Annotated in this window: 47 protein-coding genes and 1 pseudogene; 26 read left to right on the top strand and 22 right to left on the bottom strand. The window is 61.3% G+C overall.

All coding sequences use genetic code 11. The features are described from left to right. Positions 1-101: 101 nt before the first annotated feature. Positions 102-350: pseudogene (locus ACMFWR_RS22850) on the bottom strand (J domain-containing protein); the annotation flags it as partial. A 179-nt stretch (positions 351-529) separates the two neighbouring features. On the opposite strand from ACMFWR_RS22850, the gene recC reads away from it, so the two are divergent. From recC to recD, 3 genes are read left to right on the top strand one after another with little or no spacing between them, the layout of a single operon-like run. Continuing rightward, on the top strand, positions 530-4,333 hold the full coding sequence (recC, locus tag ACMFWR_RS22845; RefSeq protein ID WP_413196971.1) for an exodeoxyribonuclease V subunit gamma: 3,804 nt from the start codon (positions 530-532) through the stop codon (positions 4,331-4,333). Further along, complete coding sequence (gene recB / locus ACMFWR_RS22840) at positions 4,330-8,466, top strand: exodeoxyribonuclease V subunit beta (RefSeq protein ID WP_413196970.1); 4,137 nt, start codon at positions 4,330-4,332, stop codon at positions 8,464-8,466. Before recC ends, recB begins: the two co-directional genes overlap by 4 nt. Then, positions 8,463-10,742, top strand: a complete 2,280-nt coding sequence (gene recD / locus ACMFWR_RS22835) for an exodeoxyribonuclease V subunit alpha (RefSeq protein WP_413196969.1) — start codon at positions 8,463-8,465, stop codon at positions 10,740-10,742. The genes recB and recD overlap by 4 nt, the downstream gene beginning before the upstream one ends. A gap of 94 nt (positions 10,743-10,836) precedes the next feature. Here the strand turns inward: recD and ACMFWR_RS22830 are convergent, their stop codons facing one another. The 8 genes from ACMFWR_RS22830 to ACMFWR_RS22795 form a co-directional block, all read right to left on the bottom strand. Further along, positions 10,837-12,666, bottom strand: a complete 1,830-nt coding sequence (locus ACMFWR_RS22830) for a diguanylate cyclase domain-containing protein (protein ID WP_413196968.1) — start codon at positions 12,664-12,666, stop codon at positions 10,837-10,839. Beyond that, entirely contained in the window at positions 12,663-13,796 is a 1,134-nt protein-coding gene (locus ACMFWR_RS22825) for an extracellular solute-binding protein (protein WP_413196967.1), read from the bottom strand. The genes ACMFWR_RS22830 and ACMFWR_RS22825 overlap by 4 nt, the downstream gene beginning before the upstream one ends. Positions 13,797-14,051: 255 nt before the next feature. After that, the gene (locus ACMFWR_RS22820; RefSeq protein ID WP_413196966.1) at positions 14,052-14,291 is read right to left on the bottom strand and encodes a hypothetical protein; all 240 of its coding nucleotides are present in this window, start codon (positions 14,289-14,291) and stop codon (positions 14,052-14,054) included. Positions 14,292-14,493: 202 nt separating this feature from the next. After that, positions 14,494-14,928, bottom strand: coding sequence for a hypothetical protein (locus tag ACMFWR_RS22815; protein WP_413196965.1), 435 nt, complete (start codon positions 14,926-14,928; stop codon positions 14,494-14,496). A 33-nt stretch (positions 14,929-14,961) separates the two neighbouring features. Next, positions 14,962-15,747, bottom strand: coding sequence for an EAL domain-containing protein (locus ACMFWR_RS22810; protein ID WP_413196964.1), 786 nt, complete (start codon positions 15,745-15,747; stop codon positions 14,962-14,964). Positions 15,748-16,294: 547 nt separating this feature from the next. Beyond that, complete coding sequence (locus ACMFWR_RS22805; RefSeq protein WP_413196963.1) at positions 16,295-16,564, bottom strand: hypothetical protein; 270 nt, start codon at positions 16,562-16,564, stop codon at positions 16,295-16,297. An 88-nt stretch (positions 16,565-16,652) separates the two neighbouring features. Next, entirely contained in the window at positions 16,653-18,647 is a 1,995-nt protein-coding gene (gene treA / locus ACMFWR_RS22800; protein WP_413196962.1) for an alpha,alpha-trehalase TreA, read from the bottom strand. 81 nt (positions 18,648-18,728) lie between these two features. Beyond that, positions 18,729-20,456, bottom strand: a complete 1,728-nt coding sequence (locus ACMFWR_RS22795) for a thiamine pyrophosphate-requiring protein (protein ID WP_413196961.1) — start codon at positions 20,454-20,456, stop codon at positions 18,729-18,731. Positions 20,457-20,666: 210 nt separating this feature from the next. Between ACMFWR_RS22795 and ACMFWR_RS22790 the strand changes: the two genes are divergently transcribed. The 4 genes from ACMFWR_RS22790 (at position 20,667) to ACMFWR_RS22775 (ending at position 25,110) form a co-directional block, all read left to right on the top strand. Continuing rightward, a complete protein-coding gene (locus ACMFWR_RS22790) occupies positions 20,667-21,176 on the top strand; it encodes a MarR family winged helix-turn-helix transcriptional regulator (protein ID WP_413196960.1) in 510 nt (169 codons plus the stop codon). 284 nt (positions 21,177-21,460) lie between these two features. After that, entirely contained in the window at positions 21,461-22,690 is a 1,230-nt protein-coding gene (locus ACMFWR_RS22785) for an MFS transporter (RefSeq protein WP_413196959.1), read from the top strand. Between the two features lie 141 nt (positions 22,691-22,831). Next, positions 22,832-23,590, top strand: a complete 759-nt coding sequence (locus tag ACMFWR_RS22780; RefSeq protein ID WP_413196958.1) for an SDR family NAD(P)-dependent oxidoreductase — start codon at positions 22,832-22,834, stop codon at positions 23,588-23,590. Between the two features lie 68 nt (positions 23,591-23,658). Next, the gene (locus tag ACMFWR_RS22775; RefSeq protein WP_413196957.1) at positions 23,659-25,110 is read left to right on the top strand and encodes an aldehyde dehydrogenase; all 1,452 of its coding nucleotides are present in this window, start codon (positions 23,659-23,661) and stop codon (positions 25,108-25,110) included. On the opposite strand, the gene ACMFWR_RS22770 is transcribed toward ACMFWR_RS22775, so the two are convergent. The 3 genes from ACMFWR_RS22770 to ACMFWR_RS22760 all read right to left on the bottom strand — a co-directional run bounded on the left by ACMFWR_RS22770 (position 25,098) and on the right by ACMFWR_RS22760 (position 26,594). Continuing rightward, positions 25,098-25,289 (bottom strand): DNA-binding protein, encoded by a 192-nt coding sequence (locus ACMFWR_RS22770; protein ID WP_413196956.1) that lies wholly within the window; start codon positions 25,287-25,289, stop codon positions 25,098-25,100. The two genes, ACMFWR_RS22775 and ACMFWR_RS22770, sit on opposite strands and share 13 nt — an antisense overlap. Positions 25,290-25,336: 47 nt before the next feature. Beyond that, the gene (locus tag ACMFWR_RS22765; RefSeq protein WP_413196955.1) at positions 25,337-25,606 is read right to left on the bottom strand and encodes a cupin domain-containing protein; all 270 of its coding nucleotides are present in this window, start codon (positions 25,604-25,606) and stop codon (positions 25,337-25,339) included. 109 nt (positions 25,607-25,715) lie between these two features. After that, a complete protein-coding gene (locus ACMFWR_RS22760) occupies positions 25,716-26,594 on the bottom strand; it encodes an alpha/beta fold hydrolase (protein ID WP_413196954.1) in 879 nt (292 codons plus the stop codon). A 355-nt stretch (positions 26,595-26,949) separates the two neighbouring features. On the opposite strand from ACMFWR_RS22760, the gene tehA reads away from it, so the two are divergent. Further along, positions 26,950-27,930 (top strand): dicarboxylate transporter/tellurite-resistance protein TehA, encoded by a 981-nt coding sequence (tehA, locus tag ACMFWR_RS22755; protein ID WP_413196953.1) that lies wholly within the window; start codon positions 26,950-26,952, stop codon positions 27,928-27,930. A 39-nt stretch (positions 27,931-27,969) separates the two neighbouring features. On the opposite strand, the gene ACMFWR_RS22750 is transcribed toward tehA, so the two are convergent. From ACMFWR_RS22750 to ACMFWR_RS22740, 3 genes are all read right to left on the bottom strand, one after another. Continuing rightward, complete coding sequence (locus ACMFWR_RS22750) at positions 27,970-28,905, bottom strand: AEC family transporter (RefSeq protein ID WP_413196952.1); 936 nt, start codon at positions 28,903-28,905, stop codon at positions 27,970-27,972. A gap of 221 nt (positions 28,906-29,126) precedes the next feature. Beyond that, positions 29,127-30,149: a LacI family DNA-binding transcriptional regulator gene (locus ACMFWR_RS22745; protein ID WP_413196951.1), complete on the bottom strand. Its 1,023-nt coding sequence runs from the start codon at positions 30,147-30,149 to the stop codon at positions 29,127-29,129. Between the two features lie 81 nt (positions 30,150-30,230). Next, positions 30,231-31,127 (bottom strand): LysR substrate-binding domain-containing protein, encoded by an 897-nt coding sequence (locus ACMFWR_RS22740; protein ID WP_413196950.1) that lies wholly within the window; start codon positions 31,125-31,127, stop codon positions 30,231-30,233. A 156-nt stretch (positions 31,128-31,283) separates the two neighbouring features. Here ACMFWR_RS22740 and ACMFWR_RS22735 point away from each other — a divergent pair, with 156 nt between their 5' ends. From ACMFWR_RS22735 to ACMFWR_RS22720, 4 genes are all read left to right on the top strand, one after another. Then, the gene (locus tag ACMFWR_RS22735; RefSeq protein WP_413196949.1) at positions 31,284-31,898 is read left to right on the top strand and encodes a glutathione S-transferase family protein; all 615 of its coding nucleotides are present in this window, start codon (positions 31,284-31,286) and stop codon (positions 31,896-31,898) included. Positions 31,899-32,283: 385 nt separating this feature from the next. Then, positions 32,284-33,186: a cupin domain-containing protein gene (locus ACMFWR_RS22730; RefSeq protein ID WP_413196948.1), complete on the top strand. Its 903-nt coding sequence runs from the start codon at positions 32,284-32,286 to the stop codon at positions 33,184-33,186. Between the two features lie 180 nt (positions 33,187-33,366). Beyond that, the gene (locus ACMFWR_RS22725; RefSeq protein ID WP_413196947.1) at positions 33,367-33,780 is read left to right on the top strand and encodes a hypothetical protein; all 414 of its coding nucleotides are present in this window, start codon (positions 33,367-33,369) and stop codon (positions 33,778-33,780) included. A gap of 412 nt (positions 33,781-34,192) precedes the next feature. Then, a complete protein-coding gene (locus ACMFWR_RS22720; RefSeq protein ID WP_413196946.1) occupies positions 34,193-34,582 on the top strand; it encodes a hypothetical protein in 390 nt (129 codons plus the stop codon). 96 nt (positions 34,583-34,678) lie between these two features. Here ACMFWR_RS22720 and ACMFWR_RS22715 read toward each other — a convergent pair whose 3' ends face one another. Next, positions 34,679-34,972 carry a hypothetical protein gene (locus ACMFWR_RS22715; RefSeq protein WP_413196945.1) on the bottom strand — a complete coding sequence of 98 codons (294 nt, stop codon included), beginning with the start codon at positions 34,970-34,972 and terminating at the stop codon, positions 34,679-34,681. A 152-nt stretch (positions 34,973-35,124) separates the two neighbouring features. Between ACMFWR_RS22715 and ACMFWR_RS22710 the strand changes: the two genes are divergently transcribed. The 6 genes from ACMFWR_RS22710 (at position 35,125) to ACMFWR_RS22685 (ending at position 43,191) form a co-directional block, all read left to right on the top strand. Continuing rightward, the gene (locus tag ACMFWR_RS22710) at positions 35,125-36,420 is read left to right on the top strand and encodes an HlyD family secretion protein (RefSeq protein WP_413196944.1); all 1,296 of its coding nucleotides are present in this window, start codon (positions 35,125-35,127) and stop codon (positions 36,418-36,420) included. A gap of 100 nt (positions 36,421-36,520) precedes the next feature. Next, entirely contained in the window at positions 36,521-38,668 is a 2,148-nt protein-coding gene (locus ACMFWR_RS22705; RefSeq protein ID WP_413196943.1) for a peptidase domain-containing ABC transporter, read from the top strand. Between the two features lie 64 nt (positions 38,669-38,732). Continuing rightward, complete coding sequence (locus ACMFWR_RS22700; protein WP_413196942.1) at positions 38,733-38,966, top strand: hypothetical protein; 234 nt, start codon at positions 38,733-38,735, stop codon at positions 38,964-38,966. 179 nt (positions 38,967-39,145) lie between these two features. After that, the gene (locus ACMFWR_RS22695) at positions 39,146-41,014 is read left to right on the top strand and encodes a putative bifunctional diguanylate cyclase/phosphodiesterase (RefSeq protein ID WP_413196941.1); all 1,869 of its coding nucleotides are present in this window, start codon (positions 39,146-39,148) and stop codon (positions 41,012-41,014) included. A 180-nt stretch (positions 41,015-41,194) separates the two neighbouring features. Next, entirely contained in the window at positions 41,195-42,016 is an 822-nt protein-coding gene (locus ACMFWR_RS22690; RefSeq protein ID WP_413196940.1) for a phosphate/phosphite/phosphonate ABC transporter substrate-binding protein, read from the top strand. Positions 42,017-42,228: 212 nt separating this feature from the next. Beyond that, the gene (locus ACMFWR_RS22685; protein WP_413196939.1) at positions 42,229-43,191 is read left to right on the top strand and encodes a fatty acid desaturase; all 963 of its coding nucleotides are present in this window, start codon (positions 42,229-42,231) and stop codon (positions 43,189-43,191) included. Positions 43,192-43,250: 59 nt separating this feature from the next. On the opposite strand, the gene ACMFWR_RS22680 is transcribed toward ACMFWR_RS22685, so the two are convergent. Further along, a complete protein-coding gene (locus ACMFWR_RS22680) occupies positions 43,251-43,988 on the bottom strand; it encodes a FadR/GntR family transcriptional regulator (protein WP_413196938.1) in 738 nt (245 codons plus the stop codon). A 182-nt stretch (positions 43,989-44,170) separates the two neighbouring features. Between ACMFWR_RS22680 and ACMFWR_RS22675 the strand changes: the two genes are divergently transcribed. Continuing rightward, complete coding sequence (locus tag ACMFWR_RS22675) at positions 44,171-45,697, top strand: UxaA family hydrolase (protein ID WP_413196937.1); 1,527 nt, start codon at positions 44,171-44,173, stop codon at positions 45,695-45,697. Between the two features lie 17 nt (positions 45,698-45,714). On the opposite strand, the gene ACMFWR_RS22670 is transcribed toward ACMFWR_RS22675, so the two are convergent. Beyond that, positions 45,715-46,404 (bottom strand): MBL fold metallo-hydrolase, encoded by a 690-nt coding sequence (locus tag ACMFWR_RS22670; protein ID WP_413196936.1) that lies wholly within the window; start codon positions 46,402-46,404, stop codon positions 45,715-45,717. Between the two features lie 24 nt (positions 46,405-46,428). Next, on the bottom strand, positions 46,429-47,094 hold the full coding sequence (locus tag ACMFWR_RS22665) for a GntR family transcriptional regulator (RefSeq protein ID WP_413196935.1): 666 nt from the start codon (positions 47,092-47,094) through the stop codon (positions 46,429-46,431). A 308-nt stretch (positions 47,095-47,402) separates the two neighbouring features. Here ACMFWR_RS22665 and pcaD point away from each other — a divergent pair, with 308 nt between their 5' ends. The 7 genes from pcaD to ACMFWR_RS22630 all read left to right on the top strand — a co-directional run bounded on the left by pcaD (position 47,403) and on the right by ACMFWR_RS22630 (position 54,910). Continuing rightward, the gene (pcaD, locus tag ACMFWR_RS22660; protein WP_413196934.1) at positions 47,403-48,209 is read left to right on the top strand and encodes a 3-oxoadipate enol-lactonase; all 807 of its coding nucleotides are present in this window, start codon (positions 47,403-47,405) and stop codon (positions 48,207-48,209) included. A 20-nt stretch (positions 48,210-48,229) separates the two neighbouring features. Then, positions 48,230-48,988 (top strand): SDR family NAD(P)-dependent oxidoreductase, encoded by a 759-nt coding sequence (locus ACMFWR_RS22655; RefSeq protein WP_413196933.1) that lies wholly within the window; start codon positions 48,230-48,232, stop codon positions 48,986-48,988. After that, positions 48,981-50,525 carry a sugar ABC transporter ATP-binding protein gene (locus ACMFWR_RS22650; RefSeq protein ID WP_413196932.1) on the top strand — a complete coding sequence of 515 codons (1,545 nt, stop codon included), beginning with the start codon at positions 48,981-48,983 and terminating at the stop codon, positions 50,523-50,525. The genes ACMFWR_RS22655 and ACMFWR_RS22650 overlap by 8 nt, the downstream gene beginning before the upstream one ends. Further along, positions 50,522-51,532, top strand: a complete 1,011-nt coding sequence (locus ACMFWR_RS22645; protein WP_413196931.1) for an ABC transporter permease — start codon at positions 50,522-50,524, stop codon at positions 51,530-51,532. The genes ACMFWR_RS22650 and ACMFWR_RS22645 overlap by 4 nt, the downstream gene beginning before the upstream one ends. Continuing rightward, positions 51,529-52,608, top strand: coding sequence for an ABC transporter permease (locus tag ACMFWR_RS22640; protein WP_413196930.1), 1,080 nt, complete (start codon positions 51,529-51,531; stop codon positions 52,606-52,608). The genes ACMFWR_RS22645 and ACMFWR_RS22640 overlap by 4 nt, the downstream gene beginning before the upstream one ends. Positions 52,609-52,642: 34 nt before the next feature. After that, positions 52,643-53,863, top strand: coding sequence for a sugar ABC transporter substrate-binding protein (locus ACMFWR_RS22635; protein ID WP_413196929.1), 1,221 nt, complete (start codon positions 52,643-52,645; stop codon positions 53,861-53,863). Positions 53,864-54,013: 150 nt separating this feature from the next. After that, positions 54,014-54,910: an amidohydrolase family protein gene (locus ACMFWR_RS22630; protein ID WP_413196928.1), complete on the top strand. Its 897-nt coding sequence runs from the start codon at positions 54,014-54,016 to the stop codon at positions 54,908-54,910. 78 nt (positions 54,911-54,988) lie between these two features. Here ACMFWR_RS22630 and ACMFWR_RS22625 read toward each other — a convergent pair whose 3' ends face one another. Genes ACMFWR_RS22625 through ACMFWR_RS22615 form a run of 3 tightly spaced genes read right to left on the bottom strand, consistent with a single transcriptional unit; the run spans position 54,989 to position 57,666 of the window. Further along, entirely contained in the window at positions 54,989-55,756 is a 768-nt protein-coding gene (locus ACMFWR_RS22625; protein WP_413196927.1) for an ABC transporter ATP-binding protein, read from the bottom strand. After that, positions 55,753-56,703, bottom strand: coding sequence for an ABC transporter permease (locus ACMFWR_RS22620; protein WP_413196926.1), 951 nt, complete (start codon positions 56,701-56,703; stop codon positions 55,753-55,755). The genes ACMFWR_RS22625 and ACMFWR_RS22620 overlap by 4 nt, the downstream gene beginning before the upstream one ends. 3 nt (positions 56,704-56,706) lie before the next feature. Next, positions 56,707-57,666: an aliphatic sulfonate ABC transporter substrate-binding protein gene (locus ACMFWR_RS22615; RefSeq protein ID WP_413197324.1), complete on the bottom strand. Its 960-nt coding sequence runs from the start codon at positions 57,664-57,666 to the stop codon at positions 56,707-56,709. Positions 57,667-57,671: the final 5 nt, after the last annotated feature.

Here is a 57,671-nt window from a genome sequence, read left to right as displayed (position 1 = left end):
CGTTCGCCTTCAGCTTTGTGCGTTGTAGGGCTCGGCGCTTCCTGTGGCGCTTCCTTTGGCACGTCCGGTTGCATGCGCCCGCCAACGCCGCGGTCTCGCTTTTCAGCTTCCTGTTTCCGAGCCCAGCGGCGCATCTCGGCCGCGAATATCGTGTCGTATTCGCGGCGTTGCGCGGGGTCCGACAGGATCGCGTAGGCCGCCTTGACTTCCTGAAACGCGGCGTGCGCAGCCGCTTCGTTGCCGGCATTGCGGTCGGGATGCCACTTCATCGTGGCCTTGCGGTAGGCACGTTTGAGCTGTTCGGCGTCGGCATGTTCGCTCACACCGAGCGTGTCGTACAGAGTGGTCATGGCGGGACTCAGCGGCGGCTCACGTCGGCATCGATCCTAGCACGTGAAAATTGAGGCCCCGTGAATGGTTGTCGGGCGGCACAAAGCCCGCTAGGCTTTGCTCTTTGCCAGGCCGGTGCCCGCTCAGGCGGTATGACCTGCCTGACAGCCTGTTTTCTGATTTTCTGACGGAGTCTTGTTTGAGTTCACAGTCGATCATCCCGGGCCTGATGCTTGTGCACGGTAACCGCTCCGAGCGGTTGCGCGACCTGCTGGTCCAGTGGATGAAGCGATATCCGCTTGCCCCGCTCGAAACCGAGGTCGTGCTCGTGCAAAGCAACGGGATCGCGCAGTGGCTCAAACTCGCGCTCGCCGAAGACGAGTCGGAATCGGGCGAGGGCGGCTGCGGCATCGCTGCGGCCCTCGATGTCTCGCTGCCGTCGCGATTTATCTGGCAGGTGTATCGGAGCGTGCTCGGGCGTGACGCCGTGGCCGAAGTCTCGCCATTCGATCGATCCCGGCTGGTCTGGCGCCTGATGCGCGTGCTGCCGGCGTGCGTCGGCGATGAGGTGTTTGCACCTCTGCGGCGTTTCATGCATATCGACGACGATCAGCGCAAACGCTTCCAGCTCGCTGACCGGCTCGCCGATCTGTTCGACCAATATCAGATGTACCGCGCGGACTGGCTCGATGCATGGGCCAACGGCGACGACGTGCTGACCGGGTTGCGCGGCGAGCGCACGCCGCTGCCGGCCGAGCAAGCCTGGCAGCCCGCGCTGTGGCGTGCGCTGCTCGACGATGTGGAAGCGACCGCGAGCGAACACGCCCTTGATACGACGACGTCAAACAGCGGACGAGCCGCGGTGCATGCGGCGTTTCTGGAGCGCGCACAAGCGTGGGCACGTGAGGGCGCGAACAGAAAAGCGCCCGCGGGGCTGCCGCGCCGAGTTGTCGTCTTCGGGATTTCAAGCATGCCGCAGCAGTCGCTTGAAGTCCTTGCCGCCATCTCGTCGTGGACGCAGGTGCTGATGTGCGTGCCTAACCCCTGTGCGCACTACTGGGCTGATATCGTGGCGGACAACGCGTGGCTGCGCAGTGCTCGCTCACGGCAGCAGCGACGCGAAGGCATGCCTGTCGAGCTGCGCGAAGACGAGCTGTATCTGTACGCGCAGCCGTTACTCGCGGCGTGGGGCAAGCAGGGACGCGACTTTATCGGATTGCTCGACGAATACGACAGCGCCGAATCGCGTGACCGCTATCAGGCGCAGTTCTCCGGGATCGGGCAACGCATCGACTTGTTCGATGCCGATGACGCGACGAATCTGCTCGAACAACTCCAGGAAGACATTCGCGATCTGCGTCCGCTGCATGAGACGCGTGAGAACTGGCCGGGTGTCGATCCTGAGTTCGATACGTCGATCCGGTTTCATATCGCGCACGGTGCGCTGCGTGAAGTCGAGATCCTGCACGATCAGCTGCTGGCCGCCTTCAATGCCGATCCGACGCTTCGACCGCGCGACGTCATCGTGATGGTGCCGGACATCGAAGCCTATGCGCCTCACATTCAGGCCGTGTTCGGCTTGCCGGGTCGTGACGATCCGCGCCACATTCCGTTCACGGTGGCCGATCGTGGCCAACGGCACGCCGATCCGCTCGTGGGCGCGTTCGAAACACTGCTGGGCCTGCCACGCTCGCGCATGACCGTCAGCGATCTGCTCGACCTGATCGAGGTGCCCGCGCTGCGCCAGCGGTTTGGCATCGACCAGGCCGACGTGCCGAAGCTGCGAACGTGGATTCACGGCTCGAATATCCGCTGGGGGCTCGATGCCGAGCAACGTGCGAGCCTCGATTTGCCGCGTGACGCCCGGCAGGCAGCGCCCCACACCTGGGCGTTCGGTTTGCGGCGGATGCTGCTCGGATATGCGGTCGGTGACGACGTCGGTGCATGGCGCGATATCGAGCCGTACGGCGAGATTGGCGGTCTCGATGCCGTGCTGATCGGTCCGCTCGTTGACCTGATCGATGCGCTCGAAGCCACGTGGCGTACGCTTCGCGAGCCGGCGACGGTCGCGCAGTGGTGCGAACGGCTGCGTGCGCTGAAGGAACGGTTTTTCCTCGCCAGCAGCAACGACGACACGCTGACCCTCGCACGCCTCGACAACGCCTTGCAAAGCTGGTTCGACATCTGCGATGAGGCCGCTCTTGCCGAGCCGTTGCCGCTCTCGGTCGTAGGCGACTACTGGCTCTCGCAGCTCGACGACAACAGCCTGTCGCAACGGTTTTTTGCGGGCGCCGTGACGTTTGCGACGTTGATGCCGATGCGCGCGATACCGTTCCGTCGCGTCTGTCTGCTCGGCATGAACGATGGCGACTTTCCGCGTACGCGTATTCCGACCGACTTCGATCTGATGGCCCGGCAGTATCGGCCCGGCGATCGATCACGACGCGAGGACGATCGTTACTTGCTGCTTGAAGCGTTGCTGTCGGCTCGCGAGCATCTGCACATTTCGTGGGTCGGACGCAGCATCAACGACAACAGTGAGCGGCCGCCTTCGGTGCTGATCAGTCAGTTGCGTGACCATCTCGCAGCGGGATGGCACCTCGATGGCGCGGGCGATGAAGAAGGGCCATCGGACGCTTCCGATCAGGCGCTGCTGCATGCGCTGACCGTCGAGCATCCGCTGCAGCCGTTCAGCGACGAATACTTTCCGGCCGATCCGGAGGACTCCGCGCTCTTTACGTATGCAGCGGAGTGGCGGGCCGCGAAGGGTCAGCAGGGTCCTGCCGATACCCGCGGTCCCGCTGGCACCGATACCCTCGACACGCTCGACACGCTCGACACGGAAAGACTCCCCGCTATCGATCGCAGTGAACCGCTGACGCTGCGTGAACTCACCGACTTTCTGAAGAATCCTGTTCGCGCATTTCTGACTCAGCGCCTTCGTGTTTTCCTCGAGGCCGAGGAAAGCGGGCGCGACGACCACGAGCCGTTTGGTTTTGACGGGCTCAAGCGCTGGTCGTTGCAGAACGAATTGATTCGCGCGCAGACGATCGCATTGCGTGACGGCGACGATCCGGCCGAAGCGCGGCGCGAACGGCTCGAACGCATTCGACGCCGCGGAGATCTTGCCGCGGGTGGCTTTGGCGACATGATGAGCGACACCCTTGTCGAGCCCATGGACGCTTTGCTCGACACGTACCGTGATCTGCTCGAACGCTGGCCTCTCGTGTCGAACGAGGAGCGCGAAGTGCGGTTCGTCGATGAGCGGCTCGACAGCGCGGGATTGCCGCTGACGCCGGGTGTGGCGGACTGGCTCGGTGGCTTTCGCTGCAACAGCGATGGGCAATGGGCGCGTGTGTTGATTGAAACCAGCGACCTCGTCAAGGAAAGCCACTTTCGTGGCGACCGGTTGATCGGATACTGGATTCAGCACCTGGCGGCCAATCTGGACGGCCTGGGGGCGACCACCGTCGTCGTGAGCAAAAAGGGCACGGCCGAATTCGGACCGATGACGCGCGAGGATGCGCGCGCCCATCTGGTCACGCTGCTCGACACATGGTGCGAAGGCATGCGACGGCCATTGCCGCTTGCAACCCGGACGGGTTTCGACTGGCTGCGCGCTTCGGCTTCGGACGGAGGCGGCCGTCGCGGAGGGAACGCCCCGGCGGTTGCTCCCGATCCGGAAGCGATCGAAGCGAAGGCGTTTGCGACCGCACGGCTCGCGTACGAGGGCGCCCTGAAGGCAGCCGGAGAAGTCGAAACGAGCGCAAGCCTGCACCGTGCGTATCCGGATTTTGCGGCGCTCACGATGAGCGGCGAGTTCAAACGACTTGCGCAGACGCTGCTAAGCCCGGTGACACGCTCAGTTGTTCGCGCAAAGGATCGGGAAAAGGCTGCGGAGACTGGGCTGGGAAAAGGCTTGGATAAAAGCGGCGGAGAGGGCCTGCAAAAAGGGCCAAATACAGGCCGAGATACCGACGAGTCAACCGGAGCCGGACAATGAGCGACGATACGTTGTCCGGTCAAGGCGCGGGCGCCGCGGTTCCCAGGCCGCTCGATGCGTTGCGCTTCCCTTTGTGGGGGCGCAGCCTGATCGAGGCGAGTGCGGGAACCGGCAAGACTTTCACGATCGCGATGTTGTATGTGCGGTTGGTGCTGGGTCATGAAGGCGCGCAACAGGACGGCATCGGCATCGGCGTCGACATGAACGTCTTCGATGACGGCGACGGTCTCGACTTTTCCGATGATGCGGGCTACGCGGACGATGACGCCGAAACGGCGGACGCGATGCTGCAATCCGACGAAGGCGTCACGCGGCTGCGTGGACCCGGGCGAGTCGCCACGTTGACGCCACCGGAAATTCTGGTGGTGACGTTCACCGACGCCGCGACAAAAGAGCTGCGTGACCGCATTCGTGCGCGCCTGAGCGAGGCGGCCCTGTATTTTCAGACGCCGCCCGATGAGGTCGACCCCCTGCCGCGCGGCAAGGACCTGCTGCATGACTTGCGGGACGACTACCCCGAAGAGCGATGGCTTGCCTGCGCTCGCAAGCTGCAGCTGGCCGCGGAGTGGATGGACGAAGCCGCCGTCTCGACGATTCACGGCTGGTGCAACCGGATGTTGCGCGAACATGCGTTCGACAGCGACAGCCTGTTCACGCAAGCGCTCGAAACGGACCAGACCGAACTGCTTGCCGAGGTCGTGCGCGACTATTGGCGAAGCTTTATGTCGTCGCTCGACGCGGGTGCAGCGTCGGTCGTCTCCGACTGGTTCCCGGACCCCGATACGTTACGGGCGAAGATACGCGCATTGCTCGAGTATGCCGACGCGCTGCCCGACGGTGCGCCACCGGTCGAAGCCATCGGCGAGGCAAAGCGTGACGCCGCGCGCGAACTCGCCGCACTCAAAGCGCCCTGGATGGGATGGCTCGACGCGATGGAGGCCGAGATCGATGCGGCGCGCGAGGCGGGGCAGTTCGCGCCGCGCCAGCTTGCCAAAGGCAACTGTACGCGGTGGTTCAACGCACTGCGCGGCTGGGCGAGCGACCGTGCGGAACGCGTGCCGAACGAATCGGCGGTCGCGAAGCTCGCCGCGTCCGCGATTGCACAAGTGTGCGTGCAAGGCGAGCCGCCTTCGCACGAAGGATTCGTCGCACTCGAAACGTTGTCGAGTGCGATTGCGGCGCTGCCGGACGGCAGGGATGCCGTGCTCCGCCATGCGGTCAAGTGGATTGCGAAACGCTTTGCGGACGAGCAGGGGCGTCGCTCGCAGATGGGGTTCAACGAACTCCTGACCAAGCTCGATGCGGCGCTGCAAGGCCCGAATGGCGAGCGACTCGCGAACGTGATCCGCACGCAGTTTCCTGTTGCGCTGATCGACGAGTTTCAGGACACCGATCCGGTCCAGTACCGGATCTTCGATACGGTCTACCGTGATCAGACAGAGACCGGCCTGATCATGATTGGCGACCCGAAGCAGGCGATTTACGCGTTCCGCGGTGCCGATATCCATACGTACCTTGCGGCACGGCGCGCGTGCGGCGATCGACTCTATACGCTTGCGCGGAACTTCCGTTCGACACGTGAAATGGTCGACGCAGTCAACGCGTGCTTCGCGCTGGCCGAACATCGTACCAGCGGCGCAGGTGCGTTTTTGTTCCGCACGATGGGTGAAGGCGGCGAGTCGATCAACCCGGTTCCTTTCGTCGAGGTCGATGCCAAGGGACGCGACGATCGATTCGTCGTGGATCAGGCACCCGCGACGGCGTTGACGGCCTGGTGGCTCGACTCGGATCGTGCTGACGGCACGCTGGCGAAGGGGGCCTACCTCGAGCGGATGTCGGCCGCGTGTGCGACGGAGATGGTGGCCTTGCTCAATCAGGGGCAACGCGGGACAACGGGTTTTGAAGGCACGTCAGGTTTTCGCGCCTTGCGACCTGCCGATATGGCGGTGCTCGTCAACAATCGGAACGAGGCCGATGCGATCCGCTCGGCACTCGCGCGCCGCGGTGTGCGAAGCGTGTATCTGTCCGACAAGGACTCCGTTTTCCTCGCGCCGCCCGCGGCCGAAATCCAGCATTGGCTCGCCGCCTGTGCTGAACCCGATGATGGACGCCTGGTTCGAACTGCACTTGCGACGCGCACACTGGGACTCAGCTGGCACGAACTCGAGACACTGCGCGGCGACGAGCTCGCGTGGGAAAGCTGCGTGATGCGCTTCCGGGAATACCGCGATGACTGGCGACGCCAGGGTGTGTTGCCGATGCTTCGGCGCATCCTCAACGACTATCGCGTGCCCGCGCGTCTGCTCGAAACGCAGGCGGGTGAGCGCACGCTGACTGACGTGCTGCATGTCTGCGAGTTGCTGCAACAGGCGAGTACGCTGATTGAAGGCGAGCACGGTCTGATCCGGTGGCTTGCCGAAGAGCGCCAGGCTGCGCAAAACGATCATGCCGCGACGGGCGATGCTCAGCAGATTCGCCTCGAAAGCGACGGCGACCTCGTCAAGGTCGTGACGGTTCACAAGTCGAAGGGGCTCGAGTATCCGCTGGTGTTTCTTCCATTTGCGTGCACCTTCCGCGAGGTCGATATCAAGGACGTGCCGCTCAAGTGGCACGACGACGAAGGGGCGTTGCACGTTGAGCTGACCGCGACGGAGACGACGGTCGCACGCGCTGATCGCGAGCGTCTGGGAGAAGACCTGCGCAAGCTCTACGTGGCGCTGACGCGCGCACGCTATGCGACGTGGGTGGGCTTCGCTCCGCTCAGCGGATTCGAGCGCAGTGCGTTCGGCTACCTGTTGAACGGGGGCGAAGCGCTGCCGGTGAATGGACTCGAGGCTGTGCTTGAGGCGCGGTTCGACGCCTGTGAGCCGATCGCCGTACACGGTGCTCCGACGCCCGATGAAGCGCGCTTTGTGGCCGTCGAGCAGGCGACCCGTCGAGGTGCGGCACGCACCTCGATCGATGTCGTCAGCGAGCCGTGGTGGATCGCAAGCTATTCGAGCCTGAAGACTGCGCAGGGTGACGAGGCCGCGGCTGCTGACACGCCCGACGAAGACGTCATGATGGAGTTGCTCGAGGACGAACCGCTTGACGATGAGGCGCTTGACGATGACGTAGCCGCCGGTCGGCGAGGCGCGCAAGCGCATGCGCAAGAGCCTGCTCAAGGGCCTGCTCAAGGGCCCGCATACGAGCAAACGACCGGGCATCTGAATGAGCATGCGACCGAGCCTGCGCAAGAGCGTGCAGATCCCGATACGTATCAGGAAGCGTTGCAGTTCGGTTCATCTTCGGCGATCCACGAATTCCCGCGCGGGTCAGACCCGGGCAGCTTCCTGCACGATCTGCTCGAATGGGCGGCAACCGAGGGCTTCGGTGAAGTCACGCGCAATCCCGACGGGCTTCGCGATGTCGTTGCACGCCGTTGCCAGGTGCGCGGCTGGGAGCGCTGGATCGACACGCTCACCGACTGGCTGCTGCGTCTGCTGAGCACGCCGCTGGCATTGCCCGATTCAGGCGGCGTCGAGCCCACGGTCGTGCGCTTGTCCGGGCTTGAGACGTATCTCGCGGAAATGGAATTCTGGATTGCCGCGCATGCCGTCAATACGCTCGATATCGATGAGGCGGTGCGACAAGGGACGCTCGATGGTGCACGCCGCCCTGTCCTCGAACCCGCGCGGCTCAATGGCATGCTCAAGGGGTTTATGGATCTGGTTTTCGAGCATGGAGGGCGCTACTACGTGGCCGACTACAAGTCGAACTGGCTCGGGCCCGACGACGGCGCGTATTCATACGAGCGCATGCGCACGCAGATTCTTCATTCGCGTTATGAACTTCAGTACGTGCTTTACCTGTTCGCGCTGCATCGATTGCTCAGGGCACGGCTGCCCGACTACGACTATGACGAGCACATTGGCGGAGCGGTCTATGTGTTTGTACGAGGCATCGGTGCGCCCACGCAGGGCATCCACGTCGAGCGGCCGCCGCGCGAACTGATCGACCGCCTCGACGATTTGTTCGCGCATGGCGACACGCGTCATGCGCAAGCCGTGGCGCACGCTGCCTTGGTCATGGATTCGGGCACGGATACGCGCAGTCATTCGAGCGCGGATTGGGACGACGAGGAGCACGCATGAGCGGGACAGGAATGAACGCGGCAGGAATGGCCGCAAAAGGAATGGCCGGAACGGGCCCCGGCGCAATCGCCTCGCCGGCACAACACGCGTCGTTACACCTATCGCCTTTGGGGCGCATGCAAGCCCTGCTTGCTTCATGGGTCGATCACGGCTGGCTGAGGCGCGTGGATCTGGCCTTTGCCGACTTCCTCGCGCGCGAGTTGCCCGATGCGCCGCCGCTGTTGCTGCTTGGCGCAGCACTCGCGAGCCATCAGCTGGGCAGAGGGCATGCGTGCCTCGACCTGGCTGCCACGCTTGAGAACCCCTCGTTCGCACTGTCGCTTCCGCCTGACGACCCTCGCGCGCGTGAAGTGATCGAGCCGGCGGCATGGCCCGCAAAAGTCCTCGCCGACGTCACACTTGAGCAATGGCGGCAGGCATTGTCCGACCCGGCTGTTGTCGGAAGCGGCGCCGGGGAAACGCCACTCGTGCTCGTCGACACGCGACTGTATCTGCGCAGATATTGGCAATACGAACGTAATGTGCGACGCGGCATTGCGCGACGGCTGAGCGAGCCCAGTCGCTTCGACGATAATCGTTCCGCGACGGCGTTGCGCGCGGCGCTCGATGCGTTGTTTGAAGGTACGAGCGACACCGCCGCCATGATGGCCAAGGGTGTCATGAGCAGCGCGGGGCGTGCGAACGGCACGCCGCAATCGGCAGGCGCCAAGCGGGCGAAGGACGATCGCAGCGCCGCCTTTGCTGCCGACTGGCAGAAGCTCGCGTGTGCGCTCGCGGCACGTAGCGCATTCAGCATCGTGACCGGCGGACCGGGCACGGGTAAAACGACGACCGTCGTCAAACTGCTGGCCCTCTTGCAAGCGATGGCGCTCGGTGCCGAAGCGGAGAGCGGGGGCTCACGGTCCTTGCGGATCCGTCTGGCGGCGCCGACCGGCAAGGCCGCTGCCCGGCTCAACGAATCGATTGCGGGGGCGGTCGGCCGTTTGCCGCTCGACGCATTCGAACGTGCCGATGACATTCGCGCCGCGATCCCCGTCGATGTGACGACGCTCCACCGACTGCTCGGCACCCGTCCTGGCACGCGCCGCTTCCGGCATAACGCCGAAGCACCGTTGTCACTGGATGTGCTCGTGATCGACGAAGCGTCGATGGTGGATCTCGAGATGATGTCGGCCGTGCTCGATGCGTTGCCGCCGCATGCGCGGCTGATCCTGCTCGGCGACAAGGATCAGCTGGCGTCTGTCGAGGCCGGCGCCGTGCTCGGCGAGCTATGCCGCCGCGCAGCGGAAGGCCACTACACGTCGCAGACGCAAGGTTGGCTCGAGGCGATGACGGGTGAGCATGTCGACGAGCGTCTGGTGGACATGTCGGGCACCACGCTCGATCAGGCAGTGGCGATGCTCCGGCAAAGCCATCGCTTCAAGGAAAGCAGCGGTATCGGCCAGCTCGCCGCGGCGGTCAATGCAGGAAGTGCAGCCGAAGTCGCGAAGATCTGGACGCGCGGATATGCGGACATCGCGATGCTCGAATGTTCGGACGGCCAGGATGCGGCTTTCAGCGCGCTGGTCGTCGACGGCGTATTTCGCCCGCACGACGCGCAGGGACTCGATCTCACCGACGCGCGCGACGGCTACCGGCACTATCTGCAAACCCTGCGCGACCACCGCCCTGATTCGACGACCACCGATCAGGACGCCTACGACGCGTGGGCCCGCGAGGTGCTTCGCGCACATGGCGCGTTTCAGCTGCTGTGCGCGCTGCGTCGCGGACCATGGGGTGTAGAAGGCCTCAATCGGCGGATCGAGTCGATCCTGGAGAGTGAAGGGCTGATCGAGCCAGCCGGCGAATGGTATCTGGGGCGTCCGGTGCTCGTGACGCGCAATGACTATGAGCTGGGCCTGATGAACGGCGACATGGGCATCACGCTCGGCCTGCCCGCAGACGACGGGACGCTGAAATTGCGCGTGGCGTTCCCCGCGGGCGATGGCACGGACAAGATCAAGTGGGTGTTGCCGAGCCGTCTGCAGGCGGTCGAGACAGTCTTCGCACTGACCGTGCACAAGTCGCAGGGATCGGAGTTTCTGCATGCCGCGCTCGTGCTGCCCGATGCGCCGAGCCCGGTGCTCACGCGCGAACTCGTCTACACGGGCATTACGCGGGCACGCGCGTTTCTGACGCTCGCTACCGCTGGTGGAGCGCGCGTCGTGCGTCAGGCGCTGGCTGCGCAAGTGCTACGCGCGAGTGGCTTGTCGACTGCGTTTGACGAGATCGAATAAGCGTCGCGTGCGCGTGCAACGACGCACGGCACATGGTTTGTCACTCCGGTGACTGCCTATCAGCGACATCCATGCCGGCGCGCACGTTCGACGTTCACAGCGTGACGTCGGCTTTTCCGGTCGCAGTGCTGCGCCCCCGCAGCCGGCCGCTCACCTGGCGGCTGCGCGAGCGCAGCGCCGGTGAAGTGGCATCGTCGAGTTCCGCATAGGCGCGACACGTGCTGCGTCCTTCGCCGCTGAGCTTGGCGGCATACATCGCGGCATCCGCATGCAGCAGCAGTTCTTCGGCACTCGTGCTGTCCGACGGGAAGCGGCTGACCCCGACACTCGCGCCGACGGTCACTTGCTGATCGTTGATCAGCAAGTCTTCGTTGAGCGTGCGAAGCACTTCGGCGGCAATGTCGGCGGTGGCGCGATCGGCGCGTTCGCCCTTGACCAGCACGATGAATTCATCGCCGCCCAGGCGCGCGACCAGATCGGTCGGGGCGAGCACTTCGCGCAGACGGTGGGCGACGGCGATCAGCACGTTGTCGCCTGCCGAGTGGCCGAACCGGTCGTTGATCTGCTTGAATCGGTCGAGGTCGACGAACAGAACAGCGAGATGTTCGCCGCTGAGCGACGCATGCCGGATGGCCGTATCGAGCTGCTCCATGAACAGCATGCGATTGGGCAGGTCAGTCAGTACGTCGTGACTCGCGAGGTGCGAGAGCTCGATCTGCTTGTGATGCAGCACGTCGATCTGCGATTTGATCTCGCGGCGCATGCGCGCGAAGCACCGGGCAAGCACGCCGATTTCATCGGTGCGCCGGATCGGCAGCTCGTCCATGCTTTTGTCGGACAGGAAGTGCGTCGCGGCGAACGTGAGCATCTGAAGCGGCTGCGTCAAGGCGCGCGCGAAGAGAATCGCAAGACACAGCGCCAGCACGCTTGAAATCAGGACCATGCGCACGATGCTGCTACCGAGCAGATTGGCGCCCTCGAGCGCTGAGGCGAGCGGCTTGGCCAGGCCCAGCACGACGAAGCGATGGCTGTCATCGCCGCCGAAGGGTTTGCGGATAAACGTGACGATCGCATCGCGGGCCTCTTCAGGCGCATCGAGTCCGTTGAGCTGCACCTGATCTCGCGTCTGGTCAAACAGCGCGTGCGTCGACGCAAACGTGTCCTGAATAAAGACGCGGCGTCCCTTGTCGAAGCCGAAGGTTTGCGTGGCGTCCGGATGGATCAGGAAGTCGCCCCACTCATTGGTGAGGTAGACCTTGTAGTCGGAGGGCAGGTCGGTCTTGAGCAAGGCGAGCAGTCCGCCCAGATCGACGTCGATGACGATCGCGCCGACGGGCTGTCCGCCGGCATCGAACACCGGTGCACCGACGCGCATCGTCGGACGGCCCTCGGCGAGGTGCGTGCCGTTCTCGTGATTGATGGTGATGTTCGACACATAGGTGCGCCCGGCGCTCAACCCAAGCGTGTCGAACACATAGGGAAATTGCGCCTTTTCCTGAAGCCCGTTACCCGTGACACGCACGGCGCCGACGGCGTCACGGTCGAACCGGATCAGCTCGAGCCCATGGTGCTCTCGCGCAATCAGCCGGACCTGCAGATATTCGGGGTGGTTCGCCATAAAGCTCGCGAACACCTGAGCAAGACGCTCACGTCCGTCGTTGCGGCCCGTGCCGTCGTCCGAAGCGGCCACGCGTGCCGACGAGGGCATGGTAGCCAGCACGCGCGCGTCGGCGGAGATATCGTTGATTTCGACTGACAGGCGCCGGCTCAACAATTCTGTCGAGGTGCGCAGGCTGCGTTCCGCCTGATGCACGAGCATCGTGCGGTTCGCGTGATAGGCGTAGTAGCCCGTCAGCCCGGAAGCGAGCACACCGATACAGGCCAGCAGCACCGACAGCTTGACGGTCAGTCCCGGACGGATCATTGGAACGTCTCCGGCCGGTCGCCCGAGACGATGCGATTCCACATGGCTTCGCGGTGTCCTATGTCCTCGACAGGACGGATCCAGTACAGATGCGCCGACGCGTCCTGACTTCCGGTCGCGAACAGGGTATTGGCGAGCCCTTCGCGCGCGGTGAAACGTTGTGCCACGTCCGGGTCGATCATGTAATTGATCCAGGCGAGTGCGAGCGCGCGATGCGGCGATGCGCGTGTCATGGCCCAGCAATCGAGCCAGGCGAGCGCACCTTCGTCGGGGATCACATAGCCGACATCGGCCCCTGCCCGGCGCAGAAGCTCGACCTGCTGGTTGCCGTAGTTGCCGAACATCAGCGCGACCTTGTGCTGGACAAACAGTGCGGCCGCATCCTCGGGCACGTTGTAGTACGTCAGCAAGTTGCGTCGAAGCTCGATCAGGCGGTGCGTGACTTCGCGCATCTGCGATGCATTGAGATCGAACGGATCGCGATAGCCGAGCGCGAGTGCAGTGAACGAATAATTGTGCTGCGCGCTGTCGAATGTCAGGACCTTGCCGCGATAGCGCGGATCCCAGAGTTCGTTCATCGAGCGGGGCGCGACACTGATCTGCTTGCGATCGTAGATCAGCCCCATCGACGAATACGTGAACGGAATGCCGTACACCTTGCCGTCGGTAACCAGGCCGCCGATCGAGTCGAGCGCGCGAAAGCGCGGCAACTGGCGTTGCCGGTTCGGCAGCGCCGCAACATCGAGTGGTGCGAGCAGGTTTTCGTGCGTGTAACGCTGAATTTCCGCCGTGTTGGCGGCGAGCACATCGAAGGGTGGCGGGGCCGATGTGCCGGCAGCCGTGCCGACGGAGACGGTCGCGTCCGAGTGCATGCGCGACCAGAGCGCTTCGTCCGAATCGACGACAGTGACTTCGACTTTTGCGTGAAAACGCGTTTCAAACGCTTTGACGGTCTGGCTGTCGGCGTAGCCCGGCCATGCGAGCACGCGCAATACCTCGTCGGCACGCGCGGGCGTGGCGGCAACGAAGGTCACAACGAGCATGGCGAGCAACCCGCGCGCCGCGGCGGACGCAGGTCTCGTCGCGCATCGCGTGCGATGCGGGCTCGAGGGAAAGGAGGTCCTGCGCATGTCAACCGTCCTTTGCAAACAGAGGCTATTTAATGCGAAATGCCTGGTGCGAAATGCCTGGTGCGAAATGCCTGGTACGAAGTGCCGCGCGGCTCGCGCCGATCGGATCGTCAAGTGCTCCATGTTCCGCGAATGGCCGATGACAATCCATCTATCAATATCGGCTTTCGGCGCTGAATTCTTTAAGTTCTTTAGGGCCGCGGCGCGTCGGTCCGTCGAATCATCGCAAGTGCGCGTTCGCGAGCGTTCGCCATACTACACGCTGCCGCGTCCCGCGCCGCCGCGCGCAGGGTCTCCGTATCGTTTGACAAACTGGATGTGCATGTCCTTGAGTAACGAGAGATAGGCTTCGCCCTCTGCCGTGCCGAGCGTGGCGACCAGCGCACGGTTTGATTCGTCCCAGAGCACTTCGAACTCGCGCCGGGCAACCTCGGCGGGTAACTGGCCTGCAAGCAGCGCGACGAAGTCGTATTCGATTTCGGCAGTGGTTCGCATCGGCATCGTCTTCCTTCAGGGGCGAGCCATCGGCATCGGGCGCGGTCGTGGTGGCGATACGACACGCGTGGGCGTTCGCTATGCGATTTGTGGTGCTATTTGTGGTGCGGTTCGTTGTCCGCTTGCGTGCAGCGGATGAGCTGCGTACGTGCTGACTATGTGCGGGTTACGTAGCGATGTGTGGGTGGCGTGGCAGTCCCGCTCAATGCAGCGCGGGCATGTGGCGCCAGCGCTTGTCCATGTCCTTGAGCAGTTCCACGTAGGTGAGCGCGGCGCGCTCGGTCGCGCATGCCACGGCAGCTTCGTTGGCCTCATCCCAGAGTTCCTGAAACAACAGGGCCGCTTGCTGGCGCGGCAGGGCGCGAGCCAGCAGGACGGAAAAGGCGAACGACAATTCCTCCGCCGTTCGATGGCGATCGTCAGATATGGTCTTCAATCTGTGTTGGGCAGGCGGCTTGTTGTGCCGCTCGTCTTCAGCTTGGAAAATCCCCGTCCGCATGCGACAGACGGCGCGCAACCGGTCGGCGCCGCCGTGCTCGCCGATTGCCCAGGGCATCGGCTCGCCGCGCGGAACGGCGATTGTGCCCAAGTATTGTGACGCTTGATGGTGATGAGGAGATGACGCGGAGAACGTCATTCATAGGCGCGTCGCGCCCATGCGGGAAACGCCTTAGGCGCGCATCGAGGGGACGGGCAGATGCCGGAATTCAGGCCGGGCAAAGAGATAGCCCTGCATGAGCGAAACGCCTTCGGATTCGAAGAAATCGCGTTCGCCGGCCGTTTCAACGCCTTCGGCGATGATCTCGACACCGAGTTCGCGGCACATCGACAGCGCGCCGCGCACGATGTGTTGCCGCGTCGCGTCGCGATCGACGTCTTTGACGAGCGCGATATCGATCTTCACGATATCGGGCTGGAAATCGGCGAGCAATGACAGGCTCGCATACCCGGCGCCGAAGTCGTCGAGCGCAGTCTTGAAGCCGAGGTGACGATAGGCGTCGAATACTTCGCTGAGCGCCTTGCGGTCGTCGATATGCTCGTCTTCGACGATTTCGAATACGACGTCGCTCATGGGAATGCCATTCGCGTCGGCCGCTTCGACGGTGCGCTGGATATTGCGATCGTGACGCAACAGGGCGTTGGGCAGGCAGTTCACCGACAAGCGCGTCGACAGGCCCACCGAGTTGGCCGCACTGAACGCGCGTTCGCGGATCGCCTGGTCGAAGTGATAACGCAACGGGGCGGGGACACTCGACAACACGGTCTGCGCCGACTCGCCGGCGGGGCCGCGAATCAATGCTTCGTATGCATAGGGCTTGCCGCGTGTCACGTCGACGATGGGCTGAAACGCGAAATCAAAAGCGCGCGCGGCAGCGGATTCACGCCGGGGGCGGCTGCTTTCACGGACGGGCGCTCCCGCACCGTGATGGCGACGCGGATGATGGGCTCTAGCCATTCGCAAGCGCTCCAGAACGTTGGCGCGCACCTTGTTGAACGGACATTATTTCTCGCATGAATACGCGCCAGGATTGGAAGCCACAGATGCAATGCGACAGTGTGTGGCATGGCTTGCATTTTAACGGCAATAAAAATTAGAAATAAAGATCTAAATGTCGAAATCAGCAAAAAAATCACCGAAATCAACAAATGTCAGCGCAGAAAATAAACATGCTAAATAAACGTTGCGATTTCCGGAGAGGGTCTGGCGGCGCGGCTCGGGCATCCAAGCAGGCCTAAGTGCAAAAATAAGGGTGAATACGTATCAAGTCTTCCGATAAACAACCGTTAAAGCTGCGTTAAAAACTCGCTAAACGGTAAATTACCGGCGGATACACAGCGGCTGACAGGGGTACGGTAAAACCATCAGCGGGACTCGCCATGCGGCGGATGTCAGCCGTTCCCGACACTCGCAGAGCCCGCGGATGCCCCTGAATTCCCTTGAATTCCGTTCAATATCGTCGGATGACTGCCTCAGGATCGGGCGAGGAGATGACGCGGGAGGGCTAAGAGGTCGAGTCGCTTTTGCTCGACTTGCGGGGCGGTGCGTTGCGGAACTGCACTTCGAAACGGTCGTGCATGCGGCGCAACAGTTCGATGTAAGCGTTGCCTTCAGCGGAGCCGAGCAGCGTCATGGCGGCCCGGTTGGTTTCATCCCAGAGGACTTCGAACTTGAGCTTCGCAGTCTCCAATGGCACGCCGCTTCGCACGAGCGTCGCGAAGTCGACTTCGATCTCATTGGGCGTGCGTACACGCGCTGCGGATTCCTGATTCATGCTTGCGGCAAAACGACAATGCGGGCCGGCAGTGTAGCCGACCTCGCGGGTTTTCCGCATTGTGCACCTGACGGCGCATTTCCGAAGGTCAGGGCGCGTTCGCCGGTGGCTGAGCCGGATGCGCAGCGCCGGGCAGCACCTCGGCGGCCGACCCCGGGTTTGAGGCCGGAGTTAAGCCCGGTAATAAGGCCGGTAATGAGGCCGGCGCCACGCCCGGCGACGCCCCCGATGCCGTCACGGGGGTGCGTCGGGTGTCTTGCGCGGCGGCAGGGTACAGCGCGAGCAAGGTCTCGAGTACGCCGTTGGTCCAGCCAAAGCCTTCCTGCAGCGCGTATTCGCCACCCGTCGCCGCCTTGGCCGAGCCGAGATCGTATTTCTCGACGAGCTTGCCCGTGTCGCGGTAGAACTGCAGGTTGTTGGCGATCCATCGCGTCGCAATCGTGCGCGCGAGTTCATCCTGGCCGTAGCGGCGCAGGCCGATCACAGCAAGATACTGAATCGGCGCCCAGCCGTTGGGTTCGTCCCACTGCTGCCCGGTCTGCGTGTCGGTTGTCGCCAGGCCTCCCGGGCGCAGCAGTTTCTGCTCGAGCGTGGTGGCGATCATGCGCGCTTCGTCACGCGTCGCGACGCCGAAGTACAGCGGATAGACGGTCGCGGCGCTGAGCCGGTGCGTGAGGCTGCGATGCACGAAATCGTAGTCGCCGAACGCATGCAGCTCGTTGTCCCACAGCACGCGGCGCATGGCTTCGGCGCGCGCGTCGGCCAGACTTTGATAATGGGCGGCGAGCTTCGCGTCGCCCTTTGCGTGATGGGCAATCGCGAGCGTGCGTTCAAGGTTGAAAAGCAAGGTATTCAGATCGACTGGCAGCAATGACGTGACCTCGATCGTCGCCAGTGTCTTGCCGTCGGCAAACCACCGCGAGCTGAAGTCCCAGCCCGATTCGCCGCCCGCGCGCAGGTTGCGCCACACATCGGTCGAACTGCGTCTGGGCATGCTGCGCGCAGTCTCCACGTCTTCGCGATACGACTCGTCACGCGGCGCGTCACGTTCGTCCCAATAGCGGTTGAGCAGGGTCCCGTCCGCGAGGCGCACGACATGATGTGCGGCCTGGCCCGGCTTGAGCGTGTCGGCGCCGCGCATCCAGTATGCGTATTCCTTTTCGAGCTCGGGCAGGTATTGCACGTACGCCTGGTCGCCGTCGTGATCGGCGATCAGCGCGACCATCGCGGCGAAGAACGGCGGTTGCGAGCGGCTCAGGTAGTAGCTGCGATTCCCGTTGGGGATATGGCCGTAGCGGTCGATCAGCGTCGCGAAGTTATTGATCGTGTCGAGCGCGAGGTCATGCTGGCCATCTTGTTCGAGGCCCAGCATGATGAAGTACGAGTCCCAGTAATAGATCTCGTCAAAGCGATCGCCCGGGACGATGTAAGGGTTGGGCAACGGCAACAGCGATGACCACGGCGAGCTGTCGCGATCCGGATTACGACGCAGGACTTGCCAGAGGCCCCGAATATGGTCCGATACCGTGGTGTCCGCGTCATTGGCCGTAGGCGCCGCGGGACGCGCTGGCAGATGAAAATGCGCATCGACGAAAGCATGCAGATCGAATCCGCGTACCGAGCGCTGAGCGTGATACAGCCGCACGATTTGCGAGGGCGACCGGTCGGGCACCATGTCGGCGAACGTCTTGCTGTCGGGAATCACATGCGCGAGTTCGACGTCGCGGTAAAGCGAGCCGTAGAGCAAGGACGGCGGCAGCGGCGTCGCGTGCGGTGCGCTGGCGGTTTCGCTTGAGGGGACCTTCGCGCGCGTGCCCGAGCTCGCGGGTTGCGTGCTCGACGTTTCTGCGGTGCCCGGCGCGACCGTCCCGGCTTGCGCGGGCGCGCTGCCCGGCAAGCTGATTGAAGCCGGCGCGTGTTCAAGCGTTTTCGCTGCTTCGTGCGCCTGATCGGGCGCTTTGACAACCGCTGCCGCGGAAGGCGATTGCGCAAGCGCATCGGTTTGTACGAGGGTCGACGCCACCGTGATGGCGACGGCCGTTGCAATTCCGGTGGCGACTGCCCGGATCAGTGGATGCGTCATCGGCGACTCCGTGGTCAACAACGTCCGGCCAGTAGCAAGACCGATACCTGTCGGCACCCGGATGCGCGACGACGCGTCAGCTCAGAGCTTCTCGAGCCAGATGTCGATGACCGCACAGCGTCGTTCTTCGCGCACGGCGTGCAGCGCGTCGACGAGTGCGGCGTCGACCTCGTCGACGCGCGTGATGCGCCTCGCCCAGGCGCCGCCCGATGCGGCGGCAATCGCGGCGTAGTCGGGTGGTGGGTCGAAGCTTACGTCGAGTTCGTCTGCTTTGCTTGCATACCCGGTTGGATGCACGGCGAGCGCAGACAGCTTCGGCGATTTCCAGCCACGGTTGTTGAACACGATTGTCAAAAACGGCGTCGCGTACTTGCGTGCCATCCAGTGCACGGAAGACGGCACGGAAAACATATACGACCCATCGCCCGTCATGACGATGACGGTGTGATCGGGCCGGGCGAGCTTGACGCCGATGGCGGCGCCGCCGTTCCATCCGAGCGAGCCACCGCCGCTCGTGTACATCGCGCCGGTGCGCGACAGCTGCAGATGATTGATGACCGTGTGGTAGTTCGAAATCCCCTCGTTGAGCACGGTCGTGTGTGCGTCGATATGACGTCGCAGTCGAGCGGTCACGTATTCCGCAGTCAGGCCTTGAGCGGGGGTAGATTCAAGCTCATCGAGCTGACGTGCCCGTGAGGCATGCAGCGCCTGATAGTGCGCGCGCCGCTCGGCGACGAGGTCCGCGTCAACAGGCAATGCGTCGATCGACTCGCGGATCTGACGCAAGGCCGTACGCGCATCGGCGCGCATCGAGCGCTTCGCCGGGATGTACCACAGCGGCATTTGTTGCTTGAGCGGGTCGACATCAATGTGGAAGATCGGCGTGCCCGCGCGCGGTTTGCTGACGGTAGGGATCCACGGCACGTCGCTGTCGATCACGATCACGAGATCGGCCGCGTCGAGCGCCGCGTTCTGCACCGGGTGATTCCATTGATTGCCCTGGTACAGCACGTCGTCGGTCGGGAAATTCAGATAGTTGGGCACCGACTCGAGCACGCCGAGACCCAGTCGATGCGCGAGCGCGACAAGTTCGACGACAGCCAGAGGATTGCGCCCGACATACGAGGTCACGACAAGCGGACGCTTCGCAACGGCGAGCGCGCTCGCGAGTTCTTCGACCTGATCTGCCGCGAGCGCGCCGGGTGACAAGGGTTGCCAGTCCGCGAACTCCGCGTCGATCGGCGGAACCTCCTGCTCCATGGCTTCGCGCGTGCCGGTCAGGTAGACCGGTCCCTTGGGGTCGCTCAGCGCGAACTGTAGTGCGCGCCATGTGATCTGCTTGACGTTGTGGCCTGAGCGGAATTCGTTTTCGTATTTGACGTAGCCGCGCACGATGCCGCGCTGATCGGGCACGTCCTGAATCCACTGAATGAATTCGTTGCGGCTGCCCTTGAGTTCGCCTTGTTGCGTGTACGGCGAAAGCCCCGCAAAGATCAACACGGGAATACGACCCTTGGCAGCATTGTGGACGGCGCCCGCGAGCGCCTGCGTGCCGCATTCGACGTGAACGATCACGGCCTGCGCTCGACCGGTTGCCTGAGCAAAGCCATGCGCCGCGCTCAGCGCGACCATCTCGTTCGGGCACGTGATGACGCGCGGCACAGGCGTGCCGTCATGGCGCGCCTGCGCAAGGGCTTCGATCAGCGCGGGGTGGTCGCTGCCGAAGTTCGAGAACAGATACTCGACGCCTGCTTCATTGAGTGCTTCAAGAAATGCCGTGCTGGTCGTGTACACGCGTAGCTCCCGCATCGATGGCGTTCAATGACGTCGCGAATTGTTGGATCTCAAACTATATGTGATCAAACAATACTGTCAACGCACATGACATCGGTATAGATACCAACTGTCGGATATCCAATCATTTGCTTGAATACAGTCCGATACCCCCTGATTTGTTCTTGCTTTTTTCTTTAACGCGCATGCTCACCGCATGCGCTGCAGCGCGACAACCGAGGCAGCATGAGCAAAGGCCGATCGAGTGCAGTGCAAAAGGAATCTGTGTCCGAGGACCAGCCGGAACCGCGCTATGCGGCGCCTGACATCGCGTTCGGCGAACTCGAGAACACCATCGGCTTCAATCTGAGGCTGGCTCAGCAGGCGTCGTTCCAGGCGTTTGCGCGTCGCGTCGGCTCGAGCGATTTGCGTCCCGGCTTCTACGCCACGCTCGCGCTGATCCATGAAAACCCGGGGATATCGCAAACGGCACTGAGCCAGGCCAACGGACGCGACAAGTCGACGCTGACCCCGGTGCTCGATGATCTCGAGCGGCGTGGCCTGGTGGTGCGCGAGCGGCTTGCCACGAACCGCCGCAGTTATTCGTTGACGTTGACCACCGAGGGCGTCAAGGCGTGGAAGACATTGCGCACGCATGCGCGCGCGCATGACAAGGCGCTCGACGAACTGATCGAGCCGTCGCACAAGGAAGAGTTTCTGCGCTCGCTTCGCAAGATCATCGCTTACCTCGCCTGAGATCGGCGCCGGAGCGCGGACGGGGATTTCAGCGGCGCGCGACATTGCAGTGGGTTGCGAAGCGGTTTGCGAAGCCGCGCGGCATCACGCAGAAGCGTGAGCGCACATAAAGACACCAGTACAAGAGTACGAGAGCGCGCATCGCGTGCACATGACGCGCACATCAGCCGCAAAAGGGCTCATGAAGCAGGGGGCACGGGCAGTCGAGTCAGGTCCACCGGAGCTGTGCCGGCACGCTCAGTCGTTGCACGGCACGGCCCTTCAACTTTCATGGAGGAGACACCATGAGCACGTTGTGGCGCCGTCAAAACGGCATTTTGCTGTTGTTGTTCCTGACATGGGGTACGGTTTTTCTCGACCGCATGTCGCAACTCTATCTCGCGCCGTACATGATCGGCGATCTCAAGCTCGATAGCGGCAAGGTCGGTAACCTCGCCGCGGTCACCGGCATTTGCTGGGCATTCTCGACGCTGGTGCTCGGCGCACTGTCCGACCGCATCGGTCGGCGCAAGGTCTTGCTGCCCGCGATTTTTTCATTCTCGATTCTGTCGTGGCTGTCGGGCATCGCGCAGAACTACGAGCAGATGCTGCTGATCCGTGCGTTGCTCGGTATCGCCGAAGGTCCGTGCTGGTCGGTGATCACCGCGCTCGTCGAAGAAACGTCGGAGCCGCAGCATCGTGGCCGCAATGTCGGCATCGTCGTCAGCGCCGCGTCGCTGATTGGTCTTGCCGTCGCGCCTGTGCTCACGACGCAGGTCGCAGCGCATTTCGGCTGGCGTGCGGCGTTCTTCGTCGCAGGGGTGCCGGGCATTATCCTTGGCGTGCTGATCTGGCGCCTGGTGCCGGAACCTCCGCGCAAGGGTGGCGCAAACGCCGCGCATCTGACGCTCAGCGATTATCTGAGTGTGTTCACCTACCGCAATATGTGGCTGTGCTGCCTCGGTGCGATCGGCGTGATCTGCTGGCTGTTCGAGGTCAATGTGTTCGCGCCGCTCTATATCACGCAGGTCGCGGGTCAGCCGGGCACGACCGCGGGCTTTCTGCTCGGCGCGGCAGGTTTTGGCGCGTTCTTCCTTGGCATGATCTTTCCTGCCTGGTCGGATCGCATCGGACGCAAGATGGCGCTGATCATCATGTCGGTCATGATCGCGATACTCGTAGTCGCGATGCTCTCGCAGTCGCTGTACACGAACCTCTGGCTGCTTGCGATCATTTTCTTCGTGACGAATGCGCAGCAGGGGATCGTCGCGCTGATGATGGTGCTCGTGCCGACTGAAACCGTGCCGCCCAGACTGGCCGCGACCGCCATCGGCATGGCGACGATGGCTGCCGAGATCGTCGGCGCCACGGCGGCACCTGCAATCGGCGGCGCGCTCGCGCAGGAACACGGGCTGGCCGTGCCGCTCTATATGGCGCTTGGCGGCGCAGCGGTCGTGTTTATTGTCGCCTTGTTGATGAAGGAAACGGCACGCCATACGAGTCAGGTGCACGAGCCGAGTTCGTCAGTGGCGTGACGGCCAGGATTTAAATGAGCAGGCGCATCGACCGCCGTCGATGTGCCGCCGAGATGACGGCAACACCGGTGTGCTCGGCACCAACGGCACCAACGGCACATCTGCGGCAACTGCATCACCCACTTCCCGTAGGGAGAATCAATGAAGGGGCTGGACGGCAAGACGTGCCTGATCACCGGCGGCGCGGGCAGCATCGGCATGGCGACGGCGCGACTCTTCCTTGAGCACGGCGCACGCGTGATGATTGTCGACCTCGATCAGGCGGTGGTCGATGCGGCCGTTGCGGCGCTGGCCCATCCGCATGCATCGGGCGTGGCCGCCGACGTGGGTGACGCCGTCCAGACACAACGCTTTGTCGAAGCGACGGTCGAGCGGTTCGACAAGATCGACGTGGTATTCGCGAACGCGGGCATCTTCGGCAGCGTGGCTCCGGTAACCGACTACCCCGACGACGTTTTCGACCGCGTGATGCGCGTCGCGGTGCGCGGCAGCTTCCTGACGTGCAAGCACGCGATCCCGCATATGCGCGACGGCGGATCGATTGTGCTGATGTCGAGCGTGATGGGCTTGATGGCTGACCCTGGCGTGGCGGCGTATGCGGTATCCAAGCATGCCGTCGTCGGATTGATGCGAGTGCTCGCAAAGGAACTGGCACCGCGTCACATTCGCGTCAATACGATCCACCCGGGTCCGGTCGCCAACGCGTTCCAGACATCGATCGAGCGATCACTCGACACGGTGCTGAACACAGATGCAACGGCGTTTCTCGACAATGTGATCCCGTTGCATCGCCACGCCGACCCCGTTGAGGTCGCAAATGGCGTACTGTATCTGTCCTCATCGATGAGCAGTTTCGTCACGGGCACGAGCTTGCCCGTCGATGGTGGCATGCGCGGCTAGTGTGAGCGGTTGTTGTTCGCCATGCGCACGAATTCCCAACGGACCCGAACGACTAAAAGAGGCGTTGTATGTATGACATGTCGATGCTGATTAATGGAGAGAACGTAGGGGCAGGTGGAGGCGCCACATTCGAACGCCGCAATCCGCTCACGGGCGACGTCGCGACACGCGCGCCCGCCAGCACGGCCAAGGATGCGGTGCGCGCGGTGGAGGCCGCGCATCGCGCATTCCCCGCCTGGGCCGCGCTCGGGCCGGGCGAACGTCGCACGCTGTTGCTCAAGGCTGCGGCGGCACTCGAGCAGAAGGCGCCGGCATTTGCCGAAGCCATGGCTGACGAGACAGGTGCCAGCGGCATGTGGGCCGGGTTTAACGTGCATCTGGCTGCAGGCATCCTTGTTGAAGCCGCTGCACTGACCACACAGATCAAAGGCGAAGTGATTCCGTCCGACGTTCCTGGCAGTCTTGCCATGGGGATTCGTCAGCCCGCCGGTGTGGTGGTCGGCATTGCGCCATGGAATGCACCGGTGATTCTCGGCGTGCGCGCCATTGCAACGCCGCTGGCTTGCGGCAATACCGTGGTGCTCAAGGGTTCCGAACTGTGTCCCCGCACGCACCGGCTGATCATCGAATCGCTGCAGGATGCGGGGCTGCCCGCGGGCGTCGTCAACTTCGTGACGAACGCACCGGCCGATGCCGGTATGGTCGTCGAAGCGATGGTCGCGCATCCGGCAGTACGGCGCGTAAATTTCACGGGTTCGACGCGCGTGGGCAAATTGATTGCGCAGACGTGCGCGAAGTATCTGAAGCCGGTTGTGCTCGAGCTGGGCGGCAAGGCGCCGTTCGTCGTGCTCGATGACGCTGATCTCGATGCCGCGGTCAACGCTGCCGCGTTTGGCGCATTCGCCAACTCCGGACAGATCTGCATGTCGACAGAGCGTTTCGTCGTCGACGCTGCCGTGGCCGACGACTTTGTTGCAAAGCTGGCGGCCAAGGCCGGGGCGCTGCCTGTCGGAGATCCGCGCAAGGGTCCGGTCGTGCTGGGTTCAGTCATCGACATGGCGACGGTCGAACGGTGCAACGCGCTGATCGACGACGCGGTCGCGAAGGGCGCGAAAGTACTGTGCGGAGGCCGTGCGGACAGCACGCTGATGGCCGCCACGTTGATCGACCACGTGACGCCCGAAATGAAGATCTATCGCGAGGAGTCGTTTGGTCCGGTGAAGGCCGTCGTGCGCGTGAACGGTGTCGAAGAAGCCATCGCGTGCGCGAACGACAACGAATATGGTTTGTCGTCGGCGGTGTTCGGACGCGATATCGCGCGCGCATTCGAAGTGGCCAAGCGTATCGAATCCGGCATCTGCCACGTGAACGGGCCGACCGTGCATGACGAAGCACAGATGCCATTCGGCGGCGTCAAATCCAGCGGCATCGGCCGCTTCGGCGGCCTGGCCGGCGTCAACGAATTCACCGACCTGCGCTGGATCACCGTACAGACGACTCAGCGGCATTATCCGTTCTGAGTCGGCGAGGGCCGTGCAGTCTGATTCCGATGCATGGCCCGCTCAACATCTTCAAGCGCAGCTGCAATTTCTTTTTCGTCGCCGGACTCCAGCGCAAATCTCAAGTAAAGGCAGATCGCCTCATCGTCGTTGAGATAGTTGGCGGCGTCGAATGGAATGAACTTTGTCGCTGTCGTCATCGCAATTCCGATCTCTTTCTGATCGTGGTGTTGAGCAGCGCCGAAGCTTACACCTTGCGACCCACCAGATATTTGACGCCTTGCGGGCCGTAGAACTCCGTGTGGCGTTCATTCGGGCGCAGATGAAAGATCTGTCCCTGGTGATAGACGCGTTCGCCGTCGGCTGTAAGTAAGCGAAGCTCGCCTTCGACGACGAGGGCCTTGGCTTCGAATGGGTGGCTGTGCTCATCCATCTTTTCGTTGGGCCCGCGTTCGACGAGCACCCCGGCGGGAAAGCCTTCTTCGTTGAGCAGGGCGGTGAAATCATTGGCGTTCATAAGTCCTCCGGCTGAAGACAAGGCGCGCGCGGCGGTTTGCACACCGATCCATTCCACGATCCGCGCACTGGTTTGCGTACTAAGCACTATACGCCGCGCCTACGTGTGATCAACGTGTCAGGAAGGGGATCACGGTCTCGAGCAATGCTTCGGGCGCTTCTTCGGGCACGTAGTGCGCGCACGGCAATGCCTTACCGTCGACCCGATCCGAAAACTTGCGCCATTCCGCAATCGGATCGAAACACTGCTCGATCACACCATCCTGGCCCCAGAGCGCGAGGAACTCGCATTCGATCTTGCGGCCCTGCGCAAGCGACTCACGATCGTGCTCGAGATCGATGGTCGCGCTCGCGCGATAGTCTTCGCACACGGCATGCGCAGTACCCGGCAGGCTCAGGCAACGAAGATATTCGGCCCATGCTTCCGGCGTGAACGGCGCCATGCCCGCCCGCCGCGAGCCCATCGTTTGCCGCATATAGAGCTCAGGGTCCGACGCGATAAACGTTTCGGGGAACGGCGCAGGCCGGATCAGGAAGAACCAGTGCCAGTAGGCCGTCGCAAATGCGCGGTCAGTCTGCTCGTACATCGAGAGCGTCGGTGCGATATCTAGCGTGACGAGCCGCTCGACGGTTCGCGGGTGATCGAGCGCCATGCGGGCAGACACGCGCGCTCCCCGATCATGCGAGAGCACGGAGAAACGATCGAAGCCCTGCGCGTGCATGAGTTCGACCATGTCCTGCGCCATGCGGCGCTTCGAGTAGTTCGAGTGATCGGCGAGACCCGGTGGCTTCTCGCTGTCGCCATATCCACGCAGATCAGCTGCAATCACCGTGAAATGTTCGGTGAGTTTCGGCGCAACCTTGTGCCAGATCGTGTGCGTTTGCGGGTGGCCGTGCAGCAGCAACAGAGCCGGACCCGTGCCTGCGCGGATGGCATGAATCCGTATGCCATCAACGATGGCCGATGCGTCTTCGAAGTGCTCGAACATGGGGAATTCCTCCGTGCGCCGAGTGTACCGGAACCTCATATCCGATCAGGCCCCTCGGCAACGCCAGCGGGACGGGCCTGAAAGTTCGTCGCAGGCGCTGTGCGGGCGGGGCGCTCGACAGGCCCACCGGTGTGAGGGAGCGCTCTATCCGGCGAAGCGTGTGCACGCAGATTCGCGCGAGGTCATTCCGACGCCGCCGAGCGAATGAGACTTTCGGACACAAACGCGAGACCCTTTGGCATTCATGCTGGCGAAATGAATTTTTATAGTGACTCCCATGGCACTTCCCCGTGCCGGGCCGTGAATTGTCACGATGCCGGGCCGCCAGGGGAGTGAACCGGACGAGGAACGCCCGATGAAACCGACCCTCCTGGCACCGATGCCCGCTTCATTCTTCGGAATCGCGGTAGGACCGCTGGCGCTTGCGGCGGCGTGGCGCGTGGCGGTGCCGCTGTGGCATCTGCCGGCGATCGTCGCCGATGCGCTGACGGTCGGGTCGTTGCTTGTCTGGGTTGCGATTCTTGCCGGCTATGCGCACACGTGGTGGCGCCATCCGGCTGCCGCCCGTGCCGAACTTGAACATCCGGTGTTGTCGGCTTACATATCGCTTGGACCGGTCAGCTCGATGCTCGCCGCCAATGCGCTGCAGGCGGTGTCGCGGCCTTTGGCGGTCGCCGTGTTCGTGGTGGCCGCGCTTGCCGGGCTCGGTATTGGCGCACATCAGTACGCACGGGTATGGAAAGGACATCTGAGCGCCGCGCAGGTGACGCCCGTTGCTTACATACCGGGTGTCGCGGCCAATCTTGTCGCAGGCGCGGTCGCTGCAAACCTGGGTTGGCATGGACTCGGCGGATTGTTTTTCGGCGCCGGCGTGCTGTCCTGGCTTGCGATCGAATCGATCATGCTGCATCGTGTAACGGCACACCCTGAACTCGATCCCGTTCTGCGGCCCGGGCTCGGCATTCAGCTTGCGCCTCCGGTCGTCGCAGGTGGAGCGTATCTGTCGCTGACCACTGGCGCGCCCGACGTCATCGCACTCGCGCTGCTTGGCTATGGCTTGTATCAGCTTGCGACGATGGGGCGCTTGCTGCCCTGGATCGTGCGCCAGCCTTTCACGCCGGCGTACTGGGCGTTCAGCTTTGGCATCGCCGCGTTGCCAACGATGGCGATGCGCATGGTGGCGCGCGGTGCAGAAGGATCGGTCGAGTGGATTGCGATCGCATCATTTGTATTTGCGAATGTTGCAATTGGCCTGTTTATCGTCCGCACCATCGGCCTGTGGATCAACGGAAGGTTGCTGCCTGTTGTCGCCCCGCGTCGGGTCGCTGCGCATTGATGGCGTGCCGACGTCGTGCTGATGTCGCGACAACGTCGTTCAATGGGCGAACCAGAGCGTCAACATGATCGACAGTGTAACCATCGATACGATGGTCGAGATCAACACGTTGTTGGCCGTGGTATCCGAACTGCGACCGTAGTATTCGGCCAGCATGAACGCACCGGTGCCGGTCGGTAGTGCCGAGAGCAAGACCGCAATCGCAGTGAGCGGCGGCGCGATATGGAAGACATAGGCCGCGAGCAGCCACGTCGCGACAGGCTGCACGATCAGCTTGAGCACGACGAGTGGCGTCAACACGCTCCAATCGGGTTTGCCGCGTTTCTCGGCGATAAACAGGCCGAGTGCGACAAGTGCACACGGGCTCGCCGCATCGGCGAGCAGCTTCAGGAAACGTTCGACTCCCTCGGGAAGCACCACGCCACACAGCGACGCCACCGCGCCAAGAACCGGTGCCGCGAGCAGGGGATTTTTTGCGAGCGATAGCGTGACGCGTCCGGCGACACGCGTGATCGAACCCGACGGCTGCACCGCAAATTCAACTAACGCAAGCGCCATCGCAAACAACACGCAGACTGTCAGGATCGTCGCAATCGTGGCCGGTCCGAGACTTGACGGACCAAACGCGGCCGCGCAGAGCGGAAGCCCGATAAACCCTGTGTTTGCGTACGCGCTGTTCAGGCCGTCGACGCTTGCATCGGCGAGATGCGCGCCCCGCCGCAATTGCCACGCGAGCGTGAAAGCGAAAATGACGAGCGAGCCGATACCGAATGCCGCGACAAACCCGGGTTGCCAGAGGTCACGCAGGTGCGCGTTCGCGATGATGCGGAAGAGCAGTGCGGGTAGCGCGAGAAACACGACGAAGCGGTTGAGTTCTTTTGACGCGGTCGGCCCGGCAATCTCCCAGCGTCGCATGCCCCAACCCGCGAAAATCAGCGCAAAGATGGGAAGAACAATCGAAAACAGAACCAGCATGCGGCGCCCCGGGGTAACAGCGGCTTACGAAAGTAAGCAAAGACTTAAAAAATAAGCTAGCTGTATACCACAGGTTGGGGCGGTTTTTGACGCCAACGGCGCAGAAGATGCGCCTAAAAGGCGTCGGGCAGGTGGCGCGCAGCGCCAAAGATGCGTCGGCGAGGCGCTGACGCGGTGTCGAAGAAGTATTGCCGAGCCGCCGCCCAGATAGACCGGGCTATCTACGTGTGTGCGTGCTCGGGCGCTGCCGCAACCGATTCCCGCATCGACACCGTGACGGGAAAGCGCCGCTCATACGGCTGCGACACGCCATAACACTCGCGGATCAGCCAACGGACCGCATTCGCGGCCACCGCATACATCGGGATATGGATCGAGGTCAGCGCTGGAAACGTGTGTGCGGCGGCATCGACGTCGTCGTAACCAATCACGGAAATATCGTGCGGCACGGAGATATTGCGTTCACGAAGCCACGAGAGCGCACCGACGGCCATCTCGTCGTTCGCGCAGAACACGCCGGTCAGGTTCGGGTTTTGATCGAACAATTCGCCCATCGTGTGCGATCCGCCATCGGCAGCGAAGTTACTTTCGATAACCGGCACCGACGCGCGTTCGAGACCCGCCGCAGCGACTTCATCGAGGAACCCTTCGACGCGATCGAGATTGTCGGGTGCGCTCGACGGGCCCGCGATCACGGCCATGCGGCGGTGCCCATGTTCGAGCAAAGTACGCGCGGCGAGTGCGCCCGCATGTTTGTGATCCACCGAGAAGCACAGCTCGTCCATGCCTTCGAGATGGCGGTTCAGGATCGCGAGCCGCGGGTTGCGTTCGTGGATACGACGCAGATCGTCGTCATGAAACTCATGGCCGATGACCACGATACCGTCGCAGTCGCGCTGCATCAGGAAATCGAGTGCCTTGATCGATTCACCGTAGTCGGGTCCGTGATTGCTGCCGCTGACGACAACCATATGCCGATGGACGGCGCGCAGTTCGTTGTCCGTTGCTTCGAGAATCGACCGGTAGAAATCACCGCGCAGCGTCTGTACGAAGAGCCCGATCGCACCGAGCGACTGGCCGGAGAGCGAGCGTGCAATCGAAGAAGGGCGGAAATCCAGTTCCGCGATGGCGACGCGCACACGCTCGGAGGCCTCAGCCGATACCGAACCGCGACCCGATATCACGCGCGACGCTGTTCCGACGCCGACACCGGCAAGTTTGGCTACGTCTTTGATGGTGGCCACGAGATCTCCCTTCGCGCGCTCATTTTTTAATTGCCGCCTACTATAGCGCTACAACTCGTGCGAGCGAACCGAGGATTGCTCCTAGTCAGATTGGGGCGACGCGTAGCGCTCGACTTCCTCCGTCATCCACTCGATAAAGTGCGTCTGTTTGACGGTCAGCGAATCGCGTTGCGGCCACACGAGCCAATATGCGTACGGGTAGGGCACGGTGATCGGCGAGAGTTGCACGAGCTCGCCTGTCGCGAGTTTGTCGTCGATCAGACTACGCCGTTCTAGTGCGATTCCATCACCGCGCGCGACCGCGCCAAGCACGATGTTCGAGTCGATCGCCGCAAGTCCGCAGGGGTTGGAAGGTTCGTTGACCTGGGCGGCGTGACACCAGTCCGTCCACGGCGCATCGTGGCTCAGCACGATGGGGCACATCACGATCGCTTCGGGCGTGGCCGGCAAATCGCCGTCGTTGAATGAAGGCGATGCGACGACTACAAGTTCGTCGGACATCAATCGCTGGTGCCCAAGACCCGGCCAATCGCCCTGTCCCATGCGAACGCCGATATCCGCGAGACCGTGGCGAATCTCCTGCACTTCGAGACTGGTCTGGAGGCGTATGCCGTAGTACGGATGCCGTTCGCGAAAACGGCTCAATCGCGGAATGAGCCAATGCAAGGCAAACGAGGGCAGCGTGGCGATCACGAGTTCGCTCGGCTGCGGGCGCGTCTGCGCGATGCGCGTCGCCTGGGCGATGTTGCGCAGCGCCGCGCGAACCTCGAGCGCGTAAAGACGTCCCTCTTCCGTAAGACGCAGACCGCGCGCTTCACGCACAAACAGCGCGACGCCCATCGTCTCTTCGAGTATGCGGATCTGCTGGCTGACGGCCGAGTGCGTGACATGTAGCTCGCGCGCGGCCAGCGTGACCGCGCCGAGGCGTGCGACCGATTCGAAGCATCGCAGTGCGGCCAGGGGAGGAATCATGTCCATGTTAGTTTTTCTAACGAGACCGGTCGGAATAATTCACTTATCAGGGTACAAGAATATGCTTAAGCTACTTGTCCGCCGTGAGGTTGGGGGCGAATTCGGCATGAGTTCGCCCAGCTACTTCCTTTGACTGACGATAGAGATTCTAACGGGGCACGTATGAAGCTGATCGGAATGCTGGATTCGCCGTTTGTTCGCCGGGTCGCCATTACCCTCAAGTTGCTGGGCCTGGAATTCGAACATCAGTCGGTGTCGGTGTTTCGGCACTGGGACGCCTTCCGCGAGATCAATCCGGTCGTCAAAGCACCGACGCTGATCGAAGACGACGGCCAGACGCTGATGGAGTCGACGCTGATACTCGACTACGTGCTGAATGCGAAGAAGCCGGGTTCTTCGATGCTGCCCGCCGAACCCGCACAACGATTTCGTGCAAACCGCCTGATCGCGCTGTCACTCGCGATCTGCGAAAAGGCCGTGCAGATCGTCTACGAACACAATCTCCGACCGGCCGAGAAGCTGCACCAGCCGTGGATGGATCGCGTTCACACGCAATTGCATGCGGCGTGCGCCGAGCTCGAGCACGAACTGGAGAGCGAACCCTTCGCAATGGACGAACGTCAGTTCGGACTCGCCGGCATCACGGTCGCGGTGGCGTGGAATTTCACCACCGCATTTGTGCCGGACGCGGTTTCAGTTGAGAAGTATCCGAAGCTTCAGGCGTTCTCGGCGTTTGCGGAGCAGCAACCGACGTTTGTGGCGACGCCGGCGGTTTGACTTAAGAAGCCTCGTTCGTCTGCGGTCATTGCGCGACAAGCACGTTCGTCGCACCTCCGCGTGCAAGTTCTCGCTACGCCTCGCCCAGTCGTGAGTTGCAAGCACGGCTGGGTCACTACGTGATCGCTTTATGCGATCCGAAAAAACCTTGTCCGCGTAAGTTGGCGAACTCACACACCAGCGGTGAGTTCATGAACGCGTACCAGACAAGCCAGACAGTCCTGCCAGCAAGTCTCCGTCGACGGGGCGGCCACTCGTTGATCGTCAAGCCTCCCTACGGTTTATTTGCGCTTCTGAAGAACGCCGCCGACTCGGGTCGTCTTTCGAATGCGCATCTTGGCGGATATCGTGCCGCGCGCGATGCCGACCGTTCGGGAGCATCGCGATGATCGATCTCGGGGTTAGCAACGCGGAGTTCATGGATCGGTACTTCGAGCGAGAGATGTTGGTTGTGCGTGGCTCGGCGGATGTGACCGGCGTCCAATGGGCGGAGCTCAGTGAATATGTCTCGCTTCTCGATCCAAGTGACGATTCGAGAATAAAAGTGTTTCTGAATGGATTGCTCCCCTATGCGCTCTATGCGATCCGATACCAGGACCTCGACGAGATGCGATATGCGGTCGATGCCGCCGATTTAGCCCAACTAATGCTGGAGGGCGCGACATTGGTGCTCAATCGGCTCGACCTTGATTTAAATGACGTCGCACTGATGTGCCAATCACTGAGCGACTTCCTGAGTGCAAAGGTGGTGGCGAATGGCTATGTCGCCTTTGGTGGGGCGGGTTCATTCGGCAAGCATTGGGATACGCACGACGTGTTCGCGATACAGTGGCACGGAAAGAAGCGGTGGCGGATATATCGCCCGACGTTTGAATTGCCGCTTGCTACGCAGACAAGTAAGCGACACAAATCGGAGTGTCCAAAGACACCCATCTTTGACGATGTCCTCAATGCAGGGGATGTGCTCTATATCCCACGTGGATGGTGGCACGAAGCGACACCGATTTCGGGCCAGGAAACATTCCACATCGCCGCTGGGGTGCATGTCGCCACGCGGCTCGACTACCTGTCATGGCTTCGCAGCAATGTTCTGAGTCAACAGTTATTGGGCCGTGCATGTGTCTCAAAGGATGCGTACGACCGCGACGGCCTGCAGCAATTCGCGCGACTTGTTCATGACGCCATCGTGGCTCCGGAGCACACGAGGGACTTTTGTGGGCAAATGAGCAAACTCAGGAATGATTTTCAGGCTATTGACTTTGACAGGTTAATTCGCAAGACAAAATAGGAAATATCGCAACGGATTTTAATTAATGAGATGGTTTGACTTTGGGTAAAGTTCTATTGCTACGGCGTGCAATGCGATTTGCTTTAATTCAACGTGTTCCTTCGGCCCTCAGGGAGCGAACGAATTCCGTTGCGAGCGCGATGTAGGAAGAATTTGGCCAATAAAGTGATTGAGGCTCATATGGGTGATCAAGAAACATTGACCGCAGAAGAACAGCGGAAAGCCAATGTGCGAATAAAAGTGATGTGGTATTTCGGCCTTGTTTTAGGAGCTATCGGCGCTTCACGGCTTCACATTCCTGTTTTCAGTAAAGCGTATGTCGTCGCAATTGCAATACACATCATTAGCTCCATCATCTGGTTCCATCTGCGGTGGACATCGGCTGTAGATCGGCGCCGACTTATTCCGCTCGGCTGGGGAAAATCGATCGACTTCAACGTGGTGGCAAGCGTTGTCGCGGCGGTGACCGCAGCGGCAATGGTGTGGCTGAAGTGGAAGATAGGTGCGAGCTGCGCGTTCTTCGCAATGTTGACTTTTATGCAGTGCGTCGTGTGGGAGCGGTGCGATCGCGATGAGTCACGGTCGTCCGCGTAGCAGCAGTTTTCAAGCGAACTAATCCATCGGGGGAACAATGCGCCCGCTTACGGAAGAAGAGATTTTGTGCGTCTCGGGAGCTGAGACGATTAGGTACGAGCTTCCACAGGGATCGTCGGTTACGACGAAGCTGGAGGCTGACTATTCGACGACAATCCACATCAATATCCCGGGTCATTCAGAAATTACATGGAATTCTGGAATTCCCTTGGAGTGCGTTGTTTTGAAATCTGCAGTCACCGTAACGGCTGCCATACTCGCACGCAACGCACGCGTGGGAGTTCTCACGGGTCGCCTCGCGGCGCGGGGATGCACTTTCGCAATGAGGCATATGCAGCAGCAACATATTGGTGAAGACGGTGATGGTTAAGATTCAAGAAAACTACTTTTTTCAATACAAATTGGAGTTGCGATGCGTGCGATGTTGACGAAGGTGTCGTGGTATTGCGGTTTAGTCATTCTGAGTGCGGTAGTGTATTGGTTTCCAATCCCTGTTTTTAAAGAAGCCTATTTTTTGGCGTTAGAAGGGTATGCATCCAGCTTGGTGTTATGGTATTTCACTCGATGGGTCTTCAAATTTGATCTAAGGCGAGTCGCGAGACAAAAAATAAACCACTCATCCCAGCGGGATAAAGTTCTTCTTATTGTTGTGGTGGTGCTCGGCGCGGTTGCCCTTTTTTGTGAATGGCTAGAGGTTGCTGGCTTCTGCATCTTTGCCGCTATATTTGTTACCCAAGACATTCTTTGGGCTAAATGCGATCGCGATGCATTTCGGATGAATCAATTCGGAAAAGCAAGCTAGGGATTGAATATGCAACGCTGTGCCCGGGTGATAAATAATTCTTGAGAGTGGTGATGAATAAAAAAATAAAAATAATCTGACATGTGCAAGTGGGGGTTAAATGAATACCCGACTAATAAGGGTCTTTTGGTACTGTGGGTTGATTGCTCTGATAATGCCAATTGCCTGGATGGGTGCTTCTACGCTGGCAAGTGCATATTTTTGGGCGCTGGGCGCGTATTTTTCAAGCTTGGTCACATGGGTATTGTGGCGGTGGGTTTGTAAGTTTGAATTCGATCGGGATTTGCTGAAGCCGAAAAGATTTTTTTTAGAATTTAATGAACTGATATTGATCCTTGGGGTGCTTGCCTCCACGATGACCCTTCTGTGTAAATGGGAAATTGCTGCCAAGATCAGTCTCGTTTTAGTCATGTGCGCCGTCGAAGACATTCTATGGAGTAGGGCGCGACGCAATGTCCTTCGCAGAGCCAGAACGCAAGACGGGTGACGTTGCGTTGTCTCTCTGTAAGCGTATTTGATCGGATTGTCCGTCGGTTTAATAAATGAACGATTTCGATCCGATTAAGGCGGCCTTGTTTCGACGCGAAGCGTTAGAGGCGCAAAAAGAGCGATTTGCCGGTCAAGTACTCATGATGTATCCGCCCGCGACGTGGGCGATGTCGGCGCTCATCGCTCTACTTTTCGGATTGATGGTTGCATTCGTTTTATTTGGTTCATACACGAAGAAGATCCTAGTCTCAGGTCAGCTCTCTCCGGTGTCCGGTCTGGTGCGTGTTTTTAGCCCCCAAGCTGCGCGCGTTGTTGAAAAGCACGTCTCGGAGGGCCAACTCGTGGAGGAGAACCAGATCTTGTATGTCGTCTCCAGCGACAACAGAAGCAACGCAATGGGAGACGCGCAACGCGCGATCGTCAACGAGATTCGCGTTCGGGAAGCCTCAGTTTCTGCGGAGCTGGATCGCATCGGTGCATCTGGAAAGGAAGATCTGGAGGCGCTCGTGGAGCAAAAGACGAATCTTAAAGAGCAAATCGGGTTGCTCGATGATCAACTGCGCGATCAACGCGCCCGAGTGGCGGTGTCGGAGAGCGCGGTCGCCCGCTATCGGCAATTGCTGGACAGCGACTCCACGTCTCTGGATATGGTTCATCAAAGGGAGAGCGAGCAGCTCGAGCAAACGTCCCGGCTTATAGAGTTGAAGCGGAGCCGTAAGAAGGCGGTGCAAGAGTTGCACGCTGCGGAGCACGACATTCGCAACGCGTCGAGCAAGCAGGAAAATCGGCTGGCGCAGTTGTTACGTGCCAAAAGCGAATTGCTTCAGGAGCGCGCCGCCGCAGAAGCAAAAAGCAAAGCGGTTATCTACGCACCGAGAAGAGGCATCGCTACCGCCGTGCTCGCGGACGTGGGTCAATCGGTCGACCCCGGTCGGCCAATGCTGGCCGTCGTTCCCGAGTCAGGCGAGCTCGAGGTCGACCTCTATGCGCCAACTCAAGCAATCGGCTTCATTCGCCAAGGCGATCACGTATCGGTACGGTTCCACGCTTTCCCGTATCAGAAGTTTGGCCACTACCCCGGATCCGTAAAGTCGATTTCCCTGGCTCCGATGAGCGTCTCCGATTTGGCTGCGATAAGTGGTACCACGCCGGGAGTCGATCCAGCCAAGCAGTCGGAGCCCTATTACCGCATCGTCGTGGCACTCGAGTCTCAGGTCGTGCACGCTTTCGGTCGCGACGTAGCGCTAAAGAGCGGAATGACGCTCGATGCGTCAATCCAGCAGGAATCGCGTCGCATTTATGAATGGATGCTCGAGCCGCTGTACAGCTTGCGCGGGAATCTGTCTTAGGCCTCCTCGCTTTGACGCATGGCTTGCAATGCCCGTGTAGCGGGTTGTTGTGATTGTTGCTTTGGCTACCCGAGAAAACGTCTCTGACTGGAATCTTCGCATGGAGCTCCTGGATCACATCATGACCGGCTTCCGTCGACGGCTGCCGGTCATACTGCAAGCGGAATCGACCGAGTGCGGTCTTGCTTGCATCGCAATGATCGCGATGTGCCATGGTTTCCATGTCGATCTGCGAGTCTTGAGGCGGCGATTCCCGATCTCACTTAAAGGTGCCTCGTTGCCGCATCTCATGAAGATTGCTGGCAGGTTGGATCTGTCATGCCGCGCCATGAGAGCCGATCTTCACGAACTGCGCGAGTTGCGGTTACCTTGCGTCGTCCATTGGAATTTCAATCACTTCGTCGTGCTGAAGCGCATTGCGGGGAAAAGCGTGCATGTTCATGATCCGGCATTGGGCGCGCGAGTCATGAACATGAGCGAGTTCTCCGCATGCTTTACTGGTGTCGTACTCGAGGTCTGGCCTTCTCCGGATTTCAAGCCGGCTCCATCGCCGAAGCAACTCCACCTCAGAAACCTGATGGGGCGTATGCGCGGTGCAAGACGTACGCTTGGCCAGGTATTTGTGCTCGCGGCGGCACTGGAATTGTTTTCGATCGTCAACCCGCTATTCATGCAGCGCGTGACGGATGATGTCCTCGTGAATCTCGATTCGAGCTTACTGACAACGCTCGTGGTCGGCTTCGGCATTTCAATGCTCGTGCAGCAGTGCATATCGGCAATTCGCTCCTGGTGCCTGCTCCATCTATCCGCCACGCTGAGTGTTCAGTGGAAGGCGAACGTCTTCAACCATCTGCTGAAGTTGCCAATCGGTTTCTTCGAGCGACGGCATGTCGGTGACATCGTGTCGCGATTCGGATCGATCGATTCGATTCATCAGACGCTGACCACGTCGTTCATTGCCGCCTTGTTGGATGGGGCGATGGCAATAGCCACGCTCGTGGCGATGTGCCTGTATAGCGGCGCGCTGACCGCGGTGGCGATCGCGACAATGGCGGCCTACGCACTGGGTCGCATATTGACGTATCGACCCTTTCGAAACGCCGCCCTGGACACAATTGTCCGGGGCGCTACTCAGCAGAGCCACTTTCTCGAGACGGTTCGTGGAATGCGGGCCATTCAACTGTATCAGCGAGGCGACGAAAGAAGCAGCGCATGGGTCTCGCTATTGGTCAATCAGATCAACGCCAGCCTCAAATCGCAAAAGCTACAGCTGCTCTATCAAATAGCGAACGGCGTTCTATTCGGAGCAGAGAGTCTTCTGGTGATGTACATCGGTGCCCATCTGGTCATGAAGGGCCAGTTGTCGATCGGTATGTTGATTGCGTTCACAGCATACAAAGGACAGTTCGATTCGCGCGTCACAGGATTGATCGACAACTTCTTCGCAGTCAAGCTACTTCAGTTGCAAGGAGAGCGCCTGGCCGACATCGTCCTTCACCCGGTTGACGAAGATCCGGATCGCGGCGCGATTGATACGCGAAACCTTCGAGGCGAGGTCGCAATGCAAGGCGTCCGATATCGGTACGCCCACGGAGAGCCGACCATCCTGAATGGCGTGGATCTTGTGATCCATGCCGGCGAACGCGTTGCGATCGTTGGGCCAACAGGATGTGGAAAGACGACGCTACTCAATCTTTTGCTCGGAATCGTCAAGCCGACCCACGGGGCCGTGTTGATCGACGCAATCGATCTGAACGAAATCGGCGTCGAGACGCTTCGAAAGGAGATGGGTGTCGTACTTCAGGACGATGTGCTATTCGCGGGCTCGATTGCGGACAACGTATGCTTCTTCGACAACCAACCCAACGATCAGGACATCATCGCGGCTTCAATATCCGCGGCCATACACGACGAAATCATTGCGATGCCGATGGGGTACAACACGCTGGTCGGGGATATGGGAACAGCGCTATCAGGGGGGCAGAAGCAACGGATATTGCTGGCGCGGGCCCTGTACAAGAAACCCAGGATCTTGATTCTTGATGAGGCGACGTGTCATCTAAATGTAGAGAAAGAGCGGGAGATTCTGCTGGCGGTCAATGCGCTTGGCATAACCACCATTCTGGTCGCGCACCGACCGGAGACCGTGCTTGAGGTTGATCGCGTCATTGCATTGGCAGCGGGTAGGGTCGCATGGACAGGGACGCCTCAGGAATTTTTTGCCGCGAAGCGACTTGGCGGTGTTTAGCGAGGGAAGACGAAACAGCGCCGCTGCGCATCATTCCGACGAAATATCGCCGCGAGTCTGCCCAATGCAAATTCGCAACGAATTCGCCTCCTCACTGGCGGCGAAGTTTCATCGCACCGCCAAACCCCGTTCTCTACTGCGCTCGCACGCAGGAAATCAGGTGCCAAGCGGTGAGCGCAACGCGCATCTTCAACGTCGTATGTCCGCCCGTTCACAGAACCTTCTTCGCCTCGGTCGATTTGACCGCATCGATGACCGCAAAAATCGTGTCACGGTGAAACATCCGTTCGTGATATAAAACCGCCATTCCCAGTCGTCCAAGCGCGCATCGAGTCGCGTACGCGACCGATCAGCAACCCCACTAGTCTTACCAGATTGAAGCGCATTCGAAGTCGTTTCATCGATGGCGTCGCCCGCTCGTTGCGCGTGATCACGGTACCGTCGAGGAACTCAAAAGGCTATGCAACAAGCCTGGCGATGGTTGTCGCTTCTGTTGCACTTTCCTCCCTGGTGTTGGACCACTCGGTCACTGGCCGCGTTGTGACGATCCTTGCGGCGGGTCTGCTTGTCGCGACGGCGGTCACGCGTTTGCTGAAGGGGAGGCGAACAGAAGCGGACCTGCTGCGCTCGTTGATGGACGAGTCGCGTAGCCAGTCCATCCTGCTCAACGACATCGAAAACCACGTCGACACGGTGTTCTGGACCTGCACGCCCGACTTCCAGCACCTGCTCCACGTGAGCAAGGCGTTCGAGCGGATGTGGCAAATGCCCATGAGCGCACTGATCGGCGACGACTCGGCATGGCAGCGACGCGTGCACGTCGACGACGTGGGTCCGCTGCACGACGCGATGCGTATCGCCATCCGCGACGGCATCTATATGCAGTCGAGTTTCCGTCTGGTGATGCCCGACGCGACGATCAAATGGGTGCGCGTCGATGCGTACCCCGTGACCGATGCGCACGGACGTGTCGAACGCTATGTGAGCGTGTGCGTCGACGTGACCGAGGAGCGTCGGCGGCTCACTCAGCTCGACTACCTGGCCCACGTCGATTCGCTCACGCATCTCGCGAACCGCAAATCGATGATGGATGCGCTCTCGAAAGCCTGCGGTGAGACCGCTGCGTTTGCGTTGCTCTTTATCGATGTTGACCGCTTCAAGTTGCTGAACGATACGGTGGGTCATATGGCAGCCGACCGCTTGCTTCGTATCATCGGTCGTCGCATCCGCAAAGTATTGCCGGAGGCCTCGGTGGTTGCGCGTCCCGGTGGTGACGAATTCACGGCCATCCTTCCCGGGCTGTGGTCGGAGGACGAGCTCGGCCGCATCTGCGGGCGACTCACGAAGGTTGTCGAATACCCGATCAAATCGGGCCAGCAGGGCCTTGAGCTTTCCCTCTCGGTCGGGATCGCGTTGTTCCCCGATCACGGCCATACAAGAGAGGCGCTACTGACGAGCGCCGACACCGCAATGTATGCGGCCAAGCGAGCAGGTCGCAATACGTGGCGTATTTTCGGTGCGGCTGAGAAGAACGACCTGACTCGCAACCGGCTCGAGCAAGAACTCGGCTCGGCGTTCAGGAACGGGCAGTTCTCGCTTCACTACCAGCCGCAAATCTGCCTGCGTACGCGCAAGGTCATTGGTGTCGAGGCACTGCTACGCTGGAATCATCCGGTGCGCGGCTTCGTGTCGCCGGCCGAATTCGTGCCATTGCTAGAGCACGCCGGGCTGATTCTCCCGGTCGGTGACTGGGTCGTGGCTCAGGCGACAGAAGCACTGAGCGAATTGCATCGGCTGGGTTACCCGCTGTCGATGTCGATCAACGTATCGGCAGTCCAGTTCCGAGACACGTCGATACAGGATGCCATCGCAACGAACCTGCGATTTCACGGCTTGCGGGGCGAGTCCTTGGTCGTCGAGATCACGGAGTCGATCCTGATGGATCGCAGCGAAGCCGTCCAGCACGCCCTCAACGCGATTCGTGATATGCAGGTCGGCATCGCGCTCGACGACTTCGGTACCGGGTTTTCGAGCCTGAGCTATCTCGCCAAATTCCGTCCCGAAGCGCTCAAGCTCGACAAGTCGTTCGTCGACGATATCGAAGACGATGCGGTCGCGCTGACGATCGTGCAAGGGGTGATCGATCTCGCGCATCGGCTCGGCGTGCACGTGCTTGCAGAGGGCGTCGAAAGGGAAGGTCAACTCCAGTTGCTCGAAGAAGCCGGTTGCGATTCGATTCAGGGCTATCTCGTCGGACGCCCCGTGCCCTTTGCTGACCTGATTGTGCAGCTTGCGCTTGAACCTGCCACTTCTGCCTCCGCGGGAGAGCATCACAGTCGCGCATAGACGCGAGCAACGATGCTCGAATGTGAGCGAATGCGAGTTGGTCTATAGCGACTTTGTTCCTACGGCCTCATCGGATGAGCGTCGTAGTCGCGTATAGTCGCGAGCACGTATGCCAATGCGTAAGCGAACGCGGGTCATCTTCTGAACTGGCGCGCTACCCGACTGATCTTCCGAGTGCCTATGCGAGAGTGGATCGCTGCCTTGCCGATGTACAACGTCACGTCGACGCTGCGTGGCCATTGGCGCACGCTGATCGACGACACGCTTGGCCTTCTCCGCGAAGACGGGTTTGCCGATCCGGTGGTGCAGCTCGACACAGCGGATCTAAGCCTAGATACGCTCTGGCGGCGCGACGATCTGTTGGTCTCGCAGACGTGTGGCTATCCCCTGATGCGCACGCTGCCATCATCGATTCAGGTTGTCGGGACTCCGGTATTCGACGTGCCAGGTTGCGACGGGCCGAACTATTCGAGTGTGCTCGTCGTGTCAGACGCGGCGTATGCGGCCGGAGCCACGACGATCGAACGTTGCCGCGGCTTGAGGGCCGCCTTGAACGACCCGCTGTCGAACAGCGGGATGAATGTGTTTCGTCATGCCGTGGCGCCGTTTGCCACTGAAGGCCGGTTTTTCTCGGCTGCCATCGAGACGGGATCGCACGTTGGATCGCTCAAGGCGATCATCGAAGGGACAGCGGACGTCGCGGCCATCGACTGCGTGACATTCGCGTATGCACAGGAGATTGCGGAGATTGCGCGCGCGCCGCTACACGTTATCGGCTATACGATGCAAACGCCAGGGCTACCGCTTATCGCTTCCGCGTCCGTGGCGCCCGATGTCGTCGCGAAACTAAGAGATGCGCTCGGCCGCGCACTGAACGCTGACCCGGCTCGGGCTTGTGCGCTGCGTTTGCATGGCTTCGCGTCGCTCACGCGCAGCGACTACACGGTGCTGATCGATCTGGAGTCCGAGGCAATCGCCAAGGGCTATCCAAAGCTCGCATAGCCCGGCCTGAGTCCCTCTATTCCGCTTCACTCCGTTCAATGTGAAGCGCCCCGCATATAAGCTTCTAACGATTCGTTCGTTGGTCCGAACGTGGCACGGCCCTTAGACTCGTGTCATATCGGATCTGGCTCCCCGTTATCCCGATACCCGAAGGGTTGGGCATCTTACGCCAAGCAGGTAGACGAAGACCGACACGTTCGGGCGGGATAGCAATGCAGGAATACTTCGACCACGACCATCAACAGGCCGTCGCACGGCTCAAGGCGAACTGGACCGCACGCACCGAGTGGCCGACCTGGCTTGCGATTGTCGCGGTGTACGGAAGCTGGTTCGGGACGCTCTACCTGCTTCACCAAAGTCGCATCAGCCTGTTCACTGCAGCGCCGCTGCTGATTGTGTCGACGGCATGGTACATGTCGGTCCAACACGAATTACTGCACGGTCACCCCACGCGGATCGAATGGATCAATCGCTTGTTGGGCTATGCGCCGCTCGCTGTCTGGTACCCCTACACCTTGTATCGCGATACCCATATTGCGCATCACGATGACGAGCGGCTGACGATGCCTTCGGTCGATCCTGAAAGCAACTATGTGATGCCGCATGCATGGGACAGCATGTCGCCGCTTAAGCGTGCGCTTCTGCAAATGCGAAAGACATTTATCGGGCGACTGCTGATCGGACCGCCGATGATGGTGTTGTCCCTCGTCAAACACACGCTGCGCGACTGGGCGAATGGCGATTTCCGGTACTTGCGTATGTGGTCTACCCATACGGTGCTTGTCGTCGCCATGCTGGTGGCGATCCATCGCTGGAGTGGTGTGCCCGTCTGGTACTACCTGATCGTCGTGGCGTGGCCGGCGCAGTCGATCGCCATGATCCGCTCGTTTTACGAGCACCGTGCCGTATCGACCACGAAGGCGCGCATCGCGATCAACGAGGCCGGTCCTCTGATGCGCCTGCTTTTCCTCAACAACAATTTCCATCTCGTGCACCACGACCTGCCGTCGCTGCCTTGGTATTTGCTACCGCATGTGTATCGCATGCGTGAGTCCGAATACATCGACAAGTGCCATGGCTTTCATATCCGTGGTGGCTATGCCGAGTTATTCCGTCGTTATGCATTTCGTTCGCCGGACGCGCCGGTGCATCCGTTTGCGGATGCGGGGTCTTGAGGGAATTTTTTGGCTCGCCACGACGCTCACGAGAAGTGTGTGGCAACAGTGATTTGACACTATCGGCTCTCGCGCGCCGGCGTTTGCGTCCTCAAGCCATCGTCTGCGAACGACCCAATAAACTGCTTCCCCACAAAGGCGATATGCGCATGCATTGCCGAGAAGGAGGCCGGTGCGTCGCGATGGACGATAGCCTCGAAGATCGCACGATGCTGCGCGAGTCTCGCGAGTGCGAGTTCGTGCGCGTTGTGCCGGATTCTCGAAGCCGCAAACGTGTTGTCGGCGATATGGTCTCGCAGCTGGCCCATGACGCTTCCGTAGAAATGTCCCAGCATCAGATTGTGTGAAGCGGTCGCGACGACGGCGTGAAATTCCGCGTCGGCCCGGGCTTCGGCGTCGACGTCGTGCGCGCATACCGCACGCTCCATACGCTCCACGATCCGTCCCATGGCCTGGATTTCGCGCGCTCCCGCGCGCTGGGCGGCAAACTGCGCAGCCGCGCACTCGAATATGAGCCGAAATTCCAGCGTGTCCTCACGCAGCGGCAATTGTTCGGAGATCAGTTGCAACCAGGGTGCGGCGCCGCGTGACGTCGGTTGTGCCCGGATAAAGACACCGCTGCCACGCCGCGTTTCGAGCAGCCCCCGGGCAACCAGACGCTGAATCGCTTCGCGCAACGTCGCACGTGAAATGCCGAGCTCGGGTGCCAACTGCCGCTCGGGAGGCAAACGCTGTTCCTTCGCTCCACTCGCCTCAAGAATGCGAGTTTCCAACTCCCTGACGATCTGCCCAACCATGGCTCGGCCGGACTCGCTCGCCGAGCTTCCGCGCGTCGTCACAATGGCACCTCCAAACGCTGTGGTCTGACCAATTTCACGGCGGCGCGTGCCCGGCACACCATGGCGATCGCCGATTGACTCCGACACCTATCGAAGTGGATCGGCCTTTTACTCGAATATCCCGCCATACGGAGCCCGACATGACCCCGCTTTCGCGCGCCCTCAAACTCCACGCCGACGATGATGTTGCCATTGCCCGCGAGGCCGTGGCGGCAAACACGACGCTCAACGAATTCGACGGCCTGGTCGTGCGCCAGGACGTTCCCGCTGCTCACAAGATCGCCTTGCGTGAAATCGCCGTCGGAGAAGCCGTGCGACGCTATGGCCAGATCATCGGCTTTGCGACCGCCGGCATCACCCGCGGAGATCACGTTCATACGCACAATCTTTCGATTGGCGCCTTCGATCGTGATTATGCGTTCAGCAGCGACCTCAAACCGGTCGCGCAGCCCGTGCAACCCATGACGTTCATGGGTATCCGCCGCCCGGATGGCCGGATCGCGACGCGCAACTATGTCGGCGTCGTCAGCACGGTCAATTGTTCGGCAACGGTCAGCAAACGCGTGGCTCAGCATTTTGCCGCGCCCGGCGCGCTGGATGCCTTTCCGAATGTCGATGGCGTCGTTCCCATCACGCATAGCTTCGGGTGCTGTATCGATCACAACGGCGAGGGCATTCAGCAATTGCGTCGAACGATTGGCGGCTATGTCAAACATGCGAATTTTGCCGGTGTACTCGTGATTGGCCTGGGCTGCGAAGCGAACCAGATGGGGGCGCTGTTTGTCGCCGAAGGCGTCGAAAGCGGCCCAATGATCGTACCGCTCGTCATGCAGGAGCTGGGCGGGACGCAAAAGACGATCGATGCAGCGATCGAGGCGGTGAATGCGATGCTGCCGCAAGCCAACCAGGTCGTGCGCGAGCCGGTTCCGGTTTCGCATATCAGCGTCGCCTTGCAATGCGGCGGTTCCGACGGCTACTCGGGCATTACGGCCAATCCCGCCCTGGGCGCGGCGGTCGATCTGCTCGTCCATCATGGCGGCACGGCCATCCTTACGGAAACGCCGGAGATCTACGGTGCCGAGCATTTGCTGACGCGACGCGCGGTGTCGCGCGAAGTCGGGGAAAAGATCGTCGAGCGCATTCATTGGTGGGAGTCCTACGCGGACCGCGAAAAAGGCAGCATCGACAACAACCCGACGCCGGGCAACAAGGCCGGCGGCCTGACGACGATCCTCGAGAAATCGCTGGGCGCCGTTGCGAAGAGCGGATCGACACCGCTGACGGGCGTGTACCGCTACGCCGAACCGGTCGACACACATGGCCTGGTCTTTATGGACGCGCCTGGATATGACCCGATGGGCGCCACGGGCCAGATCGCAAGCGGAGCGAATCTTGTCGTCTTCACCACGGGACGCGGTTCGTGCTTTGGTGCCAAGCCGGCCCCATCGATCAAGCTCGCGACCAATACGCGCATGTACGAACGCATGCGCGATGATATGGATATCAATTGCGGCGACATCATGGACGGTGATTCGACCGTGCAGCAAAAGGGCGAAGAGATTTTCCAGGCGATTGTCCGCGTCGCATCGGGTGAACGCAGCCGCAGCGAGGTGCTTGGCGTGGGTGACGAGGAATTCGTGCCCTGGATGATCGGCGCGCAGATGTAGGGGAAACCGTGCCGCGTTCAGCGCACGAGCAATTCGAATGGCGCGGCTTCTTCCCAGACGAAGCTGCCATCCTCTTGCCGGATCAGTTCGGGGTGGTGGCCGGGGACGATGCGGTCCGCGCGTTCCAGGATGCGCTTGATCGTGCGTGTGCCTACGTCGACCTCGTCGAACGCCATGTCGCAGCGCTTGAGAATCGCTTCCTTGGCGTATTTGATCGCGTCGCCCGCGAGGACGACGCGCCCTCGATCGGCGGTTTCCAGTTCGATGCCGCAGCAACCCGGAGTATGGCCGGGCGCGGGAAAGTACGTCACGCCTTCATCGAGCTGGCCCTCGCCATTGAGGAATTCCACGCGCGATTTCGACAACTGCTCGCGAATGCCCCACGGCATCAGCAGGTCGTTCGGGTGCGGATGGGCGGCATATTCCCACTCGCGCTCGCTGACGAGAAACCGTGCATGAGGAAACAGATCGACGTTGTGCGCGTGATCGAAATGCAAGTGCGACAGGAACACAGTGCCGATGTCGGACGGAGCAAGACCGCGATCGCGCAAGGCCTTCAACAGGCCAAGGCGAGAGACGAAGCCACCTGTATCGAACAGCATCAGGCCGTCGCGGCTGCGAATCAGTGTGATGTTCGCGATGCCGAGAAAATCGTGCTTAAGACGCAGGGCATTGCCCTGCACCAGGATGTCGTACGTCGGCTTCATGCGGTGTCCTCGTGTGCGAAGCGTTCAGGCGCTGAACGTCGAACTCATGCGATGCGCGCGGCGGAACGCTTCGAGCGGCGGCATGATGTGATCGACGGCAAGCGCCACGAAGCCCTCTCGGTCGCCATTTTTCAGTTGCTCGATCATGGTCGCGTGGTGCTCGCGCGAGTGCGAAAGCAATTGCGGATCGCCGACGCCGTACCAGCGAATACCGGTGGTCTCGACCCACAGTTTCTCGATGGTTTCGGCCAGATACTGGTTCGGGCAGGTGGCCCAGATGCGGCGATGGAACGCATCGTTGAGCACGTTGACCTGAAGCAGATTCCCCGCATCGAGTTCACGGCAGTACTCGATGTGGATGGCTTCAATTTCCCTGATCGCATCGGGACGTGCAGGCATCGGCACGCGGGCTGCCGCCTCGCGCTGCAGGATCATCCTGACTTCATAAATCTGCTCGACTTGCTCGATCGAGAAATCACGCACGATCACGCCGCGATTCGGCCGGCGCGTGACGAGCCCCATGCGGTCGAGATGTACAAGCGCCGCGCGCGACACATGCCGCGACACGTTGAACTGCGCGCTGATTTCCTCTTCGACCAGTCTCTGATGCGGTCTGAGCCGTCCAATGATGATGTCCGACTTGATCGCTTCGACCAGTTGTGCCGCCTGAAGGTCCGTTTTTGTTACCAATCGATGTTCCTCAATGTTCGCGCTATCAGGGCGCTTCAGCGGTGCCCGCGTGTTCGCGGGCGTGCCAGCCGCGCTTCGACCTGTTCCATTCGCGCAGGCCTGGTCGATGCCGAAAACGGGGCCTTTTACCGGTTTATAAGGCACGCATTCTACTGGCTAAAAAAGCCAACAGTATTGGCGTAAACCTTGACGACAGTTTTATTGACAAAATTGTCGCCAAAATCAAGACTGGCTCACCTCGCGATCGAAGCGCCGGCGAAATCACCGCGCTACATCGATCGCGCAACGCTGAACAAGGGTGTGGAGACATGATTCGAAGGGCCGAAACGAATGGCATCGAGATCTGCTATTCGCTGACGGGCACGCCGGGTGCGCCGACGGTCGTCCTGAGTCACGGGCTCGCGGCTGACCTGTCGATGTGGGAGCCGCAGGTCAATGCCTTGTCCCGTTCGTTTTCCGTGCTCTGCTATGACATTCGCGGCCACGGCGGCTCGGGCAGTACGGCAGGCGACTATTCGCTTGCGCTGCTTGCACAGGACGTGCTCGCACTGATGGACGCGCTTGGCATCGCGCAAGCGCACTACATCGGGCTGTCACTGGGCGGCATGATCGGCCAATATCTCGGTGCCTGGCACGGAGAACGTCTCGCGAGCCTCACGCTGTGCGCCACCACCAGCGATGCGCCAAAGGCGTCGTGGGATGCCCGCGTGCGTGAAGCGCGCGAACTCGGCATCGTACCGCTCGTCAACGCGACGGTCGATCGATGGATCACCCCGTCGTTCCGGCAGGAACAACCCGCACTCGTCGAAAAGATGCGCGCCATGGTGATGGGTACATCGCTCGATGGCTATGCCGGCAGCGCAGCGGCGATCCGCGATATGGAGCTCGCGGCTGTGCTTGGCCGCATCACGGTCCCGACGCTCGTGGTGGCGGGCGAAGAAGACACCTCGACGCCGCTTCCCGTGCTTGAGCGGATTGCGCAGGCCATTCCCGGCGCTCAGCTACTGACGACTCCCGCGGCGGCGCATATGCCAACGATGGAGCGTCCCGAACTGTGCAATCCGGCCATCGAACATTTTCTGCTGACCCAGTCGAACGGTGCGGGCAGTCATTGAGCCTTTATTCAGGAGTTGTCATGGCAGGCCGTCTTAATGGAAAGCGCATCGTCATCACGGGTGCGATCGGCAATATCGGCAAGGAAGCGGTGCGCAGCTTCATTGCCGAAGGCGCGCGCGTGGTCATTGGCGATATCGACGAGAAAGCGGGACGCGCCGTCGCCGAGGAACTCGGCGCCGCCACGCATTTCGTGCAGGTCGACGTGACGCGCGAAGAGAGTGTGGCCGCGTTGATTGAAGCGGGCGCTGCATGGCTCGGCGGACTCGATGTGCTCGCGCAAAACGCTGGCTTGCAGCGCTCGGGCGCGATCGCGGAGTTTGATCAGGCCAATTGGGATGCGCTCTTCGCCGTCAACGCACGCGCGCATTTCTTCGGCGCCAAGCATGCGATTCCGCATCTGAAACGCGCGGGCAAGGGGTCGATCATTAATATGTCCTCGCTCGCCGGCAAACGCGGCGGTCCGGGATTGGTAGCGTACTCCGCGTCCAAAGGCGCCGTGATTTCGTTCACGACGGCGCTTGCGCTCGAGCTCGCGCCAGCAAACATCCGCGTCAATGCGATTTGCCCGGGTTGGGTCGATACGGCGTTCAATCAGCCCGCGATCGACTTCATGGGCGGTGCCAGCGCTCAGCAGCAGAAAATCGAATCGCTCGTGCCGCTGGGTCGTCAGGCGGATGCGGCGGAAATTGCGCCGCTCTTCGTCTATCTCGCATCTGACGAGTCGGCGTACGTGACCGCACAGGCATTCGGTATCGATGGCGGTGTCTACAATGGCTGATCCCACGGCGCAAACGACGGCACGCGCCGTATCCGGTGCGCCGAAGATCCTCGATATCCAGGACGTCGCGAAGTCGTATGGCGCAACGATCGCCGTGCGCCGTGTGTCGTTCGATATCGAAGCCGGCGAAGTCCACGCGTTGCTCGGCGAAAACGGTGCGGGCAAGTCGACGATCGTGAAGGTGCTATCCGGCATCGTGACACCGGACACGGGCGCGTTAATGCTCGACGGTCAGGCGTATCGTCCCGCGGATCCGATGGCCGCGCGCGCGGCAGGCGTCTCCACGGCGTTTCAGGAGCTGAGTCTGCTGCCCAACCTGAGCGTGGCGGAAAACCTGATGTTGCCGCGGCAGGCTCGAGGCAAGGCAGGGCTCGTGTCGGTCAAGGATAGCCAGGCTCGTGCGGCCATTATTCTTGAGGAGTACGGACTCGGCCATATTCATCCGAGCGTGCAGGTAAGTGCGCTGTCGCTGGCTGAGAAGCAACGCGTCGAAATCACGCGTGCCGTTGCACGTCGTCCTCGCCTGCTCGTGCTCGACGAGCCGACTGCCGCACTGTCCGATCCGACCTGGCTGTTCGACATTCTTGAACGTCTCACGGCGTCCGGCACAGGCGTGCTCTATATCTCGCACCGTCTGTCGGAAGTGCGTCGCCTCTGCCGTCGCGGCACGGTGCTGCGCAATGGCGAGAGCATCGAGACGGTCTCGCTCGCCGGTATCGAAGATGCGGGCATCTTCAAGATGATGGTGGGCTCGGCGGCACGCGAAGTGCATGCGGGGCGCAGTCAGGCGCAGGTATCGACGTCGGAAGCCTTCGGTGTCACGGATCTGTCTGGCGGGCAGGTCGAGCAGATCAGCCTGAGCGTGAAACAGGGCGAGATCGTCGGCGTGGCTGGCCTCGAAGGGCAGGGGCAGCGCGATTTGTTTCGCATGCTCGCCGGGCTGACGCCGGTGCGTCAGGGCGAAATCCGCGTCGACGGACGTGTCGTGCGTCTTGCGAATCCGGCCGATGCGGCGCGCGCGGGCATTGGCTTCGTGCCTGAAGAGCGCAAGACCGAAGGTGTGTTTCTGGGGTTGCGCACCGACAGCAATATGGCGCTGCCGATACTCGGCAAGCTCGGACGTTTCGGTATCGTCAGCAGCCGGCGCGAACGCGCGGCTGTCAGCCAGGAAGCGACGCGCGTCGATCTCGCCAGCCGTTATCTGAAACTCAAGATCGGCGCGCTATCGGGCGGCAATCAACAAAAGGCGCTGATCGGGCGTGTCTTGATGGCAGGCCCGCGCCATCTTGTGTTGTTCGATCCGACGCGTGGCGTCGATGTCGGTACCAAGGCCGTGATCTACGGCGTGATCCGGGATTTTGTTGCGCAAGGCGGTGCGGCGCTCGTCTATTCGACGGAATTGGCGGAGCTGATCCAGCTCGTCGATCGCTGTGTCGTTGTCTACGGTGGCCGCGTCGCGGGCGAGGCGGCCGGCGACAGTCTGACCGAGCCGCATCTGGTCGCGCTCGCGGCAGGACAGGGAGTGCATTTATCGTGAAGTCATCCATTCAAGTTTCAGACGCCGACGGCGCCTTGCGGCCCGATCCATGGCTGCGTCGCGTGCTCGGTGACGGCACCACGATCATCGTCGCGATCCTGATTGTGTTGACCGTGATTTTCGCGGCGACACAAGCGGATGCATTGAGCGGAAGCGTGCTGACGGACATTCTTAACAACAGCCTGCCGTTGGCCCTGGCCGCCGCGGGCGGCACGCTGGTCGTGCTTACACGCGGCTTCGATCTCTCGGTGGCGGGCGTCATTTCGCTGACCAATGTGCTCGTCGCGGTGCTCGCCGGCGACGGAGCGACCGGAGCGCTTGAAGGCGCTGTGATCGCGGTCGTGACCGGCGCCGTCGTCGGTGCGATCAATGGCTATTTCGTCGCCTACTGGAACCTGCAGTCGATCACGCTGACGCTCGCTTCGATGATCGTGTGTTCGGGCATCACGCTGCTGATTCTCGATGCGCCGGGCGGCAATGTATCGGACTTCATGAACTACGCGATGACCGGACGCGTCGGCGATGTAGTGCCTGTCGCACTGGCGATCGTCGTGGTCGTCTACGCGACCTGGCGCATCCTGCGCCGCACGGACTGGGGGGTGGGGCTCTACGCGACCGGCGCTGATGAAACGGCCGCCGTGCTGGCCGGCGTGCCGACGCGGCGTGTGAAGCTGGTGGCCTATATGCTGGCCGGCGTGTGCTATGGCCTGGCCGGCTTCATGCTGACCGCATTGACTGCGACCGGCACACCCAACGCCGGCGACCCGTATCTGCTGCTGGTCTTTGCCGCGATCGCACTGGGCGGCACATCGTTCTCGGGCGGGCGCGGCGGTGTCGCCGGTTCGATCCTTGGAGCGTTGACGTTGACATTGCTGCAGAAGGTGTTGTTCTCAACAGGCGTGTCGTCGTTCTATACGGGCATTTTTCAAGGCGTGGTCATGATTGCCGCTGTGGTTGTCGCGGTGTTCTTTGCACGTATCAGCACACGCGGCGAGGTGCGTTCATGACAGAGACGCCATTAACTGACGGCCGGCCTGCCGACACGCGCGGCGGCGAAGCGTCGCCAGGCCTGCTCGGCCGTATCGATCGCGATATGCGTACGGCGATCGCCCTGCTGGCGATTTCGTTTGTGCTGATCGTCGCTTCACGCGCGTTGGGGCCGAACTTCGGCAGCCTGACGCAGATGAAGGCGATTCTCGTGATTTCGAGTTTCCTGATGGTGGTCGCGTTCGGTCAGCAGATGGTGATTCTGCTGGGCGGCCTCGATCTCAGCGTCGCGTCGATGATGACGCTTGGAGGCGTGCTGGCTTTCAAATGGATCGGCGGACCATCAGCTTCGTCGGTGCTGTGGGGTGTGCCGGCGATCCTGCTGATCACGGCCGCACTGGGGGCGTGCAGCGGAATCGGTGTGAGTCTCGTGAAAATCCCGCCGTTCATCATGACGCTTGCGATGGGCGTGATTCTCTACGGCGTGACGCTGGGCTTTACGCAGGGCACCCCGACGGGGCAGCCGTCCGCTGCATTGTCGTCCCTGTTCGCGACCACGGCGATGGGCACGCCGATCCTGTATCTGATGGTGCTGGGCACCGCCGCAGGGTGCTTTCTGCAGATACGCACGAGTTTCGGGCGCAAAGTCTATGCGCTCGGCACCAATCCGACCGCGGCCTTCGTGGCAGGTCTGCCGGTGCATCGCCTGACGATCGCGGCGCACGCAATCAGCGGCGCCAGCGCCGGGCTCGCCGGGATCCTGATGCTCGGCTACGTGCGCGGCGTGACGCTGACGCTCGGCCAGAGCTATCTGTTGCCATCGGTCGCGGCTGTCGTCGTTGGTGGCACTTCCATCGTCGGAGGTCGGGGCATCTATCTCGGTGCGGCAGCCGGCGCCATTCTACTGACCACATTGTCCACGCTCGTTTCATCCCTCGGTATCGCGGAAGGCTGGCGAACGATCATCTACGGTGTCGTGATTTTCCTCGCGCTCGTGCTCCTGCGCGATGACCTTATGCAACTCATCAAACGAAGTGGCTTCAGCCGTTCCACACCACGCAGCACTCCACAAAGCAGCAACAAACAACGCGAATGACCGGTTCGACCGGACGCCATATTGGAGGACACACATGAATTTTCGCCTTTTCCTGAAGACCTGCGCGCTTGCGCTTTCGACAGCGGCCGTGCTGAGCGGCGCTGCGCACGCGCAGACACCGCCGAAGAAGTTCAAGGTCTATCTGAGCATGAGCTATAGCGGCAACGGTTATCAGACAGAGACCTCGAACCTGATCAAGGCGCTGGCCGCGACACCGCCTTATGACAAGCTCGTCGAACTGAAGACGGTGATTTCGGGGACGGACGTGCAAGCACAGGCCGCTGCGTATCAGAGCATGGTGTCGGCGGGTGCGGACGCAATCATCACGTTCCCGATTTCGGCCACCGGCCTGAATCGCGCGATCCACGAGGCGTGCGAGAAGCATGTACTGGTGTACACGTATAGCGGCACCGTGACCGAACCATGCGCACGAACGGTGAGCTATATCACCGCCGGCTTTGCACCGAATACGGCGCAATGGCTCGTGAACAAGCTCAATGGCAAGGGCAATGTCTTTATCGACCGGGGCGTGGCTGGCAATTCCGTCGACAAGATGAACTACGACGGCGCGATGAGCGTGTTCAAGCAGTATCCGGGCATCAAGATCGTCGCCGAGTACTACGGCATGTGGAATAGCCAGACGACGCAGCAGGAAACCGCGAAGGCGCTGGCTGCGCATCCGGACGTCGATGCGATCTTCGGCGAAAACGGTGAGGACGGCATCGTGGCCGCCATGCTCGCAAGCGGCCAGAAGAAGCTCGTGCCGGTCACCGGCGAAAACACCAACGGCTTCCGTCTGGCGCTTGCCAATCCCGATCTGCGCAAGCGCGGACTCGACGGCATTTCGTCCGGCGACCCGATCAATGTGTCCGGCTATGCGTTCAAGCTCATGATGGAAGAGCTGACCGGCAAGCGGAAGGTGACGGTCCATAACATCGAATATCCGCTGCCATGGGTGCCGGCCGATAAGGTCAAGGTGTGCTCGGGCGACAAGTTTGTCGATGGCTGCAACGCCTTCCCCTCGACCAGGGTGCCCGATTCGTTCAACACGGAAGTGTTCGATCCTGTTCTGACGCCGGAACTGTCGCTGAATTCGGCGTTGAACGGTACGCCGACGCCGGGAGCGACGATTCAGCCGCTGCCGGCTGACGTCGTCAAGCAAGCGCCTGATGTACCGGGTGTCAATTGCCAGCACTGCCAGGCTCCGGCTGATCTGTTCAAGCTGACGAAGGTCACGGCGACCGTCAAGCCTTAAGGGAAGTCTCTCTTCAGCCGGTTCGGTCTTTGACGAACCGGCTTTTTCGTATCGGGAGCACAGTGCGCGTCGGTCATATCCTTTATGTGATTCGTCTGTGATCGCCGAACGCACCGATGCGGCACTTGCCCCAGGTTTGACGAGGTTTTCGTGGACATCATTCCCATGTGTGACGCGTCATTGCCTGTAACGCGCGCGCCTCGCATTCGTTTTCCAGCCGGCACGGTCGACTGCCATTTCCATGTTTTTGGCCCCGCGGATGCGTGGCCTTACGCGCCAAGCCGCAGCTATACGCCGCCGGATGCAACGCTTGACACGTATGAAGCCCTCGCCAGTACGTTCGGCATCGATCGCGCGGTGATCGTGCAGCCCAGTCCGTATGGCATGGATAACCGGCGCAGCCTTGAAGTCATTGCGGAGAGTCGCTTGCCGATGCGTGCGGTACTCGTGCTCGAGCCTGACGTCACCGATCGTGAGTTAGCCGACTACCATGCGCTGGGTGCGCGTGGTGTGCGTCTGAACCTGCTGTTTGGCGCGGGGCTTGCCATCGGGCAGGCCGATGCGCTTGCACAGCGCATTCGCGATTCCGGCTGGCATCTTCAGTTTCTCGCCGACGTGTCGACGTTGGGCAATCTGACAGCGCTGGTCGAACGTCTGCGAGTGCCGGTCGTATTCGACCATCTCGGACATGTGCCGACGGTCAAGGGTGTCCACGACCCCGGTTTTCGCAACCTGCTTGCGCTCGTGCGTGAAGGCCTGGCCTGGGTCAAGCTGTCGGGTGCCTATCGCTCGACGTCCCTTCCTGTGCCGCCTTACTTTGATACGCGACGCTATTTCGACGCTTTGATCGAGGCGAATCCTCATCGATTGGTCTGGGGCACTGATTGGCCGCATCCTTCGATTCCGGTAGCCATGCCCGACGATACCGATCTCGTCGATCAATTCGGCGACTGGGTTGGCGATGCGGGTTTGCGGGAGGCCATTCTGGTTCGCAATCCGGAGCAGTTGTATGGATTCGAGCGGTACGACGGGCATGTGCCTGACTGAGGGGCAGCACGCACGACTGCGTTCGTTCGTCACCATTGCCAATTCTGTTGGCACTGGCGATTTTCGTCGGGGCAACGGTCACGCGGTTTGGTGAGCGGTCGGAGTGGGCAGCGTGGTCGAGTGAGCGTCGAGTTCGGCGAGTAAGCGGTGGCGCCAACGGGCCAGCTCGGGAACTGCGCGATCGCGAGGGCGTTTGAGATCGATGTCGAACGAATCGACAATGCGTCCGGGCTCGGCCGCCATCAAGTAGATTCGATCGCTAAGGAAAAGTGCTTCATCGAGATCGTGCGTGACGACGAGAGCCGCCGTGCCGTGGGCGGCGGTCATTGATAGCAGCAGTGTCTGCAGGCGCATACGAGTGAGCGCATCCACCGCGCTGAATGGCTCGTCGAGCAGTAACAGATCGGGACGGGTATAGAGCGCACGTGCCAGTGCCGCTCGCTGTGCCATCCCGCCGGACAATTCCTTAGGCCAGGCGCGCTCGCGCCCGGCGAGACCGACTTCGTTGAGCAGGCGTATCGCGTACCCATCTTTATCGCGTTTGCCGCCGGCGATAAACGTCACATTCTGCTCGACGCTGAGCCATGGCAGCAGGCGCGGCTCCTGAAACATGATGCCGACGCGTTCGGATGGATTGGCGACGGCTTTTCCTCCAAGCTTGACGGTGCCGTCATAGGCATCGTCAAGGCCGGCGACGATTCGGAGAAGGGTGCTTTTCCCGCAGCCGCTCGGGCCGATCAGGCTCACGATCTCGCCGGGCCGGATATGGATCGATACGCCGTCGAGCACGCGTTTTTCGCCGAATCGCTTGGCGATGAGGTGTGCGTGGAGCAGGGGGTGAGTCATAGGGCAGTCTGGCTTGCTCGTTCGTGCTCGTGCGTTGGTGCGTCGTGCTGCGATTCGCGCCGTGAAGCGCGATCGATATCACGCGTCGACGTGCCGTTCGAATCGCTCTCCGTATCACGCCAGCGCAGGCAGCGCTGTTCGATGACCCTGACGATGCTGTCGCTGAGCTTGCCAAGCACGCCGAAGAGGATGATGGCGGCGAAGACCCAGTCCGTGCGTCCGGTTTCGCGACCGTCGCTGAGCAGGTAGCCGAGGCCGCGCGTGGCGGCGATCAGTTCAGCCGCGACGACGAACATCCACGACACGGCGAGCCCGATACGTAGCCCGGCAAAGATCTGGGGCATGGCTGCCGGCAGCAGGATGCGACGCACGAGCGCGGCGTGGCTCAATCCGGCGACCTTGCCGAGTTCGATCAGCTTGCGGTCGACCCCTCGGATGCCGGACAACACGCTTAGATGAACGGGAAAGAAGGCGCCTATCGCGACCAGCGTGATCTTCGGCGCTTCGTCGATACCCATCCAGAGCAGCAGAAGCGGAACCCATGCCAATGACGGTATGGCGCGCAATGCCTGAAACGTCGGATCGAGCAACGCTTCGAGGCGCTTGCTAAGCCCCATTGCCCCGCCGACCAACACGGCGCTGATGGCTCCGAGGGCAAAGCCCGTCAAGACACGTCCGCAACTCGCTCCGATATGACGCAGCACACGTGGCAGTCCCATCTGAATCAATGAAGCCGCGACCTCGCTCGGTGCGGGGACAAGATTCGACGCAATCCATCCTGCGCGTACGGCCAGTTCGACAAGCGCGAGTGCGACGAACGGCAACGCAAGTCCGGCGCGTTGCCAGGCTCGGATTCCGGAGCCGGGCCGGCGAGCACGCCGTTCGCTCGCCTGGCGCGCGAGCGAACCCGGCTGGGCAACGTGATCGGCACGACGCATCTCGTTCATCGTCTATTGAGTCGCCAGTGCGCGGCGAGCGCTTTGCGTATCGACCAGGGTATCGATCACGGTATTGATATTTGTACCGGGCTTGACGAGCTGCTCATCCGTCAGAATCGGTGCCGCCGCCTTGAGCGCTGCAATATGCTCGGCTCCCGGATACGGATTCGAGAAGTCGTTGCGTTCGAGTTGAAGCTTGGCCACAGGCAGCGAGATATTCGCCGATTCGGCGACGATCTTCGCCGCGTCGTCAGGGTGGGCAACAATCCAGGTGCGCGCACGGTCGTAGACCTTGATCACGCGAGCGAGCGTATCGGGATGCTCGGTGACAAACGACTCGCGCGCATTGAGAAATCCGTATGTATTGAAGTTCACATTCCGATACAGCAGCCGAGCCCCGTTGTCGACCTCGGCAGCCGCCATATGCGGATCGAGACCCGCCCACGCATCGACTTGCCCGTTGACAAGCGCGGTGCGCCCGTCGGGGTGCTGAAGATTCACGATCTCGACGTCGTCGCGCGTCAAGCCCGCCGTGTGCAAGGCACGGAGCGTAAACAGGAAAGGATCGGTGCCTTTAGTCGCGGCGATCTTTTTGCCTTTGAGATCGCTTAGCGATTTGAGCGGAGAGTCTTTGCGAACGACGAGCGCAGTCCACTCCGGACGCGAATAGATATAGACGGTGCGGATCGGATTGCCGTTGGCTTTGCCGAGCACGGCAGCAAGACCGGCGGTCGAGCCGATGTCGATGGCGCCGCTGTTCAGGTATTCAAGCGCGCGGTTACTGCCGAGGCTCAATACCCACTTGACGTTCGTGTGATCCGGCTTGAATTCGCTCTCGAGCCAGCCGAAGCGTTTGACGACCAGGCTTTCGGGCGAATAGTACGCGTAGTCGAGCTTGAGCTCCGAGGGCGCCGGGCTCGCCGCAAAAGACGAATTGGACATCACGGCGGCAGCGGCGACACTCGCCACCATCCCAA

Source organism: Pararobbsia alpina (assembly GCF_965118125.1).
In the GTDB taxonomy this organism is placed as follows: Bacteria; Pseudomonadota; Gammaproteobacteria; order Burkholderiales; family Burkholderiaceae; genus Pararobbsia; species Pararobbsia alpina_A.
The sequence above is the reverse complement of the archived record's forward strand: the minus strand, read 5'-3'. Positions and strand labels throughout refer to the sequence as shown.

What these genes read in the sequence shown, in the direction of transcription:
- recB (WP_413196970.1), top strand. Translation starts at nt 4,330, where the DNA reads ATGAGCGACGATACGTTGTCCGGTCAAGGCGCGGGCGCCGCGGTTCCC.
- recD (WP_413196969.1), top strand. Translation starts at nt 8,463, where the DNA reads ATGAGCGGGACAGGAATGAACGCGGCAGGAATGGCCGCAAAAGGAATG.
- ACMFWR_RS22830 (WP_413196968.1), bottom strand. Translation starts at nt 12,666, where the DNA reads ATGATCCGTCCGGGACTGACCGTCAAGCTGTCGGTGCTGCTGGCCTGT.
- ACMFWR_RS22825 (WP_413196967.1), bottom strand. Translation starts at nt 13,796, where the DNA reads ATGCGCAGGACCTCCTTTCCCTCGAGCCCGCATCGCACGCGATGCGCG.
- ACMFWR_RS22820 (WP_413196966.1), bottom strand. Translation starts at nt 14,291, where the DNA reads ATGCGAACCACTGCCGAAATCGAATACGACTTCGTCGCGCTGCTTGCA.
- ACMFWR_RS22815 (WP_413196965.1), bottom strand. Translation starts at nt 14,928, where the DNA reads ATGACGTTCTCCGCGTCATCTCCTCATCACCATCAAGCGTCACAATAC.
- ACMFWR_RS22810 (WP_413196964.1), bottom strand. Translation starts at nt 15,747, where the DNA reads ATGGCTAGAGCCCATCATCCGCGTCGCCATCACGGTGCGGGAGCGCCC.
- ACMFWR_RS22805 (WP_413196963.1), bottom strand. Translation starts at nt 16,564, where the DNA reads ATGAATCAGGAATCCGCAGCGCGTGTACGCACGCCCAATGAGATCGAA.
- treA (WP_413196962.1), bottom strand. Translation starts at nt 18,647, where the DNA reads ATGACGCATCCACTGATCCGGGCAGTCGCCACCGGAATTGCAACGGCC.
- ACMFWR_RS22795 (WP_413196961.1), bottom strand. Translation starts at nt 20,456, where the DNA reads ATGCGGGAGCTACGCGTGTACACGACCAGCACGGCATTTCTTGAAGCA.
- ACMFWR_RS22790 (WP_413196960.1), top strand. Translation starts at nt 20,667, where the DNA reads ATGAGCAAAGGCCGATCGAGTGCAGTGCAAAAGGAATCTGTGTCCGAG.
- ACMFWR_RS22785 (WP_413196959.1), top strand. Translation starts at nt 21,461, where the DNA reads ATGAGCACGTTGTGGCGCCGTCAAAACGGCATTTTGCTGTTGTTGTTC.
- ACMFWR_RS22780 (WP_413196958.1), top strand. Translation starts at nt 22,832, where the DNA reads ATGAAGGGGCTGGACGGCAAGACGTGCCTGATCACCGGCGGCGCGGGC.
- ACMFWR_RS22775 (WP_413196957.1), top strand. Translation starts at nt 23,659, where the DNA reads ATGTATGACATGTCGATGCTGATTAATGGAGAGAACGTAGGGGCAGGT.
- ACMFWR_RS22770 (WP_413196956.1), bottom strand. Translation starts at nt 25,289, where the DNA reads ATGACGACAGCGACAAAGTTCATTCCATTCGACGCCGCCAACTATCTC.
- ACMFWR_RS22765 (WP_413196955.1), bottom strand. Translation starts at nt 25,606, where the DNA reads ATGAACGCCAATGATTTCACCGCCCTGCTCAACGAAGAAGGCTTTCCC.
- ACMFWR_RS22760 (WP_413196954.1), bottom strand. Translation starts at nt 26,594, where the DNA reads ATGTTCGAGCACTTCGAAGACGCATCGGCCATCGTTGATGGCATACGG.
- tehA (WP_413196953.1), top strand. Translation starts at nt 26,950, where the DNA reads ATGAAACCGACCCTCCTGGCACCGATGCCCGCTTCATTCTTCGGAATC.
- ACMFWR_RS22750 (WP_413196952.1), bottom strand. Translation starts at nt 28,905, where the DNA reads ATGCTGGTTCTGTTTTCGATTGTTCTTCCCATCTTTGCGCTGATTTTC.
- ACMFWR_RS22740 (WP_413196950.1), bottom strand. Translation starts at nt 31,127, where the DNA reads ATGGACATGATTCCTCCCCTGGCCGCACTGCGATGCTTCGAATCGGTC.
- ACMFWR_RS22735 (WP_413196949.1), top strand. Translation starts at nt 31,284, where the DNA reads ATGAAGCTGATCGGAATGCTGGATTCGCCGTTTGTTCGCCGGGTCGCC.
- ACMFWR_RS22730 (WP_413196948.1), top strand. Translation starts at nt 32,284, where the DNA reads ATGATCGATCTCGGGGTTAGCAACGCGGAGTTCATGGATCGGTACTTC.
- ACMFWR_RS22725 (WP_413196947.1), top strand. Translation starts at nt 33,367, where the DNA reads ATGGGTGATCAAGAAACATTGACCGCAGAAGAACAGCGGAAAGCCAAT.
- ACMFWR_RS22720 (WP_413196946.1), top strand. Translation starts at nt 34,193, where the DNA reads ATGCGTGCGATGTTGACGAAGGTGTCGTGGTATTGCGGTTTAGTCATT.
- ACMFWR_RS22710 (WP_413196944.1), top strand. Translation starts at nt 35,125, where the DNA reads ATGAACGATTTCGATCCGATTAAGGCGGCCTTGTTTCGACGCGAAGCG.
- ACMFWR_RS22705 (WP_413196943.1), top strand. Translation starts at nt 36,521, where the DNA reads ATGGAGCTCCTGGATCACATCATGACCGGCTTCCGTCGACGGCTGCCG.
- ACMFWR_RS22700 (WP_413196942.1), top strand. Translation starts at nt 38,733, where the DNA reads ATGCAAATTCGCAACGAATTCGCCTCCTCACTGGCGGCGAAGTTTCAT.
- ACMFWR_RS22695 (WP_413196941.1), top strand. Translation starts at nt 39,146, where the DNA reads ATGGTTGTCGCTTCTGTTGCACTTTCCTCCCTGGTGTTGGACCACTCG.
- ACMFWR_RS22690 (WP_413196940.1), top strand. Translation starts at nt 41,195, where the DNA reads ATGCGAGAGTGGATCGCTGCCTTGCCGATGTACAACGTCACGTCGACG.
- ACMFWR_RS22685 (WP_413196939.1), top strand. Translation starts at nt 42,229, where the DNA reads ATGCAGGAATACTTCGACCACGACCATCAACAGGCCGTCGCACGGCTC.
- ACMFWR_RS22680 (WP_413196938.1), bottom strand. Translation starts at nt 43,988, where the DNA reads ATGGTTGGGCAGATCGTCAGGGAGTTGGAAACTCGCATTCTTGAGGCG.
- ACMFWR_RS22675 (WP_413196937.1), top strand. Translation starts at nt 44,171, where the DNA reads ATGACCCCGCTTTCGCGCGCCCTCAAACTCCACGCCGACGATGATGTT.
- ACMFWR_RS22670 (WP_413196936.1), bottom strand. Translation starts at nt 46,404, where the DNA reads ATGAAGCCGACGTACGACATCCTGGTGCAGGGCAATGCCCTGCGTCTT.
- pcaD (WP_413196934.1), top strand. Translation starts at nt 47,403, where the DNA reads ATGATTCGAAGGGCCGAAACGAATGGCATCGAGATCTGCTATTCGCTG.
- ACMFWR_RS22655 (WP_413196933.1), top strand. Translation starts at nt 48,230, where the DNA reads ATGGCAGGCCGTCTTAATGGAAAGCGCATCGTCATCACGGGTGCGATC.
- ACMFWR_RS22650 (WP_413196932.1), top strand. Translation starts at nt 48,981, where the DNA reads ATGGCTGATCCCACGGCGCAAACGACGGCACGCGCCGTATCCGGTGCG.
- ACMFWR_RS22640 (WP_413196930.1), top strand. Translation starts at nt 51,529, where the DNA reads ATGACAGAGACGCCATTAACTGACGGCCGGCCTGCCGACACGCGCGGC.
- ACMFWR_RS22635 (WP_413196929.1), top strand. Translation starts at nt 52,643, where the DNA reads ATGAATTTTCGCCTTTTCCTGAAGACCTGCGCGCTTGCGCTTTCGACA.
- ACMFWR_RS22625 (WP_413196927.1), bottom strand. Translation starts at nt 55,756, where the DNA reads ATGACTCACCCCCTGCTCCACGCACACCTCATCGCCAAGCGATTCGGC.
- ACMFWR_RS22620 (WP_413196926.1), bottom strand. Translation starts at nt 56,703, where the DNA reads ATGAACGAGATGCGTCGTGCCGATCACGTTGCCCAGCCGGGTTCGCTC.
- ACMFWR_RS22615 (WP_413197324.1), bottom strand. Translation starts at nt 57,666, where the DNA reads ATGGTGGCGAGTGTCGCCGCTGCCGCCGTGATGTCCAATTCGTCTTTT.